Here is a 55,322-nt window from a genome sequence, read left to right as displayed (position 1 = left end):
CAGGACTCATCGCGCTCACACTCGCCGCCGGGCTGAGCGCCTGCACCGGCGGAGTGACGAGCTACGCGGACCTCGAGCGCGACCAGGCCGACAAGGATCGTCTCCCGGCAAGCACCACCGGAGCCGGCAGTGACGACCCGTTCACCATCGACGCCGACTCGACCCGACTCGTCGCCGTCCAAGGCGACACGGAGATCTTCCTCGCATCGGCGACCGAGCAGGGGCAATCTCGGATCTGCATCATCGTCTTCGCGGAGACCCAGCCGTTCCGAGCCTGCGGTAGCGGCGACCGCGTCGGCATGAGCGACAGCGTCAACGAGTACACGGTGCTCTCCGACGCCGTCGTCGACACCGCGCTCGACCCCGCCGAGGACTGGACGAAGATCAGCGAGAACGTCTTCACCCGCCCGGTCCAACCGACGACGAGCGACACTCAGTAGGGATCGGACATAGACCCTTCGACAAGCTCAGGGACCGGCGTGGTGCGTCGAGAAGACGCGGCCGCGCGATTGCGCGCGCCCTTCGACAAGCTCAGGGACCGGCGCGGCACGTCGGGCGGATACGGCCGCGGGAGTGCGAGGGCCCTTCGACAGGCGGATCCTGAGCCTGTCGAAGGGCAGGGACCGGGAGCGAGCTAGGAGACGAGTCGCTCGCGCAGGCGCTCGCCGGACGGGGCAGTGTCGCGCCGGGCCGGGCTGATCGTCGCCCAGACCTCGTCGAGGGAGAGGCCGAGCACCTCTGCGATGGCGGCGATGGTCGAGAACGCCGGCGTGGCCACGCGGCCCGACTCGATCTTCCGCAGCGTCTCCGGCGAGAGGCCGGCATCGAGGGCGATGTCGAGCATCGAACGCTCACCACGGGCCTCGCGCAGGAGCGCACCGAGGCGCTGACCGCGTTCGACATCGGTGGGGGTGAGCGGGAGGCGGACCATGCGCCCAGTGTAGTACGGGATAGTTTGACCGGTATAGTTATTGGTCGAGCGCCGTTCGCGGCACGAACACCACCGCACCACGCACGCAGCACGCCGATGGAAGGGCCCCGCATGATCGAGATCTTCACCCCCACCGAGGTCGCGAAGGCGCGTCGCACCGGCGAGCTGGTCGCGAACATCCTTCACACGCTCAAGCACCGCGTGACGGTCGGCACGAACCTCCTCGAGATCGACCGCTGGGCCAAGGCGATGATCCTCGAGGCCGGCGCCGTCTCCTGCTACGTCGACTACGCCCCCTCCTTCGGCCGCGGACCCTTCGGCCACTACATCTGCACCGCCGTCAACGACGCCGTCCTCCACGGCCTCCCCCGCGACTACACGCTGGCCGACGGCGACCTCCTCACCCTCGACCTCGCCGTCCTCCTCGACGGCATCGCCGCAGACTCGGCCATCAGCTTCGTCGTCGGCACGGCGACCCCCGAAGACCTCGCGCTCATCGAGACCACCCAGGAGGCCCTCGCCGCCGGAATCGCAGCTGCCAAGCCGGGTGCGAAAATCGGCGACATCTCCTTCGCGATCGGCACCGTGCTGCGTGGCGCCGGCTACCCGGTCAACATGGAGTTCGGCGGCCACGGAATCGGCACGACGATGCACCAGGACCCGCACGTCTCGAACGACGGTCGCGCCGGCCGCGGCTACAAGCTGCGCCCGGGCCTGCTCCTCGCGATCGAGCCGTGGGTCATGGCCGACACCGACAAGCTCGTCACCGACGCCGACGGCTGGACCCTCCGCAGCGTGACCGGCAGCCGCACGGCCCACAGCGAGCACACCATCGCGATCACCGAGGACGGAGCTGAGATCATGACGCTGCCGACCGTCACGTTCTGAGCACCTGAAGGTCTGTCGAGCGCACTCGACCGGCCCGGCACACCGTGTTTAGGCTGGTGACATGACCGATGATCGCCGCACGGTCCTCCGGGGCCGGTACCTGAGCCTCGGACTCGGCGAGCTGTTCGCCGCCGTCGTGTTCATCTGGGTCGCGTTCGTCTCGGCGCTGCCTTTGCTCGAACGACCAACCGATGTGCTCGCGTTCTGGTCGGCCCTCGTACCGCTGCTGGTGATCCTCGTGCAGGCCGGCGTCTACTGGCTCCTCGCCCGGCGGTGGGTCAAGCAGCGCACCATGCCTCCTGGACTAGCCGCCACCTACCGCGGTTTCCGCGCGCTCGACGCGGTCCTGCTGCTCGCGGGACTCGTCGGCATCATCGTCTGGTTCCCCGCCCACCCCTTCGCGGCCATCGGCATCCCGTTCGTCTGGCTCCTGGGTGTCATCGAGTACGTGAACTACTTCGTCGTCCGGCTCGCCTACCCACCGTCCATGTGGTTCCAGCGGATCGGCGAATGGCGAACGCCTCGACTCATGCAGGACGTCCGGGCGGCTCAGCGGAGCTGACGCTCAGCGAGCGGCGCTGAGCCCCTCGATCCACTGCGCGAAGGTCTGCACACCGCGCTGCGCGCCCGGGCCGGCCAGGGTCGTGCCGTCGCGCATCGCCTTGCCGAAGCCGCCGGGCAGCGGGATCTGCACGACCGGGCCACGGGTGCCCGTGGCCGCGGTGTAGGCCTTGACCATCGCGGTCATCCGCAGTTCCTCGGGGCCCGCGAGATCGGCCGGGCGCCCCTGCGGCTCACCCTCCGCCAGCTCCACGAGGCGCTCGGCGACTTCGCGCGCGGCGACCGGCTGTGAGGTCATCGTCGGCACCATCGTGACCGGCCCGAAGCGGAACCGCTCGACCATCTGCTGCGCGAACTCGTGGAACTGCGTCGCCCGGAGGATCGTCCACGGGATGCGCCCGGTGCTGACGAGCTCCTCCTGCAGCGCCTTGCCCGCGTAGTAGCCGAAGGGCGCCTTGTCGCTTCCGACGATCGACAGCGCGACGTGGTGGGGCACGCCTGCGGCGCCCTCGGCCTCGAGCAGGTTGCGAGTGACCGCCCCGAAGAACTGACGCGACTGCTGGGCGGACTGGGTGGCCGTCGAGGTCACATCGATGACGACGTCCGCGGCCTCCAACTGCTGGGCGAGCCCGGCTCCGGTGGCGAGGTCGACGCCGGTGGAACGCGACAGCACGACCACCCGGTGTCCGCGCTCCTGGGCCACCGCGACGACGTGTCGCCCGACCATCCCGCTGCCTCCTGCGACGACGATCTTCATGCGACACTCCCCTCTGCTCGACGGATGTCACTCTATCGGCGGGAGGAAGCAGCCGTTCTCGACCGTGATCCGCAGCACGTCGGCATCGGGTCGGAGCTCCCGTTCGAAGATGATGGCGTCGTCGCGGAGCTGCGTCGACAGCTCCAGCTCGCCGTACGAGGGCACGATGAGCTTCGACCGGAACTCGTCCGAGTCGGTCGCGAGTTCGAGCGGCGGGACGTACCCGTTGATGAGGTCGACGAGCACGGCGCGACTCGTTCCGACCGGCAGCTCGACCTCGACGGCCATGCGTGCCAGCTTCGTGGCCCGACCGGACGGCGCCTGACTGCTGCAGGGCGCCTCCGAGGCCTGGGGCGAGAACGCGAACGGCTGCCCGCCCGTCGCCGTGTTGACCATCTGCCCGAGGAGGTCTGCAGCCACGGCGAACACCTCGTCTCGGGTGGGAAGTTCGTCGTCACGCTGAGGAGCGCTCGGGTCCATCGCCGGCGCCTCGGCCACCGGCGAAGCACGATCACCCCGCGGCTCACCGACCTGTCCCGTGCAGGAGACGATCAGCAGCGCGAACACACTCAGCTGAGCGATCACTGCGACGACGATCGCCACGATCGAGCGCCGCCCGAGCGACCTGGAACGGCGCCCTGGCGGCGCCTCCGCGCGCGCGTCGGTGGTCATTTCGTCCGGGATCGTGTCCACGCATACTCCTGTCTGGCCGTGCGCCGCGACGATGGCCGTCACGATGCTGCAGCGACGGTATCGATCGGGAGCCGGTCGACGGCTCGACAGTTGGCGGGCATGACGCGGCGAGCGCGGATCGGGCGCCTGTGGAGCGGCGTCATGCGTGTGCGCCGCCGACGACTTGCAGGCACGTCTACCACGGTGTATAACAAATCTGCACTTCAAGATACAGATCCGGATCTGACCGATCAGCCGTCCCCGAAGCGCGTTTCCCGACCGAACCCGACCAGGAACCACCCGACCCCGATGACGACCCTGCAGCACCCCGCCACCACCGGCTCCATCCGCACCCCACGCCCGCAGCTCGCGGCACTTCCCCGCACCCTGCGCCGCAGCATCCCGGCCGAGCAACGCCAGCTGTGCCGCACCCTTGCCGCCACCATCGGTGGTTTCACCCTCCTGGCAGGCCTCGTCGGTGCGCTCATCACCGGCTGGATGATGCTGCTCGCCCTCCCGGCCGCGGCGATCCTCCTCGGCGCAACCGCTCCCTGATCGATCGGCCGAGCTACATCACCTTGGCGGGTAGCACCTAGAAGTGCGTCCGAAGGAAGGGCGCCTGCTCCGTCACGAATGCGAGGTCGAGCGCTCGGACCGCCTCCGATGACCCGGTGATGAGCCCTGCCTCGGCGAGCGCCGACACGCGCGGGCCGCCGAGGAGCACCGCCGACAGCTCGTTGATGGTGAGGCGCACAGCGTCGTCGTCGTCGTCGGCCGACTCCGGCACGTCGCCGAGGCGTTCTGCGACCGCGGCACCGTGCTCGTCGATGCGGAGCGCGAACCGACCGCCGGCGAGACCGAGCGCGTCCTCGACGTCGAGCAGGTGTTCGCGACGCTCGGACGCCGCTGGGACGGTGAACCGGCGCGCACCGAGCACGGTCGGCACGTCGACGATGCGCAGCCAGAGCGAGTCGGCTCGCGCGGTGGTCTTGACGGCGCGGCGGTCGACAAGTCGCCACTGGATGGCTTCGACCGTCGGAGCCTGGTGGAAGGTGACCTTCGTGGTGAGGCTGATCCCGGTGAGGTGCCGCCAGAGCGCGTAGCGGGCCTCCGGGGTGGTGGCGACGAGGTCGTCGACGACGATCGTGCCCCACTCCTCGCCGACGCGGTAGAGCGCGTAACCCTGTGGTTCGCCGTCGGCGTCGTCGTAGCGGAGGGCGAGCGTGTCTCCCTCACCGTGGCTGAAGTGCCGGATGGTCACCTCACGGAGGGCCTGCTTCCACCACGCGACCCCGCGGTCGATGTCACCGGTGCTGCGGGAGCGCTCGAACAGCCCGGGTGCGACGGTGGCGAGCGAGCGCGGGTCGAGCGTGTGGACGCGGCCGGCGGGCGGCGCACCCCGCCAAGCGACGCGCTTGGGGTCGACCTCGTGCGTGAACTCCCAGGTCGCCGGGGCGAAGCCGTAGCGGCCGTAGATGGTCGCCTCACTCGCGGTGAGCGCGACGACTGCGGCACCGGTGGCCTTCGCGTGGTGGAGTCGGTTCTCCATCAGCGATCGGGCGATACCGCGACGTTCGTGCGAGGTGGAGACGGTCACCTCGGTGATGGCCAGGGCGCGGACGGAGCCACCGGGGATCGACAGGGCGGTCGGGAAGGAACCGAGCGTGCCGACGGGGACGAGTGGTTCGGCCGCGGTGTCGTCGTAGACCCCGAGGATGGAGCTGCCGACGAGGAGCTGACGCCGCTCGGCACGCACCGCCACGTCGGTCTCGGGCTTCGAGAGGAAGCCGCGGGACGCTGCACCCCACCAGAGGTCGAGGGCGGCGTGGTCCGTGTGGTCGAGCTCGACGGTGCGCAGGTTCATGCGACAAGCCTATTGCGGCCGCGGTGACGGACCTCGGTCGGAAAACGAACCCCGGTCACTGAGCCTGTCGAAGTGCACACCGAGAACATCACCCGGCGAACAGAGGCCAGCCCGAGAACCCTTCGACAAGCTCAGGGACCGAAAGAAGGCAGCCGGTCGGAGAAGGAACCCCGGTCACTGAGCCTGTCGAAGTGCACACCGAGAACACCACCCGGCGAGCAGAGGCCAGCCCGAGAACCCTTCGACAAGCTCAGGGACCGAAAGAAGGCACCCGATCGGAGAACCCACCCCGGTCACTGAGCCTGTCGAAGTGCACACCGAGAACACCGCCCCGAGAGAGGAGGTCACCCCGGAGCCCTTCGACAAGCTCAGGGACCGGATGAGGCTGAGCTCAGGGACCGGAGTGGCAGGAACGCAGGAGATCGGCGCGAGAGCAGGACGGGCGGGCGCGAAGCGTCCTGCTGTCGGGCGGATGTCCTGCTGCCGCGCCGGGCGGGTCAGGCGATGTAGACCTTGCGGAGGGTCTCGCGGACCGTCCAGGTGGTGCGGGCGCCGGCGGTGAGCCGGCCGATGGAGCCGGCGCGGAGCTCCAGCGACGGGGTGCCGTCGGCGAAGTCGACCGTCGCCTCACCGGAGAGGACCACGAACACCTCGTCGATCTCGGTGTCCTGCACGACACCGACACCCAACTCCCAGACGCCCACCTCAGTGTCACCGACGGCCGTGAGGGACAGGATCCCGCTCCGCGGCGACCCCGAGACCACGTCCGCTGGCGCGAGCGGGTTGTCGGCGAGCGCCACCTCGGCACCCTGAAGCACCGTGTTGGGAGCGAGCAGGTGGTCGGTCATGAGGTACCTCTCTGAGCAGGACGAAGACGAGGGGGCGGGTCGGCGCGGCCCGACGACCTACCCGACGCCCCAGCCGTAGGCGAGCTTGTGGGCTTCGAGGACGAAGAAGGTCTCGGTCGATCGCACGCCGGGCGTCGGCTGCAGGGTGTCGAGGAGGAAGGTCTTGTAGTGGTCCATGTCGCGGCACACGGCCTCGACCATCACGTCGAAGCCGCCGCTCGTGAGCACCACGTAACTCGTCTCCGCGTGCTTCGACAGCTCCTGGCACACCCCACGCGCCATCCCCGGCTCGCAGCGGATGCCGATGAGCGCCAGGTGGTCGAAGCCGATCGACAGCGGGTTCGCGATGCCGACGATCTGCAGGATCCCGGTGTCCTCGAGTCGCTGGATCCGGTAGCGGACGGACGACGCCGGCAGCCCGGTCTCGGTGGCGATCTCGGAGAACGCCTTCCGTCCGTCCTGCTGCAGGATCGCGATCAGCCGACGGTCGATGTCGTCAAGGTCGTTCATGTGGCTCCTCCGGCAGCGGGCGGATGGTCATCTGGCAAGCGTAGCGAGGGAAGCCGTGCGGCCCGGGTGCGGTGTCCGCCCCACCCGAGCCACGAGCCCCGGCCGACCGACCGACCCGAACGCGGGCGGCCGGCCGAGGCGACGCCGATCGAGCGGACCGAGGGAGGTCGCCGATCGGCGGATCGGTCCGACTAGCGGACGTGGATCGCTCCGGTGCGGAGGTCGGTCATGTCGTGCAGCGTGTACATGCCGCCGATCCGACCCCAGCCGGTGCCCTTGCCGCCCGCGCCACCGAACGGCATGTTGATGTCCCACCAGCCGTTGGAGTCGTTCACGATGACCTGGCCGGTCTCGAGCTCCTCCATGAAGCGGTAGGCCTTCGACAGGCTCTCGGTGAACACCGCGGACTGCAGGCCGAGCGCGTCGGCGTTGGCGATGCGGAGGATGTCGTCGTCGTCCTTGGCCGTGAGGATGGGGAGGACCGGACCGAACGACTCCTCGCGCGACAGCAGGCTGTCCTCGGAGACCCCGTCGACGATCGTGAAGTCGTAGTAGAGGTCCGTCGGGTGGCCGGTGGCCCGACCGCCGCCGAGCAGGATGTCGAAGCCGAGCGAACGGGCCTCGTCGAGGTGGCGGTCCATCTTCGCGGCGACGCCCTCGTTGTTGAGCGGGCCGAGGTTGATCCCCTCGTCGAAGGGGTTGCCGAGTCGCACGGTCGCCTTCGCGTAGGCCAGGGCCGCCTCGACGAAGGCGTCGTGGACGTTGTGGTGCACGATGAGCCGCTCGGTCGCGCAACAGACCTGCCCACCGCTGTAGAACGCGGAGTCGACGGCGGCCTTCGCGGCGCGTTCGATGTTCGCGTCCTCGAGGACGACGATCGGGCCGTTGCCGGAGCACTCCATGAGCGATCGCTTGAGGCCGGCGGTACGGACGATCTTCGCGCCAGTGGCGGACGAGCCGATGAAGCCGATCGCGTCGATGCCGTCGTGGGAGACGAGCTCGGAACCGAACGCGCCGTCGCCGGGGAGGACGCTGACGAGCCCGGCCGGGACGCCGGCCTCGACGAGGCAGTCCATCGCCGCGAGGACCGCGAGGGGCGTGTTGCTCGGCGGTTTGACGATGCAGGCGTTGCCGGTCGCGAGGCCCGGGGCGACGAACTCGCTGAACATGAGGAGCGGGAAGTTCCAGGGCGTGATGATGCCCCAGACACCGACCGGCGCGCGCCAGGTGAACATGCGCTTGTCGATGTCGCTCGACGGCAGCGTCTCGCCGTAGAGACGGAGGGCGTCCTCGGCGTGGAGGTGGAAGAGCTGCGCGGCCTCGGCGATGTCGGCGATCGACTCGGCGAGCGGCTTGCCCTGCTCCAGCGTCTGCAGGCGGGCGAGCTCCTCCACGCGGGCGTTGATGGCATCACCGACGCGGTGACAGATCTCCGCGCGCTTGAACACGCCGAGCTTCCGCCACTCCCGCTGCGCCTCGTGCGCACGTCGCACCGCCTCGTCGAGTTCGGCGGTGCCGGCCACGGGGATCGACGCGATGACGTCACCGGTGACGGGGCTGATCACCTCCGAGCGCTCCGAGCTGGTTCCGTCGGTGAACTCGCCGGCGATGAAGAGCTGGGTGCGAGTGGGTGTCGGCAACGTGGTCATTCCGGACCTCTTGGTGTCGTGGCTGGGCCGACGACGCCGAACAGCGTCGTGCGGATGTCGTCGGGAGAATGTGGGATCAGCCTAGGACCTTGCGATTCCTCGAACAAGCAGTATTGTTTCGTCAAAGTTACGATTACAACAACGAGACCGACACGATCTTGTCGTCACAACAATTCTTCGGCACATTGAGTGCACCAGCAGCGAGACAGCGACGTCTCGTCCCCCACGAATCGAGAAGAGCCCATGTCGACCGAACACGTCACCAGCACCGACGAGACCACGCACCTGCCGAAACGGATGCGCTGGTTCGACGGCTTCGCCATGGCGATGACCATGCCCGCCGCGCTCATCGCCACCCTCGGCGCCTCCATCACCGGCCTCGGCGGCTGGGGGGCCGCCGTCCTGTGGGCGATCTCCATGATCCTCGCCATGGGCGTCAACTGGATCTACACCGAGCTCGCCACCATGTTCCCGAACTCCTCCGGCGGCATCGCGCACTACGCGGCCGAAGCGTGGAAGTCGCGTGCGCCCTGGGTCGCACCGATCACGGGCGTCGGCTACTGGCTCCCCTGGGGCACCAATCTCGCCACCTACGGCGCGGTCACCGGGGCACTCATCCAGGCGCAGTGGTTCCCGAACGAGGACTGGGTGATCCAGCTCGGCCCGATCTCCATCACCTTCCCGATCCTCATCGGGCTCGGCGTCATCGGCGTGATGTACCTCATCAACGTCATCGGCGTCCGCGTCACGATGGCGTTCGTCTACATCACCGCGGGCATCCTGCTCATCCCCCTGTTCGTGTTCATCGTCTTCCCGCTCTTCAGCGCCGACTGGGCACCGCTCGACCTCACCTGGAAGCTCGAGGGCATCGAGGGCCTGCACACCGCGATCGTCTGGCTGTACATCATGGCGTGGACCACCTTCGGCATCGAGGTCTGCGCGACCTTCGCCCCGGAGTACCGCGACTCGGTGAAGGACACGACCAAGGCGATCAAGGCCTCCGTCCTCTTCTGCCTCGGCGTCTTCTTCGTCATCCCGCTGACCCTCGGCGGCTACGCGGGTGAAGCGGCGATCGCCGACAACCCGGCGACCTTCTTCGTCGCGAGCTTCGCCTCGCTCGTCGGTGGCGCCGCGGACGTCATGGTGCTCTGCCTCATCGCCTCGCTGCTGCTCATCATGACCACCTCGGTGGCCGACGCCTCGCGCGTGCTGTTCAACATGGGCAAGGAGCGCGTCACAGTCCCGTCGCTCGGCGTGCTGAACCGTCGCGGTGTGCCGTTCCGCTCGCTCAACGTGATGCTCGTGATGAACGTCGTGATCCTGGTGGTGCTGCAGAACCCGCTCGCGATCATCGTGACCGGCAACCTCGGCTACATCCTCACGCACTTCTTCGCCGTCTCCGGCTTCTTCCTGCTGCGCAAGGACCGCCCCGACGCCGTCCGCCCGATCCGCCTGCCGCGCTTCTTCGTGCCGCTGTCGGTCGTGCTGTCGGTCATCCTCGCGATCATCCTCATCGTCGGTGCCACCGGGTTCTCCACCACGGGCTACGGCGGGTTCCTCGAGCTCGGCATCGCGCTCGGCCTGCTGGCACTCGGCGTCGTGATCTGGCTGTTCGTGCAGCGGAGCACCAAGCGCGACGCGGGCCTGGGGAACGGCGGAGCATCCGCCGGAACCCCACGTGCCGACGCCGAACGCACCGACGCCGCCCGCACCGACTGACCGCGCACCACGCGACCGCACCGAACCACGCACCACAGGGGACCCACCATGAGAACCACCTACGAACTGGCCGAAGAGCTCGCCGACACCGCACGCCTGCGGGACCAGCTGGCCTCGGCCGAACCGGAGCCGTACTGGCTCGACGACCCGGCACGGCCCGCTCCGCTCCCCCGCCTCGAGGCGGACGTCGAGACGGACCTGGCGATCGTCGGTGGTGGGTACTCGGGCCTGTGGACCGCCCTGCTCGCGAAGGAGCGCGACCCGGACCGCCGGGTCGTGCTCCTCGAGGGCCGGCGCATCGCGTGGGCGGCGTCCGGTCGCAACGGCGGGTTCTGCGAGCCGAGCCTCACCCACGGATCGTCGAACGGCAAGAGCCGCCTGCCGCACGAGTTCGACCGCCTGGAGGAGCTGGGCCGCGAGAACCTGCGCGAGATCGGCGAGACCATCGTCCGGTACGGCATGGACTGCGACTGGGAGGAGACGGGCCTGCTGCAGGCGGCGACGGCCCCACACCACGTCGACTGGTTGCGGGAGAGCGCCGAGGAGCACGGCGCGCGGTTCCTCGACCGCGAGGCGATGCAGGCGGAGGTCCACTCGCCGATCTTCCAGGCCGGCCTGTTCGAGCCGACCGGTGCGGCGCTCGTCAACCCGGCGAAGCTGGCGTGGGAGCTGCGACGCGTCTGCCTCGACCTGGGTGTGGAGATCCACGAGTACACGCACGTCCGCTCGATCCGGTCGGACGCGACGTCGGTCACCCTGACGACGACGCACGGCTCGGTCGTCGCGAAGCACGTCGCCCTCGGCACCAACGTCTTCAAGGCCCTCATCCCGAGTGCCCGGAAGTACACGGTGCCGGTCTACGACTACGCGCTCATGACGAACCCGCTCTCCGCCGAACAGCTCGAAAGCCTGGGCTGGAAGGGCCGTCAGGGCATCTCCGACCTCGACAACCGCTTCCACTACTCGCGGCTCACGACCGACGCGAACGGGTCGACCCGCATCCTCTACGGCGGCTATGACGCGGTGTACAACTACGGCGGGCGGGTCGAGCCGCGGTTCGACCAGCGCGAGGACTCCTTCCTCAAGCTCGCCGCCCACTTCGCCCACACCTACCCGCAGCTCGCCGGCCTCGGCTTCTCCCACAAGTGGGGCGGCGCGATCGACACCTGCGGGCGGTTCTTCTCCTTCTTCGAGACCGCGCACGGCGGCAAGGTCGCGCACGCGGCCGGGTTCACCGGGCTCGGCGTCGGGGCGACGCGGTACGGCGCGAACGTCATGCTGGACCTCCTCGCCGGCACACCGACCGAGCGCACGACGATGGACTTCGTCCAGAAGAAGCCGACGCCGTTCCCGCCCGACCCGCTCGCGTTCATCGGTGCGCGCATCTCGCTGTCGGAGATGGCCCGGGCCGACCGCAACGAGGGCAAGCGCGGGCTCTGGCTCCGCGCGATGGACGCCGTCGGGCTGGGCTTCGACTCCTGAGCCGGGTTTCGACGCAGGAGCCGCAGTCCAACCCATGACAGGCGGAGCGTGGTTCGATACGGTGCAGGTGGTGGTCCCGCTCACGTCGAACCCGCACAGCTCGCATCGGCCGGCAACGGACACCGCACCGCACCAGCAGCACCTCAGACAAAGGAGCACACCAGTGAGCGACTACGCCGTCGTCAACCCCGCGACCGGAGAGACTCTCCGCGACTACCCGACGATCACGGACGAGGAGCTGCAGCAGGCGATCACCGCCGCGTCCGCCGCCCACGAGGAGTGGTCGCGTCGCGCTCCCGTCGCCGACCGTGCCGCGCTCATCGCCCGCGTCGCCGCCCTCCACACGGAGCGCCGTGAGCAGCTGGCCGAGATCGCCGTCCGCGAGATGGGCAAGACCTACGAGCAGGCGCTCGGTGAGGTCGACTTCGCCGCCGCGATCTACCAGTACTACGCCGACAACGGCGAGGCCTTCTCCGCCGACGAGCCGATCGAGCTGTCCGACGGCACCGGCTCGGCGTTCATCCGTCGCGCGTCGCTCGGCGTGCTGCTCGGCATCATGCCGTGGAACTTCCCGTACTACCAGGTGGCCAGGTTCGTCGGCCCGAACGTCGTCAACGGCAACACGATCCTCCTCAAGCACGCCCCGCAGTGCCCCGAGTCGGCGCTGGCGATCGCGCAGATCTTCGACGACGCCGAAGCCGAGCTGGGCGCCCACGATTCCGTGTACGTGAACATCTTCGCCACGAACGACCAGATCGCGACGGTCATCGCCGACCCGCGCGTGCAGGGCGTCTCGGTCACCGGTTCGGAGCGCGCCGGTTCCGCCGTCGCCGAGCTGGCCGGCAAGCACCTCAAGAAGGTCGTGCTCGAGCTCGGTGGGTCCGACCCGTTCATCCTGCTGTCGACCGACGACCTCGACGCCGCCGTCCAGGACGCCGTCAACGCCCGCATCGACAACAACGGGCAGTCCTGCAACGCCGCCAAGCGGTTCATCATCATCGACGAGCTGTTCGACGACTTCGCCGCGAAGTTCACCGAGGTCTTCACCGCGAACGCGCCGGCCGACCCGATGGCGGAGAGCACGCAGCTCGGCCCGCTGTCGTCGGCCGCCGCGACCGAGCGACTCGGCGAGCAGCTCGGCCGCGCGAAGGCACAGGGCGCGACGATCCTGGCATCGGGCGAGCCGAATGGGAACTTCTTCCCGCCGGCCGTGCTCACCGACGTGACCCCTGAGATGGACGCGTTCCACGAGGAGTTCTTCGGACCCGTCGCGTCGCTGTACCGGGTCGCGTCAGAGGAGGAGGCCGTGCGCCTCGCGAACGACACCCCGTTCGGCCTCGGCTCCTACGTCTACACGACCGACCAGGAGCAGGCGCTGCGGGTCGCGGACGGGATCGACGCCGGCATGGTGTGGATCAACCTCGTCCTCGGCGACGCGGCGGAGCTGCCCTTCGGCGGCGTCAAGCGCTCCGGCACCGGCCGCGAGATGGGCAAGCCCGCGATGGACGAGTTCGTCAACAAGAAGCTCATCCGCATCGCGTAGGCACGTCGGCCGCGGGCGCCGAGCTCGCGCCGTCGGTCACTGACGCCCCATCCGGTCACTGACGCCCCCATCCGGCCACTGAGCTTGTCGAAGTGCGGTCCCGCCCCATGTCGACCGCCCTTCGACAAGCTCAGGGACCGGGATGGGGTGCGCGCGAGGACCGGGACACGGTGCACCCGCTCACCGCGCTCCTCACCCGCGGAACGCTTTCCGGTCACTGAGCTTGTCGAGGTGCGGTCCCGTCGTGCGGTCGCTGCCCTTCGACAAGCTCAGGGACCGGGATGGTGCGGCTCAGGGACCGGGATGGTGCGGCTCGGGGACCTGGACGGCAGGGTGCGACTTGGGGGACCGGAACCCCGCTGGGGTTCGTCTGCAAGCGGCGGTCACCCCGAGCCGAGCACCTTCTCCGCTCCCTGAGCCTGTCGAAGGGCCCACGGAGGCACCTCGACAGGCTCGGTGACCGGGGTTGGGCTCGGTGACCGGGATGGGCTCGGTGACCTGGGCCCGAAGGACCTTCAGCCGTCGGTGAGCTGGAGGGCGCTCCACAGCTCGGCACGGTCGCCGAAGCGCGAGAGGTCGAGGTCGAGCAGCGACTCCAGCGTGCCGATGCGCGCGCGGAGGGTCTGCCGGTGGATCCCGAGTCGGCCAGCCGCCTGATCGGTGACGCAGTTCGCCTCCAACCATGCCCGGGCCGTCTCCACGTGGACCGCCCGAGCCTCGGCTCCGAGCCCGCCCAACGGCTCCAGCAGCCGGTTCGCCAGCACCGACCCGCCCGACGCACTCAGCAACCCGAGCAACCCCTGCTCGGCGAGCGCCTCGTACCGCACGAGCCGCGGCGTCTCCCCGGCCGACGCGCGCGCCCGCTCCGCCTCGGCCAGCCCGTTCCGCAAACCCTCCCAGCTCGTCATCGCCGACACCCCGCCCGACAGCCCGTGGCGGCCGACGACGGCGTCCCAGAGTCCGGTGTCCGCGTCGCTCGACACGATGACGATCCGCTCGTCCTGCTCGGCGAAGAACAACTTGCCGCCATGCGCCGCGGCCTGCACATCGAGCTCCGAGAGGAAGCCCAGCTCACCCACGGGGATGTCGACCACGGCGACGCGGATCGGGTCGGGCGGCAGTGGTCCCCAGAGCCGCTGGGCGGTGCGCTCGGCGACGGCGCGGTCACCGGAGAGCAGCAGCTCGAGGAGCCCGGAGCGCAGCTGCCGGCGTGCGAGGTCCAGGGCACTGTGCTGCTCGAGGGCGATGCTCGCGAGGCCGATGACGCTCGAGACGAGGTCGTGCTCGGCATGGTCGAGCGGCACCCTGGAGCCGACCGCGAGGATGCCCCGCAGCTCGCCCCGTCGGCCGAGCGTCAGCAGCGTCGCGCCCGCCGCTCCGTCCGCGAGGTGCAAGCCGGCCCGCGACCCGCGGCGCAGCACCTCGGCGACGGCTACCTCCACGCCCTCCGGCACCGGCTCGCGTGTCCTCGTGGTGACCCGGTTGCCGAGCGCGTCGTACAGCGCGACCCAGCAGCCGAGCTGCTGCCCCAGCTCCGCGAGGATCGCCGTCAGGCCGTCGGGTCGGAGCGCCGCCCTCGCGACCGCACGCTGGGCGGCGAGCGACCACTCCAGCGACGCCACGCGCGCGGCCGCGACCGCGTCGGCGACGAACCGGATGATGCCGATGAACGGGGTCCGCTCCCCCACCTCGAGCAGGGTGAACCCGTGACGCTCGCACGCCTCGACGAGCCGCTGCGGGATGTCGGCGTGGATGATCCCGGTGGCGAACCCGAGCGCGAGCACGCCCCGGGCGGAGAGGCGGCGGACGTACTCGTCGGCGCGGCGGTCGGCGAGCTCGTCGCTCATCTCGCCGGTGAACTGCATGCCGTCGGTGAGGAGCAGCTGGCCGGGCTCCAGCCAGGGCGTCGGGTCGCCGAGGTCGGAGCTGTGCACCCAGGCGATGTCGCGGTCGAGGACGTCGGCGTCACCCGCGACGACGAGGCCGAGCTTGAAGACCGGCTCGGCCATGAGCGTGCGCAGGGACACGTTCGAGGACGCACGGCCGACCTCGCCAGCGATCACTGAAGTGGTGGACATGTGCCGAAGCTATCACTGATCCCGCCATGTACATCAGGCGCATCGATTGCCAGGCTGCAGGAGTGATCAATGACTTCCTCTCCGGCCTCGACAACGCCGGCGTCCGCGACGCCGACACCCAGCGCGTCCTGCACTCCTGGTCCGCCCAGAGCACGCTCAAGCCCCTCCCCATCGCGGGCGGCCTTGGCAGTACCGTGTGGGACCACGACGGACGCCACTACCTCGACTTCTCCAGCCAGCTCGTCAACGTGAACCTCGGGTACCAGCACCCGAAGGTGGTCGCGGCGATCCAGGAGCAGGCGGCGCAGCTCACGACGATCGCGCCCGCTGCGGCGAACGCGACCCGCGCCGAGGCGGCGCGGCTCATCCTCGAGCGTGCGCCCGAGGGCTTCGAGAAGGTCTTCTTCACCAACGGCGGCGCCGACGCGAACGAGAACGCGATCCGCATGGCGCGCATCGCCACCGGCCGCGACAAGGTCATCTCGACCTACCGCTCGTACCACGGCAACACGGGCGCGGCCATCGTGGCGACGGGCGACTGGCGCCGCATCCCCAACGAGTACGCGCGCGGTCACGTGCACGTGTTCGGCCCGTACCTCTACCGCACCGAGTTCTGGGCGACGACGCCGGAGGAGGAGTCGGAGCGCGCCCTCCGCCACCTCGAGCGCACCGTCCAGGCCGAGGGTCCCGGCTCGATCGCCGCCATCCTCCTCGAGACCGTTCCAGGCACCGCCGGCATCCTGACCCCGCCGCCCGGCTACCTCGCGGGGGTCCGCGCGATCGCCGACCGCTACGGCATCATGCTCATCCTCGACGAGGTCATGGCCGGCTTCGCCCGCACCGGTGAGTGGTTCGCGTTCGACGCGTTCGACGTGCGCCCCGACCTCATCACCTTCGCGAAGGGCGTCAACTCCGGCTACGTGCCGCTCGGTGGCGTCATCGTCTCCGAGCACATCGCCCGCGTCTTCGACGAGCAGGTGTTCCCCGGTGGGCTCACGTACTCCGGCCACCCGCTCGCCGCCGCGAGTGTCGTCGCGACGCTCACCGCGATGGCTGAGGAAGGCGTCGTCGAACACGCCAAGGCGATCGGCGCCGACCACATCGGGCCCGCGCTCCGCTCCCTCGCCGAGCGCCACGAGCTCATCGGCGAGGTTCGCGGCAGCGGCGTGTTCTGGGCGGTCGAGCTCGTCGAGGACCGCGACACCCGCGCACCGCTCGATGCGGCGGCGATGGGTCGGTTCAAGTCATCCCTGCTCGAGGCCGGCCTCCTGCCGTTCATCAGCGAGAACCGCATCCACGTCGTCCCGCCCGCCGTCGTGACCGCCGACGAGGTCGCCTCGGGCATCGCGATCATCGATGCCGCCCTCGGCGAGCTGCGCGCATGAGCGGCGACCCGGACTCGTTCTGGGACTCGGTGTCGGGACTCCCGGCACCCGTCCCGGCACGACCAGCACCCAGCACCCCTGCACCCCACGACGCCCAGGAGCCCTCCGCATGACCACCACCGCCACGAGCACCACCCCCACCACCGACGCCGGTTCGCTGCCGGTCGTCCCGCACTGGATCGACGGAGCCGAGGCCCCGTCCACCTCGGGTCGCACCGCCCCGGTCTACGACCCGGCACTCGGCGTCGCCACCAAGAACGTCGCGCTCGCGAACCAGTCGGAGATCGACCGCGCCGTCGCATCCGCCGCCGCCGCATTCCCCGCCTGGCGCGACCTGCCGCTCGCGAAGCGTCAGCAGGTCGTGTTCAAGTTCCGTGAGCTGCTCGAGGCGAAGAAGGGCGAGCTGGCGGAGATCATCACGGCGGAGCACGGCAAGGTCGTGTCCGATGCGCTGGGTGAGATCACGCGGGGGCAGGAGGTCGTGGAGTTCGCGACCGGTCTCGCGCATCACCTGAAGGGTGAGTTCTCCGAGCAGGTCTCGACCGGTGTGGACGTGTACTCCACGAAGCAGCCGCTTGGGGTCGTTGGCATCATCTCGCCGTTCAACTTCCCCGCGATGGTGCCGATGTGGTTCTTCCCGATCGCGATCGCGGCCGGGAACACGGTCGTGCTGAAGCCGAGTGAGAAGGACCCGTCCGCGGCGATCTGGCTCGCGAAGCTCTGGAAGGAAGCCGGGCTCCCCGACGGCGTGTTCACGGTGTTGAACGGTGACAAGGAGGCCGTCGACGGGCTCCTCACCCACCCAGACGTCCGTGCGATCTCCTTCGTCGGTTCCACCCCGATCGCGAAGTACGTGTACGAGACCGGCACCGCACACGGCAAGCGCGTCCAGGCGCTCGGCGGGGCGAAGAACCACATGCTCGTGCTGCCCGACGCCGACCTCGACCTCGTCGCCGACTCCGCGATCAACGCCGGCTTCGGCTCCGCAGGCGAGCGGTGCATGGCGATCAGCGTCGTCGTCGCCGTCGAGCCCGTCGCAGACGAGCTCATCGGCAAGATCGCCGAACGCGCAGCGACCCTGCGGATCGGTGACGGACGCCGGAACTGCGACATGGGGCCGCTCGTGACGAAGGTGCACCGCGACAAGGTCGCGTCCTACCTCGACATCGCCGAAGCCGACGGCGCCACGATCGTCGTCGACGGCCGCAACACCCCCATCGACGGCGACCCGAACGGGTTCTGGCTCGGCCCGACCCTCATCGACAACGTCCCGACCACGTCGAAGGTGTACACGGAGGAGATCTTCGGACCCGTCCTCGCCGTCGTCCGCGTGGCCTCGTATGAGGAGGGTGTCGCGCTCATCAACGGCGGTGCGTTCGGGAACGGGACCGCGATCTTCACCAACGACGGCGGTGCGGCACGGCGGTTCCAGAACGAGATCCAGGTCGGCATGATCGGCATCAACGTGCCCATCCCCGTCCCGGTCGCGACGTTCTCCTTCGGCGGTTGGAAAGACTCCCTCTTCGGCGACACCAAGGCCCACGGCGCCGAGGGCGTCCGGTTCTTCACCCAGCAGAAGGCCATCACCTCCCGCTGGCTCGACCCCTCCCACGGCGGCATCAACCTCGGCTTCCCCCAGAACTGAGGTTCGCGCGGCGGGGGCTGGCCCTTCGACAAGCTCAGGGACCGGCGGGTGGTGTTGGTCCCTGAGCCTGTCGAAGGGCGGGACCAGGGATGGTCCCGCCCTTGCCACGGGTCGGACGCAGCCGCGACAATGGCCCCGCCGACCACGACCGACGAGGGGCGCCACCGATGGCCATCGAACCGACCGAGCTCGATCACCGCTTCACCGCGCCGATCGGCGTCGACGTGAAGGGCGACGTCTGGTCCTGCGTCGAGATGCCCGGCTCGGCCGAGTTCTTCGGCACCGGCAAATCCGTCCGCGTCGACGCGACCGTCGACGGTGTCGAGCTCCCGAACGTCGGCCTCATGCCGACCGGCTCCGGTGGTCACATGCTGTCCATCAGCGCGAAGCTCCGGAAGCGTCTCGGCAAGGACATCGGCGACACCGTCGACGTCCACCTCACCCGCCGCCTGAGCTGAGAACAAGAGATCCGCACGGCAGCAGGAGATCCTGAGGGAGAACCTCCTGCTGCCTCGCGGATCTCCTGCGCTCAGCCGCCCGTGACCCGGCGGATGAGGTCCTGGATGAACGGGACGACGTCAGACGCCTGGTCGACGCCCGCGAAGGCGACCGCCAGCAGCGGCCACAGCGACACGAGGAGCGCCGAGATCACCGCGGCGACGGCGAGCACCCAGGAGAGTGCGCCGTTGCGACTGCGGACGCATCCGAGCAGGAACAGCAGCGCGAGCACGTACCCGATGAGCAGCGCGACCACGATGCCGCCGACGGGGACCCTGAGCGCACCGACCGTCGCGCCGTCGGCGGCGCCGATGAGCCCGAGGATCGGGATCAGCACGCCGACGACGATGAGGACGAGCAGGACGACCCCCGTGATCGCGGCGGCCCACACGGCACGCGGACGCGGGCGGGCGCCGTACGACGTGGTCCGGCTGAAGAGCGGCATGTCACTGCTCCTTCGTCGGCGCAGTAGCTTGGACGGCCGTGGCCTCGGCGGGAGCGTCCGCCACCTCGTCGACGTCAGCGACCTTCGGGGCAGGCTGGTCGTGCGTGTCCTCGTCGGCGGGCTCGAGCGCGCTCGGGGTTCCGTCGACGGGCGCCGCGGCGCCGCCGTCCTGCTCGGGGGCCGAAACCAGGTCGGCATCCGCGCTCGTTGCGGCAGGCTCTTCCGCTGGAGCGTCGTGGATCGCGTCAGCCGCCCCGAGGGGCTCAGCGTCGGCGAGGTTCGGGTCGGCGCCGTGCGTCACCTCCTCAGCGACGGTCGCGAGCGAGTCGGCCGCAGTGGCCAGCTGACGGGCGGCCTCAGCGAGTTCCTCGGACACGTCGTCGGAGGATTCCGACACCACCGCGTCGATCGGTTCACCAGCGACGTCGCCGTCAGCCACGAGCCCGCCGTCGGCACCGGCGGCCGCGCCCGGCTGCTCGTTCTCCAGCGACCGGCCGTCGTCGCCCTCGGACCGGACGGTCCGCTGCTCTGGCCGCTGCTCCACCGCGTCACCAGCGGCGTCGGCCAGGTCGGCCGCTCCGGCTCGCGCCGAGTCCGCCGCGTCCGCTGCAGCCGTCTTGGCGTTGCCCAACGCTTCTCCAGCGGCCTCCGCCGCATCGCCGATCGCAGCACCCGCCGCGGACGTCGCGTCACCGATGGCGGCCTTCGCCCCGTCGATCGCCTCGCCCGGGTCGGGCTCGATCGGGTCGAACGGCCCGTGGATGTCGGTGACCGTGATGTCGATGTCGACCGGTCCGGGGTGGCGGGCCTCCAGCGCCGCCGCGACGTCGGCCCGGACGGTGTCCGCGACCTCGTCGATGCTGGCCGGGTACTCGGCCACCAGTGAGACCTCGACGTTCAGCACGTCGTCGTCGGCCAGGACGTTGACGCCGGGGACGGCGGTGCGACCGAGCAGGCGGGTGCGGGCACTGTCGATGGCGCGGGCCGTCGGGGAACCGAGGGCGTGCACGCCGGGGACCGTCTCGGCCGTCGTGGCGATGACCTGGGCGAGTTCGTCGGCCTCCTGCTCACGCCGGCGGCCGGAGTCGAGCTCGACCACCGGTGCGTCTGCCGGTTCCGGCGAAGCCACCGGCTCTGACACCGTCACCGTCGGCGTCTCGGCGGAGACCGAGTCGGCCACGGCCGGTTCAACGGCCGCTGATCCAGCGACCGTCGTGTCCGCCGCAGCGACCGATCCAGGGGCGGACACGGTCCCACCCGCGTGCTCGCCGTCGTGCGACTCGATGCGGCGGACCTCGTCATCGGGATGCGCGGGCACGAGCACCGTCGGGTGCTCCGCCCGGACCTCGGCCGGGGTGGGGATGTGGTGCTGGTCCGGGTGCTTCGTGTCGTCGCTCATGCGATCCTCCTCGCACCGCGTCGGCGGTGCATCGGTCCTGCTGCTGTCGATTCGGGTGCCGCGGTGGCACCGCGGAGTGTCGGGTCAGACGACCCGGTTGGTGCTGGCTAGCCGCGTGCGCAGTCCGCTGACGATCTGGATGACCACCGGGGTGGACGTCCCGAGGACGCCGTCCCACTCGTGGATGGCCGCCTCGATGTCGCGCCGCAGCTGGACGGGCGAGGCGCCGCGACGAGCGTGTGCGGTGAGGCGCAGCGTGGACTGCTTGCGGATCCGGAAGCCGGTGACGTCGACGGCGACCACGTCGGGGTTGCGCCCGATCGCCTCCTCGAGGACCTGCTCGGCGACCTTCACGTCGAGCACGACGCGACCACCGGTCGGGGTGTCCTTCGTCCGCTGCTCGTCGACCTGCAGCAGCGTTCCGGTGTGCCCACGGCCCTGCCGGAAGACGAACCAGAGGATGACCAGGATGAGCAGCAGGGCGACGACCGCCACGACCCACAGGATCCATGGCTGGGCGTCGATGGTGTCGTTCGTCGGTCCGACGGCCCGCTCGGCGTTCTCGCTGATCGTGCGCTGCACGTCCGGCAGGAGCGCACCCACGGACAGGGCCGCGCCGGCCGCGAGGACGACGAGTCCCACGACGAGGATGAAGAACCGGTTGAGGAATCGATTCGTGGAGTTCATCAGGCCACCGTTCCCTTGCTGCTCACGCGGACCTTGGCGCGGAGCGCCGGTCGGTAGTCGTAGGACGCGACCTCCGCGTCCACGGCCTGCTGGATCTCGCGCTGGTCGACGCGTCGGCCGCTCGTCGGCGTGACGTCGACGCGGGCGCTCCTGGCGCCGACGCTGACACTCACCTGCGAGGGGTCGATGTCACCGGCGTAGGAGGCGACGCGGGCGAGCGACTGCGCGATCACGCGGTCGTCCACGACGGCCGCGGTGCGGTCGGCGATCGACCCGCGACGCCCTTGGCGGGCGGGGGCCAGCGACAGGACGATCAGCACGAGGCCGATGATCGCCGCGACCGCGCCGATGGCGACGAGCAGCGGGGCCGGTGCGGTCGCGGCAGTGAGCACCGCGGTGACGATGTCCTTCGGTGCGACGAGGAGCGCCGGCTGCCCGATCGCGGCCAGGACCGATTCGGTGCCGAGCCAGGCGAGCACGAGCGCGAGGATGATCGCGATCGTGATTGCAAGCGTCGACCGCGGCGAGTGGGTCTCGCGACGCACCGCGCGGCGGTACAGGGCTGGGGTGCTCACAACACCCTCCTTCGTTCTTCGAGCTTCGCGCCCGTGATGTGGAGGTCGACGCGTCCGATCGTCGACCCGGTCAGGTCCAGGCACCGCTCACGGATGCTGGTCTGTGCGCGTGCCAGGCGTTCGAGGACGGTTCCCGAGGTCCGGGATCCGGCGCCGAGCGGCGACACGTGGATGGGCGTGCTCGCGGTGACCGTGAGGGCCCCCTGGGCGTCGGAGAGCTCGACCGAGACCTCCGACGCCCGCACACCGAGTTCCTCCGCGGTGACGGCAGACACGACGCGACGCACGGCGCGGGAGCTGATCGTGTTGCGACCATGCACGGCCTGTTCGGCCGTCACCGCCGCGGTCACGACGACCGCCGCCCGCGGAGCGCGTCGGCGACACCGCGCAGGTCGAGCTTGCCCTCGAGAACGCGTCCGATGCCGAATCCGATCAGCATGAACAGCGCGACGAGGATCATGCTCCAGAACCCGAATGCGACGGCAGCCAGTGCCAGGACGGCACCGACGAGGATGCCGCGATCGGTCGTGGTCACTGGACGCGGCTCTCGTCAGCGTCGTTGTCGTCGTCCGACGGGATGTGGACGTCGGAGACGGTGACGTTGACCTCGGTGACGTCCATACCCACGACGTTCGAGATCGCGTCGGTGACGCTGCGACGGACGTCGTCCGCGACGCGCTGGAGATCGACGGGGTACTCGGCGACGATCACGATGTCAGCGGCGACCTGCTTCTCGCCGACCTCGACCGAGACGCCCTGACCGCGGTCCTGGGCGTTGATGGCGTTGCGGATGGCGCCGATGGCGCGAGCTGCTCCGCCGCCGAGGTCGTGCACGCCGGGGACCTCGCGGGCTGCGATGCCGGCGACCTTCTGGACGACGCCGTCGGCGATGACGTTCTTGCCCGTGGAGGCGGTGGCTGCGTGGTTGGCGGTGTCGGTGGTGTTCGACATGGTGTTGCTCCTTCGGTGGCTGGTACTGCGGTTTCGCGTTCCGGGTGTCCGGTCGCGGTGCCCGTGTTCCGGGCGACATCTATGAGACTGCGCGTCACGCCCGATCATCACGGTCGATCTCGTTTTCGTCGCGAAGCACTCAGTTTCTGGATATTCGCGACTCGTCGATCAGGCGCGGAGGGTCTGGCTCGGGCCCTCGCCGAAGCGGTTCCGGTAGGCGGAGGCGAAGCGGCCGAGGTGGACGAACCCCCACCGCTTCGCGACCTCGCCGACCGTGGTCTCCTGCGGCGAGCTGTCGGCGAGCTCGCGCCGGGTGCGGTCGAGGCGGATGTCGCGCAGGTAGGCGGTGGGCGACATGCCGAGCTCGCGACGGCAGTGGAGCTGCAGCGTCCTCGTGTGCAGCCCGGCCGCCTTCGCCGCGTCGGCGGGCGTGATGGGCTCCGCCGCGTGGTGGTGCAGGTATTCGACCGCGAGGCGGGTGCGCGCCATCGAGGGCTCGCGGAGCGGCTCCGGCAGGTCGACCACCGCCCACGGTGCGAGCTGCAGCAGCGCGAGGGCGAGCGGTCGCTGGGCGTTCATGCGGAGCAGCGGAGGGGCCGTCTCGTCGGTGAGCACCGGGGTGGAGGCGTTCAGCGCCACGCGCCAGCGCTCGATCGCCTCGGGTGTCGGCGTCGCCTCGAGGTCGAAGGACACCGCTTGACTCGGGCCGGCGTGGATCTCGGTCGCGATGTCCTCGAGGTACGGTGCGGAGAACAGCACGGAGTTCTGCCGATGCGGGGTGAGGTGCACCGTGTACGGCCGGTGGAACGGGAGGACGAACGGGTGTCGCGGGATCTCCATCCGTTGGCCGTCGCGACGCACGATCCACCCGCCGCCAGTCGTGACCCACGAGACCACGTAGTCGGTGAGGCCCGGGGTCTCGCCGGTGACGTGCCCGGTCATCGTCGCGGTGCGGAGCGAGACGCGGTCGTCGCCGATCGACACCCACTGGAACGAGAACGGCTCGGAACCGCGGGTGACGGTGAAGCGGCTGCCGTCGTAGGCGCGCTCGTAGTTCTGCCGGGCGACCGCCGGGTCGTCGCCGCTGACCGTGACCTTGCGGATCGGAACCGTCGACACCGAGCTACTCGTGCTGCCGAGCGGCGGGCCGGTGTCGGAGTCGCTCTCCGGATCTGATTCGGATGCGAGGAAGGAGTGTTGCATGGTCGTCCTTGTGCGAGTGGGGGTCTCTTCGTCGCGGGACGGGCCCCAGGGCCCCGTCGGTTTCCCGCGTCATTGGAGAGACGGACCGAGAGGAGGGAATCTCACGGTTCACTCAGCAGTTCGTCAGACAACGCCGTACCGGATGCCCCGCAGGACGCGTTTCGGTGAAAACTCAGTAGTCGAGACCTCCCGGTCCCCGAGCCGTTCCACCCGGTCTCCGAGCTACTCCACCCCGGTCCCTGAGCCTGTCGAAGGGCAGCCGAAAGCGCCCGTTCCGTCGTCCTGATGCTCTCCAGACGACGCAACGGGCGCTCTCGGTGATGTCTCCGTGCCTCCTACGCGGCGTCCAGATACCCGTTCGGGTTGAGGACGAACTTCTGCGCAGCCCCCGCATCGAACTCGGCGTACCCGCGCGGGGCGTCCTCGAGGGTGATCGCGGTGGCGTTGACGTTCTTCGCGATGTGCACCTTGTCGTGCAGGATCGCCATCATGAGGCCGTGGTTGTACTTCATGACCGGGCACTGACCGGTGGTGAACGACAGCGACTTCGCCCAGCCGGTGCCGAGGCTCAGCGACAGCGCGCCCTTCTTCGCGGCCTCGTCGATGCCGCCCGGGTCACCCGTCACATAGAGCCCGGGGATGCCGAGCGCGCCGCCGGCCGCCGTGATGTCCATGAGCGAGTTGAGCACGGTCGCCGGGGCTTCATGACCCGCGTCACCGCCGTGGCCACGAGCCTCGAAGCCGACGGCGTCGACCGCGCAGTCGACCTCCGGGACACCGAGGATCTGTTCGATCTGCTCCGCCGGCTCGCCCTTGGTGAGGTCGACGGTCTCGCAACCGAAGCTCCGCGCCTGCGCCAGCCGGTCGGCGTTCATGTCGCCGACGATGACTGCAGCGGCGCCGAGGAGCATGGCCCCGGTCGCTGCGGCGAGGCCGACGGGACCCGCGCCTGCCACGTAGACGGTGGAGCCGACGCCGACGCCCGCCGTCACCGCACCGTGGAAGCCGGTCGGGAAGATGTCGGAGAGCATCGTGAGGTCCATGATCTTCTCGAGCGCCTGGTCGCGGTCCGGAAACTTCAGCAGGTTCCAGTCGGCGTAGGGCACGAGCACGTACTCGGCCTGGCCGCCGACCCAGCCACCCATGTCGACGTAGCCGTAGGCACTGCCCGGGCGGTCGGGGTTCACGTTGAGGCAGATGCCGGTCTTGCGCTCCTTGCAGTTGCGACAGCGACCGCAGGCGATGTTGAAGGGCACCGAGACGATGTCACCGACCTTGATGAACTCGACGTCCGGTCCGACCTCGACGACTTCACCGGTGATCTCGTGTCCGAGGACGAGGTTCGGCGGTGCCGTGGTGCGGCCGCGGACCATGTGCTGGTCGGAGCCGCAGATGTTGGTCGCGACGGTCTTGAGGATGGCACCGTGGGGGACTTTCCGGCCGACGTTGGCCGGGTTCACCCCCGGTCCGTCCTTGAGTTCGAAGGTGGGGTAGTCGATGTCGATGACCTCGACGACACCCGCTGCTTTGTAGGCGACAGCTCTGTTACCTGACACGTGATCCTCCTTGATCGCGGGCGCCCGTTGTGGGGCACCCTGTGTCTGCTCGACCCTATCCCGCCCCTGCCGCGAGCGGCAGTCCCCCGGTCCCTGAGAACACCTCCCCCGGTCCCTGAGCGCACCTCCGCCGGTCCCTGAGCGCACCTCCGCCGGTCCCTGAGCCTGTCGAAGGGCCACGGTCCCCGAGCCACTCCCCCGGTCCCTGGGCCATTCCCGGTCCCTGAGCGCACCTCCGCCGGTCCCTGAGCCTGTCGAAGGGCTTGTGCAACCTTCATGTCAGCCCCCACCCCTACGCTGGTGGAGCAGACCCCGAGGAGAGCACCCAGCATGAAGAAGACTCCCTTGGCGTTGCTCGTCGCGCTCCTTGCAGCCGTCGTGGCGCTCGTCGCAACGCAGGTCGACGGCGGGAACGTGTTCGGCGGACCAGGCTCACCGACGCCGACATCCGTCGCGCCGACGCCTGCAGCGGTCAGTCCCAGCGCACGGGCATCGCTCGAGGCCGCCGGCTTCGCTGTCGTGGACGCGTCCGGGCAGTTGGTCGTCTCGGCCACCGCCGTCGAAGACGCGCTGGCCGACGTCGACACCGCGACCCGGGTCGCCACCGGCTACGACCGGGACCGGTTCGGTCAGCGCTGGGCCGACATCGACCGCAACGGCTGCGACACCCGCAACGACGTGCTGGCACGCGACCTCGTCGACGTCACCTTCAAGCCGGGGACCCGCGACTGCGTCGTCCTCACCGGAGCGCTGCACGACCTCTACACGGGGACGACGATCGACTTCCAGCGCGGTGAGCGGTCGAGTCAGCTCGTGCAGATCGACCACGTCGTCCCGCTCGCGTGGGGTTGGCGTCACGGCGGGAACACGTGGACGGAGGAGCAGCGCGAGCAGTTCGCGAACGACCCGATCAACCTGCAGGCCGTCGACGGCGCGACGAACTCGTCGAAGTCCGACTCCGGCCCCGGCGATTGGATGCCGCCGGCGGTCGCGTCGCACTGCGAGTACGCGGCGCGGTTCGTCCTCGTCCTGATGGCGTACGACCTCACGGTCGACGACGCCGACCGCCAGGCACTCACGGGCACGCTGGGCAGCTGCGGGGCGTAGCGCCCTCGGCACCACAGCAGGACAAACGCCCGAGAACCGGAGATTTCCCGCGATTCCATCCGGTTCTCGCGCCGATATCCTGCTGTCACGCGGGACGAAAAAAGCGGCCCACCGAAGTGGACCGCTTTTCAGAACGTGCGCCCGAAGGGATTCGAACCCCCAACCTTCTGATCCGTAGTCAGATGCTCTATCCGTTGAGCTACGGGCGCATTGCTTGCTGAGAGAAGAGAACTTCGGCTCGGCAGGCCGAAGTAGAGCCTACAACACGGAAGCCGAAGACGCGAATCGTCCCTCGACAGGCTCGGGGAGCGGGAGGGGCGGCCCTTCGACAAGCTCAGGGGCCGGCGTGTTCACTCAGGGACCCGGATGGTCGCTCAGGGGGGCGGGTGCGGCCCGGGACCACAGGAGCACTCCCCATCGACACGACGGGCGCCGACATGGAACAGTCGATGCGACCACCTGCCGAGAGGACGATGTGAGCGCAGCACCAGGACCGACGAACGACGGATTCACCATGATCGGCCGACCTCCCGTCCGGGCGAACCTCGTCCTGATCGTCATCCTGTCGGGCATCCTCGCCGCCGTCGTCGGGTGGGGCCTCGGGAGCATCATCGACTCCGTCTTCGACGTCGCGCTCGCCCCGATCATCACCATTCCGTTCTGCTTCCTCCTCACCGCCGGCATCTGCCTGTCCTACCTCCGGACCGCCTTCCGCCCGGTCGGCGTCGACACCGTCCGCGGGACCGCGCTCCTCGGCGGCGAGACGATCCCGATGCGCTCCATCGTGAGCGGCGAGCTCCTCACCCGCAATCCCGCCGCGACCACGCCGGCGCTCAGCCTGCGACTCACGACCGACACCAGCGCACGCGCGCGCATCATCGTGAACGGCGGTTGGCTCCGGAGCCTCCCCACGTCGGACCTCGTGCCACTCGTCGCGCTCATCGCCGGCAGCGGCATCCCCGACGACACCGGTCAAGATCCCCTCGACGTCGGCCGCGAACGCATCTCCCGTTCACTCGCCGGGAAGGGCTCGGATGTCGCGATCGGTCGACGCGGGTTCATCGCCGACTGCATCGCCGTGGCGGAGTCCACCGGCGACGTGAAGCTGCTCGAAGCGGTGGTCCAGGCCGCGGGGCCGCTCGGCCGGAGCATCCGGGATGAGGCGATGCGGGCCGCACAGGGCGCAGTGGAGGAAGTCGTGCGCGCGCATCAGGACGTGGCTCCAGCGGCGCCCGAACCCCCGAACCCCACTCCCCTCGTGCCGCCTGCGCCGCAGTACGGGTCGGTCGTCGCGGACGAGGACGAGGCGACGGCGGTCGACGACGACACGGACGATGACCGGTTCCGTCGACCGGACGACCCGGCCCGGCTGGCCGCCGAGCAGATCGTCGACCGAGTGCACCTCGACAAGCTCGGTGACCGGAATGGGGCGCTCGGCAATCGGGATGCGGAGCGCGTCGATCGGGATGCGGAGCGCGGCAAGCGGGACGCGGAACGCGGCAAGCGGGACGCGGAACGCGGCGGTCGGGATGCAGAGCGCGGCGACCCGGACGACGGACGCGAGTTGCCGTCGTGGATTCCGCCACAGGACCAGGCTCGGGTGCGGTCCTGGCTCGCGGACGACGACGACGTCGTCCACCTGCAACCGATTCCGGAGACGGTCGGCGCGCACACCCTCCGGAAGGTCTGCGACCGGATCCTCATCGGGCTCGCCGGCATCGGCCTGCTCGCGATCTTCGGGGCGGCCATCGCGGAAGGGGTCATCGACCGCCTCCTGCCGTCCGACGCGAACGCGCTCGTCGCTGTCGCGGTCGTCGGATCCGCGCTACTGGCGTTCGTCGCGTGGATCGTCGGCGGCATCGCACGGGCACGCGAGATCCGCATCGCCCAGCGGTTCTCCCTTGACTGGCTCGACCGACGCGGCCCGGAACAACGCCGCCGCGGACTCCCGCCCGTGCTCTTGCAGCACTTCCTCGGCCCGATCCCCGCGTCGCGCCTGTTCGCGGCCGGGGCGTACGCCGGCACCTGCCTCGGCGGCGTCGGTGTCCTCGCGGGTGCCCTCCTGTCCGTCGACCCGGAGGAGCTCGGCGCGACCGGGCCGATCATGCTCGGCGTCAGCCTCGTGCTCACCGCCGTCGGTACAGTGCTCTTCATCGTGCGCTGGCGGCGAATCAAGCGGCAGCGGGCGCTGGCGATCGAGCTCGGTGGCGAGCGCCTGGCCTATCTCGGGAACCTGTAGGCGATTGGGCGGTCGGCGGGCCCTTCGACAGGCTCAGGGACCGGAAACGGATCCACCGCGTTCGACAAGCTCAGGGGCCGGACGAGATCCCGCAAACCTGGGTCGAAAACACCCCTTGCGCAACCGGTACTCAGTGTTACTATCTACCAGTACCTAGTACCACTCAGTAGTCAGCAAGGAGTGCCATGGCGAAGCAGATGACCGAAATGCTCAAGGGGACGCTCGAGGGCATCGTCCTCGCCCTGCTCGCCGGCTCCCCCGCCTACGGCTACGAGATCACCGCACGCCTGCGCGACAAGGGCTTCACCGACATCGCCGAAGGCACCATCTACGCGATCCTCGTCCGGATCGAGCAGAAGGGGCTCGTCAGCATCGAGAAGCGCCCCTCCGAGAAGGGCCCACCCCGCAAGGTGTACGCCCTCAACCCCGACGGCGAGCGTTACCTCGCCGAGTTCTGGAACACCTGGAGCTTCCTGTCCGAGCGACTCGAACAGCTCCGAGACGAAAGGTCCTGACCATGTTCCTCAGCCGCATGATCGAGGAGAAACGGCACTACAAGCGGTTTCGCGCACGCACCCGGGCGCTCCCGCCCAACTACCGGACGACCGTCGAGGCACTCGAGCACTACGTGTACTACTTCGCCTCCGCGCGCAGCACGAACCTGCTCCCGCTCCTCGACAACCTCACCGAGCTCTTCGAAGAGGCCGCAGCCAACGACATGCCGATCCGCAGCATCGTCGGCGACGACCCGATCGAGTTCATCGAGGAACTCATCCGCAACTACGCACCCGGCGAGTGGATCCTCAAGGAACGCGCACGCCTCACGAGCGCGATCGACGCCGCTGCGCACGGCACCGGTCCCGGCAGCGACCCTCGCTGACCTCCCCGACGCCACCGCACTGACCATCCGCAGAGCCGGGCACACCGCACCTCCTACCGCAGACCGCACCACAGGCACCAGGTCGACGCCGCAACCATCGACCATCGACACCGCGCCTGGGTAGCGCTGTTCGTCGCGCCCATCCGCGACCGCCTCGGCGGCCACTCCACCCGCACCTAGCGCCCCGCCGAGCGCGTCCATCAGCGACCCCGAAAGGCCGGACACCATGCCCACGACCACCGCACAACCCGCCACTGCGCCGACATCCGCGATCCACCTCCGCGGACTCACCAAGTCCTTCGGCACACTCGACGTCCTGCGCGGCGTCGACCTCGACGTCGAACGCGGCAGCATCTTCGCCCTGCTCGGCTCCAACGGCGCCGGCAAGACCACCGTCGTCAACATCCTCTCGACACTGCTCCGTGGAGATGGCGGCACCGCGCAGGTCGGCGGGTTCGACGTCGTCTCGCAAGCCGCCCGGGTCCGCGAGATGATCAGCTTGACCGGCCAGTTCGCCGCCGTCGACGACACCCTCTCCGGGCGCGAGAACCTCGTCCTCGTCGCCCGACTCCGTCACCTGCCGCAGCCGAAACGGATCGCCGACGAACTCCTCGCGCGGTTCTCCCTCACCGATGCCGGCACCAGACGAGCGGGCACCTACTCGGGCGGGATGCGGCGTCGCCTCGACATCGCCATGAGCCTCGTGGGTGCCCCCTCGGTCGTCTTCCTCGACGAGCCCACCACGGGGCTCGACCCGGAAGCACGACTCGAGGTCTGGGACGTCATCACGGAGCTGGCCGGACACGGCACCACCGTCCTCCTGACCACCCAGTACCTCGACGAGGCAGAGCACCTCGCCGACCGCATCGCCATCCTCCACGAGGGCCGCATCATCGCGAACGGGACCCTGTCCGAACTCAAGCGACTCCTGCCGCCGGCCGCGGTCGAGTACGTCGAGAAGCAGCCCAGCCTCGAGGACGTGTTCCTCGCCATCATCGGCCATCGCGACGCCCGGAACGACATCTCCACGACGCACTCCGACACCGACAGGGAGCAATCATGACCACGTTCACAGCACCCACAGCCCGTCCCGCCGTCGCCCGACGACGCTCGCACCTCCTCAGCGACACGAGTGTCCTGACGGGTCGATCCATGCGGCACATCACGCGCAGTCTCGACACGATCATCACGGTCACGATCACCCCGATCGCCCTGATGCTCCTGTTCACCTACGTCTTCGGCGGAGCCCTGGCGACGGGCACCGACACCTACGTCACCTACCTGCTCCCGGGCATCCTGCTCATCACGATCGCCTCCGGCATCGCGTACACGGCGCTCCGCTTGTACACCGATCTGCAGAGCGGTGTCTTCCAGCGGTTCCACTCCATGCCGATCTCACGATCGGCGATCCTCTGGGCGCACGTGCTCACGTCGCTGGTCTCCAACGGCCTGTCGCTCGTCATCGTCGTGGCGGTCGCCCTGGTGATGGGGTTCCGATCCCCGGCCGGTCCGCTCGCCTGGCTCGGCGTCGTCGGGATCCTGGCCCTGTTCACCCTCGCGCTGACCTGGGTCGCCGTGATCGCCGGGCTCGCGGCGAAGAGTCCCGACGGTGCGGGTGCGTTCGCCTACCCGCTGATCTTCCTGCCCTTCATCAGCTCGGCGTTCGTCCCGACCGACACCATGCCGGGCCCGGTGCGCTGGTTCGCCGAGCACCAGCCCGTCACCTCGATCGTCGACACCATCCGACGACTGTTGGCAGCCGAGGCCGTCGGCGGCGAGATCTGGATCGCGCTCGCGTGGTGCGTCGGGCTGCTCGTGGTCGCGTACGGGTTCGCGACGCTCGTCTACCGGCGACGCCTGGCGTGACCGCGGCGGTGAGTCGGCGACCGCCTCAGCGGACTCGTCGAGCGACCGGCAGCGCTACAGCGCGACGACCTTGGCGAGCACCCAGTGCGCGCGGTCGAGGGAGTTCGCGGGTGCCGGCTGGTACTGGAAGGCCCGCGCGCCACGCTGGACGGAGACACCCTGCGCCGTCGCAGCGGCCTCCAATTGACCGGTGAAGCGCTGCCAGCCGTCGAGCCCCTGCGGGAACCCGAAGTTCTCCTCCAGCGAGGTGACCAGCACCTCAGCGCCGGATCCCGCGGGCCACACCTCGATCACCGCGTCCTCCTTGGAGATCTGGTTAAGGCCCCAGACGCCCGGACGCAGGGACTTCAACCGGCTCTTCGGCAGGGCCTCGATGAGCGCGACCGCACCGGCGGTGTCGGTCCCGAGGATGACGGAGCGACCGAACTCCTGCAGGGTAGCGGGGATCCTGGCCTGCTTGCTCTCGCCGGCCTCCCGGATCTTCCGGCGCCCGAGTCCCTTCAACACCCCCAGCCCGACGATGGCGAGCAGGACGAGAATGGCGATGATCGCGAGCACGTTGCTGTCCACAGGAGCCCCCCAAGGCTGTCGGTCACGAGCGGTATCGCTCTCGACGAGGATGCCGCAGACCCGACATCTGTTCAATGGGTACCGGTCCCCACCCCGTCAGGCCACGGTCAGGCCGGCGACGGGAGTCCAGCGTCAACGGCCGATCCGCGCCTGTCCGTCGACGCCGGGACGGTCGACGCAGGAGCGGACCGTGCGACCTCCCGCCACATCGCAGCCGGCGTCGCGCCCGGGATCCCCGGGATCGAGGCGATACTCCGGAATCCGCTTCGCCGATACAGCGCGCGATTGCGCTCGTTCGACGACTCCAAGTACACGGGGAGGCCGTCGACGTCGATGGCGCGCAGGCGTGACTCGAGGAGCGCACCCCCGACACCGGCCCCGCGAGCGCCGTCGCCGACGCCGATCTGTGCGAGGTACCAGTGCGGTTCGACCGGACGGTGCAGCGCGAGAGTCCGCTGCAGGCGCATGGCTCGCGGAAGTCCGCGCAGTCCCAGCGCACGGGCGAACCTCGGCAGCTGCCGCACCTGGTCGAGCACGGAGTGGCGGGCGTCCGGCGTCTCCCAGACGGCGACACCGAGGACGACGCCGTCGGTGTCCCGGCGAGCGAGGTCGACGCGGCCACTCGATGCCGCACCCGAGCACAGCATCGCCTCGAAGAGGAGGGCGAGCCGGCGCTCACGATCGGAACCGGAGACGAGCGTCGAGGTGACCGTGTCCTGTCGGAAGGCGGTCGCGAGCACGGCCGCGGCCTGCTCGAGGTCGGCGGGCGAGGCGGGAGCGATGGTGAACACGCGTTTCCTTTCGGTCGGAGAGTGAGTGTGGGGCGATGATCTGCGCGGGCTAGTGCGCCTGCGAACCGAGCTCGATGACGAGGACACCGACCGCGATCAGGCCGATGCCGACGATCATCTTCGGCGTCAGCTTCTCCTTGAACAGCACGCGCGCACCGATGGCCGTGAGGGCGACCCCGCAGGCGGCCCAGATGCCATAGGCGATCCCGACGGGCATGCCGTTCGCGAGCGCGATCGTGAGGAGGCCGAACGCCGTGAGGTAGAGCACGACGACGGGCGCGATCCAGCGCTTCTTGCGAAGCCCCTCGGACGCCCGCAGCGAGAGCGTCGCGGCGACCTCGGTGACGATGGCACCGGCCAGAAGCAACCAGGTCATGCGCCGACCTCCTCGTTCGTCGCGACAGGCTTCGGCGACTCCGGGGCGTGGCCCGTCTCCACGAGCACGACGCCGGCGATCACGATCGCGATGCCGAGCCCGATCATGAAGGTGAACTGCTCGCCGAACACGAGCGACGCGAGCACCGCGGTGAGTGCGACGCCGGCGGCCGCCCAGATCCCGTAGACGACCCCGATCGGCACGCCCATCCGGAGCAGCAGGGACAGCGCGATGAAGGAACCGGAGTATCCGACCACCGCGAGGATCACCCACCGTGGGTCTTCGATCGAGCCTCGGAGCGAGAGGGTCGCTGTGACCTCCAGCAGGATGGCGGCGGAGAGGATCAGCCACTTCTTCATCGGGGTTCACCTCCAGCGAGGGCCAGGAGTCGCGAGACGAGGTCGGCGCGCTGGTCGCGGCCGACGTCGAGGATGCCGGTCGCCTCGGCGATCCAGAGGCCGTTCGCCGCCAACCAGACGAGCAGGAGGGAGGTCGAATCGGTGTCCTCGCCGAACCCGAACCAGGTGCGGAGGTACTCGAGCCAGGGAGCGGCGAGTTCGGGACGCCTGACCGCCTCGGCGAAGACGACGAACTCACCCTGGCTCGCCCCGCCCTCCCCCGCGAAGGCGACGAAGGCCCGCACCCGCTCCTCGAGCGTCGACGTCTCGAGTGGCGCTCCCAGCTCCTCCACGAGCTCGCGCTGCCAGCGGGCGACGACGTGCTCGATCACCGCGATCATCATCGCGTCCCGTGAGGGGAAGTGGTAGCGCAGGCCGGCCTTCGTCAGACCGACCTCCTGCGCCACCGCCTCGTAGGTGATGTCGGCCTCTCCGGAGGCGTCGACGACGCGGACGGCCGCATCGAGGATCTCGTTCCGTGCACTGGGTCTCATGGAAGTTACTTTACCTTACGTAAGGTAAAGTAACTCTGGGAAGGAACCGTGAGGAACGGACGCCCAGCGGCCCATGTGACGCTCTGTTTCGGGCCCCTCGCGAGCACCCGAGCCCCCGAGTACCGTCGTGCTGGACGGCGCCGTGATCGCCGTCGGACCCAGCCTCGACGAGACGACCCGGTGGTATCCCTGTGAGCAAGCGCATCATCCTCAACGCGTTCGACATGAGCTGCGTGACCCATCAGGCGCCCGGCCTGTGGAAGCACCCCGACAACCAGGCGCACCGCTACAACGACATCGACTACTGGATCGACCTCGCCAAGCTCCTCGAGCGCGGCACCTTCGACGCCCTGTTCATCGCGGACGTCGTCGGCATCTACGACGTCTACCGTCACTCCTCGGCGCCCGCGCTCATCGACTCGGCGCAGCTGCCCGTCGGCGATCCGATCATCCAGGTGTCGGCCATGGCGAAGGCGACTGAGCACCTCGGCTTCGGCGTCACCGTCGCGTCCACCTACGAGCTGCCGTACGCCCTCGCGCGCCGCTTCTCGACGCTCGACCACTTCACGAACGGTCGGGTCGGCTGGAACGTCGTCACCTCCTATCTCGACTCCGCTGCCCGCAACCTCGGCCTCACCACCCAGATCAAGCACGACGACCGGTACGGCATCGGCGAGGAGTTCCTCGACGTCACCTACAAACTGTGGGAGGGCTCCTGGGAGGACGACGCGGTCGTCATCGACCGGGAGAACGGCGTCTACACCGACCCCACCAAGGTGCACCCCATCAACCACCGGGGCGAGCACTTCCAGGTGCCCGGCATCCACCTCTCGGAACCGTCGCCGCAGCGAACCCCGGTCATCTTCCAGGCCGGCGCCTCGGCCCGCGGTCGCCAGTTCGCGGCCACCCACGGCGAGGCGGTGTTCATCAACGGCCTCGTCCCGGAGCTGACCCGCAAGACGACCGATGACATCCGCGACCGCGCCGAGGCCCTCGGACGCCCGCGCGACAGCGTGAAGATCCTGACCCTCGCCACGGCGATCGTCGCCGAGACCGACGCGGAGGCGCAGGCGAAGTACGAGGAGTACCAGCAGTACATCTCGCTCGACGGCGCCCTCACCCTCTACGGCGGCTGGTCGGGCCTCGACCTCTCCTCCTTCGACCCCGACAAGCCGCTCAAGTACGTCGACACCGACGCGGCCCGCTCGGCGCTCGCGATCTTCACGCTCGCCGACCCGGAACGCGAGTGGACGCCGCGCGACATCGCCCACTACATCGGCATCGGCGGCATCGGGCCGGTGTTCGTCGGCAGTGCCGCTACGGTCGCCGACGAGATCGAGCGGTGGATCGACGTCGCCGGGACCGACGGCTTCAACCTCGCCTACGTCATCACGCCCGGCACGTTCGAGGCCGTCGTCGACCTGCTCGTGCCCGAGCTGCGTCGCCGCGGCCGGCTCTGGGACGAGTACCCGGAGGGGACGCTGCGCGGCCGGCTGAACGGCACCGGCTCCCCCGTCGTGCCCGAGTGGCACCCGGCCCACCGGTACCGCGGTGCGTACGTCGGGCAGCCGTCTGCCGCCGACGACACCGCGCCTTCCCTCTTCGACACCGACAACGCCGACGAGACCAACGCCTACGCCCCAGAAGGAGCCTCAGCATGAGCATCGACACGATCAGCACTTCGACAGGCCCAGTGACCGGGCAGCCGGTCCCCGAAAAGCGTACGTACTGGTCCGGCACCGCCGACGACGCCGAGCTCGCGCACTGGGACGCCGTCGCCACCGAGGTCGCCGCCAAGCTCGCGGTCGACGTCCTCGAACGCGACCGCGCGAACCTCGACCCCACCACCGAGCTCGACCTCCTCCGCGAATCGGGCCTCGTCAACCTGCTCGACCCCGCCGAGTTCGGCGGGGGTGGCGGACACTGGGAGAGCGCCTTCCGGGTCGTCCGCATCCTGTCGCGCGTCGACGCCTCCATCGGCCAGCTGCTCGCCTACCACTACATCAACGCCGGCAACATCGGCTTCACCGCCGACCCGGCCACGCAGGCCGAGTGGCACCGCAAAACCGTGCAGGGCCGGTGGATCTGGGGCGACTCCGTGAATCCGACGGACCCCGACCTCTCGCTCACCCCGGACGGCGACGCGTTCCGCCTCAACGGACTCAAGCGGTTCTCGACGGGCGCCTCTGCCGGCGACGTCATCCTCGTCAACGCGGTCGTCCGCGGTGGCGACCACGACGGCACGATCTTCCAGTTCGTCCTCGACCACGACCGCGCGGGCATCGCCTACCTCGGCGACTGGGACGCGCTCGGCCAGCGGCTCTCCGCGTCGGGTTCCGTGCGGTTCGACGACGTGCTCGTCGAGCAGACGGACATCCTCGGCACCGTCGGCGACGAACCGTTCTCCTCACTCGTGACGCCCGGCATCCAGCTCGCCTTCGGCAACCTCTACCTCGGCATCGCGGAGGGCGCGCTCGCGCAGGGCACCGAGCTCGTCCGGGCACGGAAGAACGCCTGGTTCCTCAGCCACGCCGAGACCTACCGCGACGACCCGTTCGTGCAGCGCGTCGTCGGCGAGTTCGTGTCGTCGATCGCCGCCGTCGAGGCGCTCGCCGACCGCACGAACGCCCGCTTCGACCGCATCATCGAGCGGGGAGCGGACGTGACCGCGGAGGACCGCGGCGCCATCGCCATCGAGATCGCCAAGCTCAAGGTCGTCTCCACCGAGCTCGGCATCGAGGTCGCGAACCGCATCTTCGAGGTCACCGGCTCCAGCTCGGCGAAGGCCTCCGTGGGGCTCGACCTGTTCTGGCGGAACGTGCGCACGCACTCCCTCCACGACCCGGTCGACTACAAGAAGCTCGAAGTCGGCGCGAACCACCTGAACGGCGAGCTGCAGCCGATCTCGCTCTACACCTAGGCCTTCACGCCACTCCCGCCCTTCGACAGGCTCAGGGACCGAACCCCAGCTCAGGGTCCGACAGCCCATCGGTCCCTGAGCACCTCCACCGGCCCCTGCGCACCTCCACCGGTCCCTGAGCTTGTCGAAGGGCCCACCCAGGAACGGACTCCACCATGACCACCACCTCCACCACCGCCCGCCCGGTCGGCTTCGCGGCCGCCCGCGAGCTGCTCCTGCCGCTGTTCGCCGAGATCCAGGCCGGCGTCGTGGAGCGCGAACTCGAGCACCGGCTCCCGCGCGAGGAGGTGCGGAAGCTCGCCGCCGCCGGCTTCGGCGCGCTTCGGGTCCCCGCCGAGTTCGGCGGTTCGGGGCTCACCTTCCCGGAGTTCACGGAACTCCTGATCGAGCTCGCCGCGGCGGACTCGAACCTCCCGCAGATCTTCCGCGGCCACATCGCCCTCGTCGAGGACCAGCTGGTCGCGGCCCCCAGCGATCGACGCACCGCCTGGCTCGAGCGGTTCGTCGCCGGTGAGATCGTCGGCAACGCCTGGAGCGAGGTCGGCTCGGGCGCGCTCGGCGTCTCCGGAACGGTCGTCACCGAGCGCGACGGTCACTACGTCGTGAACGGCCGCAAGTTCTACACGACGGGCAGCATCTACGCCGACTGGACGGACGCCACCGCGCGCCTCGTCGTCGATGGCCAGCCCGACACCGAGGTCACCGTGCTCGTCCGCACGAACCAGCTGGGCGTGACGATCGCCGACGACTGGGACGGCTTCGGGCAGCAGCTCACCGGCACGGGGACGATCGTGTTCGAGGACGCCGTCGTCGACGCCGACCAGCTGCACCCCTTCACCGACCGGTTCCGCTACCAGACCGCGCTCTACCAGCACGTGCTCATCGCCGTGCACGCGGGGATCGCGGCGGCGGTCGAGCGCGACGCCGGGGAGCAGATCCGCGCCCGCACCCGCGTCTACACGCACGGTCTCGCACCGCTCGTGAAGGACGACGGGCAGATCCAGGCGGTCGTCGGCGAGATCTCGTCGATCGCGTTCGTCGCGAAGCAGACCGTCCTCGGGGTCGCCGCGGCGATCGAGCGGGCGTCGGAGACCGCCGCCGACCGGGATTCCGCGGATGACCTGCAGGCGAACATCGAGGCCGAGATCCGTTCCGCCCAGGCGCAGGTGGTGCTCTCAGAGCTCGTCCCACGGTCCGCGACGCTGCTGTTCAACACGCTCGGCGCCTCAGCCGTCAGCCGCACGAGCGCCCTCGACCGCCACTGGCGCAACGCCCGCACGGTCGCGTCGCACAACCCCGTCATCTACAAGACGCGCATCGTCGGCGACTGGTCCATCAACGGAACGCCGCCGCCCTTCGTCTGGGCCGTCGGCACGGCCAAGCCGCAGTAGCCCGCCGCGGCACGAGACCAGGGCATCGGCCCGAGAGCAGGACATTCCTCGTCGAAACGTCCTGCTCTCGGGCGGATGTCCTGCTGCCGAGCGGGCGCGGGTCAGCGGCCGGCGAAGGCACCGCGGTAGGCGCGCAACGGGTGCGTCTCCGGGAGGGTGGGCTCCGCGCCGAAGAGCTTCTCGCGGAGCGTGCCAGGCGCGTACTCCCGCTGGGCGAGACCGCGCTCCTGCAGCACCGGCATGACCTCGTCGACGAAGACCTCGTAGGAGTGCGGGATCATCCAGTTGGCGACGTTGATCCCGTCGATCCCGGCCGCGCGCCACTCGGCCAGGTGGTCGGCGATCTGCTCCGGCGTGCCGACGACGCGACCCCGCAGCTTCGCGGTGAGCTTGGCGAGGTCGCGGACGGTCGGCTCGCGGTCCGGCGACAGGGCCTGCAGCGCCTCGAGCATGCTGTGCCCGCCCTGGGTCTCGACGTCCTTCAGCGGGGTGTCCGGGTCGATCGGCTTGCCGGTCGCCTGGTCGGTGCCGAGGTTCGAGTGCGCGAGGAACGCGTCGGCCGACAGGAGTTCGTCGTACTCGGCCTCGATGCGCTTCGCCTCCTCCTCGGTGCTGCCGACGATGAACGACATCGCCTGCCAGAACTTGACGTCGCGCGGGTCGCGGCCGGTCTCGGCGACGAGCGCGCGCGTCGACTCCGCGGACGCCCGTGCCGCCTCGATGCTCGGCGCCATCATGAACTGCACCTCGGCGTAGTTGGCAGCGAACGCCTTCCCCGCGCCGGACGAGCCTGCCTGGAACAGGAGCGGCGATCGCTGCGGGGACGGCGACGACAGGTGCGGGCCCTCCACGCGGTACCGTTCGCCGACGTGGTCGATCCGGTGCACCTTGGTGGGGTCGGCGAAGACGCCGCTGGCCTTGTCGGCGAGGAGCGCGCCGTCGTCCCACGACCCCTCCCAGAGCTTGCCGACGACCGCCACGTACTCCTCGGCCCACGCGTACCGCTCGTCGTGCTCGACGAGGCGGTCGAGCCCGTAGTTGCGCGCCGCGTTCTCGAGGAAGCTCGTGACGATGTTCCAGCCGACCCGACCACCGGACGCGTGGTCGATCGTCGAGATCTTCCGCGCGAAGGTGAACGGGTGCTCCTGCAGGATCGACGAGGTGAACGCGAGGCCGAGGTGCTCGGTGCTGATCGCCAACGCCGACAGCAGCATCGACGGGTCGTTGCTCGGCAGCTGCATACCCTCGCGCGCGTTCACGTCGAAGGACGCCCCCGCACCGCCGTAGACCCCGACGACGTCGGCGAAGAAGATCGTGTCGAACCGTCCGCGCTCGAGTGTCTTCGCGAGGTCGACCCAGAGGTTCACGTCGTCGAAGGTGTGCTGCTTCGCGTCCGGGTGGCGCCAGAGACCGTGCTGCATGTGGGAGCCCGTGTTCATCACGAAGGCACCGAACTGGAGGCGGGAGGGCTGAGCGGCGGTCATCCCCTCACGCTACCGGCAGAGGCTCAGCCGAAGGTGCCCTCGACGTCATGGCCGGAACCGGAGCTGTTGATCGAGTAGTCGACCGGATAGCCGGACGGGCTCGTTCCGGCGAGCGCCGGGTCCTGCAGGATGGCGACGATCGCAGCACCCTGCTCCGGCGTCACGTCGGTGATCCAGAGCTTCGGTTGCGTCGTCACCTCGATCTCGACGCCGGGGTAGGCCTCGACGACGGCGAGGATGGCGTCGACCATCGGCACGCTCAGCTCGGCCGGGTCGTCCGCCATGGAGAAGCGTTCCGGCACACGGTAGTGCGCGCCGTCCGGATAGATCCCGCGGAGTTCCCGGACCGCCGCGGGAAGGGCATCCATGGAGAAGACGGTGATGAGCGGTGCCCCCTCCGTGACGGCGATCGACACCTGCAGCCGCTCCGTCAGCATCAGCCGCTGCAGTTCGTCGGCGATCTCGTCGATGCTCTGATCGCTCGGCACGAGCTGCACCCGCCACGGTCCCCGTGGTGGATCCTGTTGCTGGGCGGCCGACGTCGGGTCCGGCTCGCGCTGGATGACGACGATCGCGATGCCCTCGAGGTCCTCCCCGGCACGCTTCGCCGCGTCCGCCGCGCCGAGCACCTGCCCGACGCCGGCATCGAGCGACATCGTCACCGTCGCGCCGTGACCGACGACCTCGATGTCGGCGATCCCGTCGATGTCCGCGAGCGCCCGAGTGAATCCGTCCTCGGCTTCGGACCGTTGCGCCGCGGCGACCTCACGCGCGGGCGGCGGGCGGAACGCACCGGTCGACGCCACGATGACGGCGACGACGATGAGACCGGCGAGCACCGCAGTGACGACCCGCACCCGTCGCCGGCCGATGGCGAAGGAGAGGAGCATGATGAGCGCGGCGACGATCAGCACGGGGGCTCCGTAGACGACGAGTCCGAAGACGAGTATCGCGAGTGCTGATCCGAGATTGCTCACCAGCCCACCAGCGGCTCCGCTGGCGATCAACCCCACGGGCGGTATCCCGAAGACCACCAGGACACCGAAGCCGATCCCGGCGACCATGACCGCCGTCAGGCCGCTCACGTAGGCGAGCCCGCGCGAGGGGGTCCTCCGACGGACGACCTCCATCACCGGTTGGACGATCACGAGCATGACGCCGACAGCGAGGAGGATCCACCCGCCGAGCGAGCCGAGCATCTGGTACCAGAGCTCCGCCCCCGACGGCCCGCCGAGCACGAGCGGCGCGTCGGGGCCGTACGACCCGGTCGACTGATCGACGCGCATGGCGGTGCCGACGATGTCGAACAGCGTCGTGACGACGCCCCCGATGGCGATGATGAGGACGGCCGAGACGACGAGGTCGACGGAGCGGATGAGATACGCGATCAGGAACGCGACTCGGGGCGACCGGCGGGCAGGATCCTGGGGATCCGCGGATGCGTCGTCGGGGTCGGGCGAGGTCGCCACGGTCGAGGTCGCGTGGACGGATCCGGCGGCGCTGGCCTCGGCGTCATCGCGCTCAGGCGATGTCCCGGCTGCGCCCCCGTCGCTCATGGCTCCCCACTTCCGATGCGTCTCGATGACGCTCCCCCGGTCGTCAGTCTGGCACGACCCTTTCGAGATGCTGCCGCGACCGGGCCCGTCCCGGGTCAGCGCGCGTCCAGCGCCCGGAGCTGCCGCTGGAGGGCGACCTGCCGGTACGAGGTGTCGATCAACTCAGCGATGAGTGCCCAGTCGACGTCGTCGAGCGTGCGGCCGTCGTCGCCGTCGAGACCGGCGTCGAACGCGAGCTTGCCCGACGGGCCGTCGTACTTCGGCGACCAGAACCGCTCGTCCTCGAGCCAGGCGCCGCGCTCCTCCTCGGCCGGCGTGAACGTGACGCTGTGCGGGATGCGCATCTCCGACCCGACGGTCACGAACACGCGCTTGCCCGCATTGAACCGCGGGCGTCCGTGGCCGAACGTCTCGACGGCCTCCGGATAGGCGAGGCACAACCGCCTGACGCGTTCGACGAACGGATCGTCGGGATCATGCACGATCGGATGCTCCATGCGCCGACGCTACTCCGCGCGGGCGTCACGCGACAGTGCTCACCGGATGCGGTGCCCCGGGTGGGCGGCGTCGTACGCCGAACGCGACGCCGCGATCACCGGCCGCTGCTCGAGCGACCAGTCGGCGAGCGTCTTGATCAGGTGGGAGAGCCCAGCACCGGACGAGGTGAGCGCGTAGGACACCTGCGCGGGAACCGTCGGGTACACGGTCCGGTCGACGAGGCCGTCGCGTTCGAGGCGGCGGAGGGTCAGCGTCAGCATGCGTTGGGAGATCCCGTCGATCGCCCGCTGGAGTTCGCGGAACCGGCGGTCGCCCGACGCGAGCTCGACGACGACGAGGACCGACCAGGTGTCGCCGATGCGGTCGAGGACATCCCGGATGCCGCAGTCCGGGTGGTCCTCCTTGCCGCAGGGTTCGAGGTCGGCGGTTACCGCGGTGTGCGTGAGTGACATGGAAGTGCCTTCTTGTGGGGCCGGAACAGGGGACGCAGACTCGTCCGAGTCATCAGTCCGAACACCGAAAGGCCCTGAAATGATCCTCGTCACCGGAACCACCGGCCAACTCGGCAGCGCGATCCTCGATGCGCTCACCACCCGTGGGGCTGCACCGCTCGCGAGCAACCGCAGCGGACGGGACGGCGCGCGACGGATCGACTTCGACGACCCCGACACCGTCTCCTTCGTCGGGGTCGACACGCTCGTCCTCGTATCGGCGGGTGAGGCCGAGGACGACATCGTGATCGCCCGACACGAGACGGCGATCTCCGCGGCTGAGCGGGACGGGGTACAGCACGTCGTGTACACGAGCCTCGCCTCGGCGGGAGACCACCTCGCGTTCGCGCTCGCGCACCGGTGGACCGAGCGTCGACTGCAGCACAGCAGCCTGGCCTGGACGATCCTGCGGAACGGCCTGTACGCCGATCTGTTCGGGTCGCTCCTGGCGTGGTCGGGCAACTCGCTCGGTTCGGCGTTCGGCGACGGCGCGCTCGCCGCCGTCGCACGAGCCGACCTCGCCGAGGCCGCGGCCGTCGTCGCGATGTCACCGTCGGACCACGTCGGTCGCAGTTACGACCTCGTGGGCGAACCGATCACGGCCGCGCAGGTGGCCGATCGCTTGGCCGTCCCGCTTCGCAGCGTCTCCCTCGCCGAGCAGCGGACGGCGCTGGCTGAGGCCGCGCTCAAGCCGTTCCAGCCCGCCATGCTCATGTCGATCTTCACCGGCGTCCGGCACGGATTCCTCGACGGCGCGGGTGACGACCTCCGAACCCTGCTCGGACGCGAACCAGCGGACACGGTCGCGGTCGCTGCCGCCGCCTCGCTCCCGCCCCGCTGAGTCGCCCGGATCTGCACGAATCCGAGCCGAAATCGTGCAGATCCGGGCGACTCAGTGCTCAGGCGGCCGGCAGCGCAGCGCCCCGCAGCGGGACGACGCGACGCCAGGTGGCCATCCGCCAGACCCACTCGACCGGCCCGTAGCGGAAGTGCCGCAGCCAGACCCGGCTGAGCACCGACTGCACCGCGATGAGCGCGACCGCTCCGACGCTCACCGCGGCCAGGTCGTCGATCTCTCGGAAGGGGACGACCAGCCCGACGACCGCGAACACGGCGCTCGCGGCGAGGTAGTTGGTGAGGGCCATGCGACCGAGAGGTTCGAAGACGGCCGCGAGCACCCGACGCACCGGCGTCTGCCAGAGCAGCGCGAATCCGGTGACGTACACGACGGCGAGGATCCCGCCCGCGATCCCACCGGCGTTCGTGAACCGCGGGTCGCCTGGCTCGGTGGTCTGCCAGACGATGGCCGGGACGGCGAGGACCGTCGCCACGAGGAAGGTGATCCACACGGGCCGCCCGCCGGCGTCGAGCACCTTCGGCAAGCCGTACGCCGCCGCCCCCGCACCAGCGAGGAACAGTCCGGGCAGAGTCGCGAGCCCACCGCCCGTGAGCGCGTAGGCGGCGATCGTGAGCACGACGCCGGACCCGAGCAGCGCCCAGCGCGGCAACCACAGCATGAGGGGGAGCATGAGGATCCCGCAGATCGCATACTCGCGGAGGATCTCGCCCGGGTAGAGGAACCCGTGCGCGATGCCGATCACCGCCAGCGCACTGAACCGCAGCAGCATCGGCACGAGCGCGCCGGTGCCGCGACGGCGGGCGCCCTGGATCACGAGCATCGCGCTCAGCCCGAAGAGGAAGGCGAAGATGGGGACGAACCGCGTCTGCACCGCGAACTCGAGCACGGTGTCCATGAGCGTGGACTGTCGCTGGTCGAACGGGATGTCGCTACCGAGCCGGGTGATGTCGGGGACGTTGACGAAGAGGATGCCGACGAGTGCGAACCCGCGGAGGGCGTCGATGAGGTGCCAGCGACGCGAGGTGGCGTCGCCGGTGGACGGGACCGGCGGCGTGGAAGAAATGTTGACCTGAGGCATATCACCAGTTCAGCAGGCGTGGCGGAAGCCCGCATGCACCTGGAGGATGACGTCCTGCCACCGGGATGGAGACCGCCCTCAGGCGGCCGGCGCCTTCGGGCAGTGCAGCTGCGTGCGCGGGCCGGTCGTGCGGTCGACGATGTGCTCGGACATGGCGTGGCCGCAGATCGGGCACCCCGACTGCGCGGCCGGCGGCAACGGCTCCTCGTTGTAGGGACCGAGGGGCGGCGGACCGAGCACCTTCCACATGCGGCCGTTCACCCAGCCGTACAGACCACCGGCCTCGCGCACGGACTCCCGGAAGGATCGTTTCTCGCTCATATTGATGAGTGTACTAATCATTTGGGTACGATGGGACCGTGACCGCCAACGAATCCACCACCGTCGCCACGGCCGACGACCTGCTCCAGCTCGAGAACCAGGTCTGCTTCGCGCTCGCCGTCGCGTCGCGCAGCGTCATCTCGCTCTACCGGCCGATCCTCGAACCGCTCGGTCTCACCCATCCGCAGTACCTCGTGATGCTCGCCCTCTGGCAGCACAGCCCGCGCTCGGTCAAGGACCTCGGCGGAGCGCTGCAGCTCGAGCCGGCGACGTTGTCCCCGCTCCTCAAGCGCCTCGAGACCGCCGGGCTCGTCCGACGCGACCGCAGCCGACTCGACGAGCGCGTCCTCGACGTCTCACTCACCACCGCCGGCCGTGAGCTGCGCACCCAGGCGGAGGCCATCCCGCACCGGGTCATGAACGAGCTCCGGATGGACGCCGAGCACCTCACCCAGCTCCGCGAGATGCTCCACGCGGTGATCGGGGCGGCCACCACCGCGCCCGCCGTCACGGGTGTCGACCCGCGCTGACCGAGGGCTCGCCGCCAGGCGAGGTCGTCAGGCCGGCGACCAGGTCGTCGTCTCCGACGCGCTCGCGGTCCGCGGATTCCGGATGCCGACGAACGACACCACGCCGCCGACGAACATGAACACGGCGGTCGCCAGGACCACCCGCGGGAACCCGTCGACGCCGAGCGCGCCACCGGCGATGATGCCGACCAGGGCGATCGATACGAGGCCGGCCACGCGCGACACCGCGTTGTTGACCGCCGATCCGATGCCGGCATGGGCCGGGTCGATCGATCCGAGGATGCCCGCGGTGAGCGGCGCGACCGTGATCGCGAGGCCGAGACCGACGAGCAGGATGCCCGGGAACAGCTGTACCCAGTAGTTCAGATCCTGCTGGGCACCCATCATCAGCAGGAAGCCGACGCCGGCGACGATCGGCCCGATCGTCATGAACAGCCGTGGCCCGTGCGTGCCGGCCAGCTTGCCGAACCACGACGACAACGCGAGCATGACGAGCGTCGGCGGCAGCGTCGCGATGCCGGCCAGCGTGGCGCTGAAGCCCGCCGTCTGCTGGATGAAGACCGCGATGGCGAAGAAGCCGAGCGAGAGAGCGCCGTAGATGAAGACGGTCGCGATGTTGCCGTAGCCGAAGTTCCGCACGCGGAAGAGCGACAGCGGCAGCATCGGATCGGGGTGGCGGCGCTCCCACCAGAGGAACGCGACGAAGGACACGACACCGCCGATGAGCGGCACGAGCAGCATCGGGCTCGACCAGCTGTAGCGCTCCTGCTCGATGAGCGCGAAGACGGGACCACCCAGCCCGACGGCGCCGAGCACCGCACCGACGACGTCGATACGCGGGCGATGTTCGGGTTCGGGTACGCGGTCGGTGCGCATCATGAGCCACAGGGTGACGAGGATCGGGATGATGTTGATGGCGAAGATGAGGCGCCAGGACAGCGTGTCGACGAGCACGCCGCCGAGCAGCGGGCCGGTGATGCCCGCGGCCCCCGTCCATGCCGTCCAGGTGCCGATCGCCTTGCCCTGCGCGACGCCGCTGAACGTCGAGATGATGATGGCGAGCGAACTCGGCACGAGCAGCGCAGCCGCGCCGCCCTGGAGTAGCCGCGCGATGATGAGCACCTCGGCGGTCGGCGCGACCGCGCACAGGATCGAGGTGACGCCGAATCCGATGAGCCCGATGCGGAGGACGCGGATGCGCCCGAACGCGTCGGAGAGCGAGCCCGCGAGCAGGATGAGCGACCCGAGGGTGATCAGGTAGGCGTCGACCACCCACTGCTGCACGATGAGGCCGCCGCCGAGTTCCTTCGTCATCGCGGGGAGCGCGACGTTCACGACCGAGCCGTCGAGGAACGCCACGAACGAGGAGAGGATCGCGATCGTGAGCACGAGGCGCTGCTGGCGGGTCATGGGTTCAGGGTAGCCCCGCGGACCGACGTGCCGAGCGTGATCCCGAGGAAGCTCGACAGCCGTCGGAACGCCGTCGACGACCGACGTCCGACGCCACGTCCTTCCCAGCCGATCCCCGTTCCGCGTTCGTAGACTGGAGCCCATGGACGACCTGTGGTGGCTCCCCTCGCTGATCGTGTTCGGGGGCGTCGGCATCATCGTCTGGTTGCTCGTCACCCTGCTGCGTCGGCGCAACCCGAAGACCCCCGTCGCCTCCATCGACGACCTCCACCGCCGCGCGGGCATCGCCCTCGTCCGCACCGACGACGCGGTCCGCGAGGCCGAGGACGAGGTCGGATTCACCGAAGCGGAGTTCGGGCGCGAAGCCGCCCGAGGGTATGCGGCCGACGTCGCCTCGGCGCGCTCGGCGCTCGGGGAGGCGTTCCGGCTCCGTCAGTCGCTCGAGGACGAGATCGCCGACACGGAGGCGCAGCGCCGCGCCTGGAACGAGCGGATCATCAGCGTCTGCGAGGACGTCGAGCGCACGCTGAGCGCCCGGCTGCGCGGCTTCGACGAACGCCGCGGAGCGGAGCGCTCGGCCCCCGACCTCCTCGACCAGCTCCAGGCGCGCATCGACCGCGCGCGCGAACGACTCACCACCACCGGCCTCGCGATCGCCTCGGCCGCTGACCGCTATGCGGCGAGCGCCGTCGAGGATGCCCGGGCACTCCGCCGGACCGCGCAGGACGCAGTCGACCAGGCGACGGCCGATGCGGCGACGACGAAGGATCGGATCGACACCGGCCGGCCGGCCGCCCCAGCACTGCACGCCCTGGGGCGCGAGCTGCAGCAGGCGGACGACCGGTTGGATGCCGTCGAGCGCTCGCTCGCGGGCATCACTGCTGCGGAGACCGAACTCGCCGCAGCGGGGCGGGAGCTCCGCACGGTGATCGCCGAAGCGGAGGCGTTGGGCGCGACGGTGGAACGCGCGGAGACGGCCGCCGTCATCGCGACTGCCGTCGAGCGGGCGAACCGCACGCTCCTGGAGGCGGAGTCGACCACGTCCACGGACGGCGACCGCATCCTGCCCGATCCGATGCGACGCCTGGAGGCGGTTCGCGCAGCCGACATCGACCTCGACGCAGCCCTCGCGACCGCCCGGAGCGCGCAGCAACGCCTCGACAACGCTCGCGAGGCGCTGCGCGGGGCACTGTTCACCGCGGACAGCAACATCCGCGTCGCCGTCGACGTCATCGCCGCGCACCGAGGCAGCGTGGGTGCCGATGCGAGGACGCGCCTCGCCGAGGCACAGCGGCAGCTCGCGCTCGCGGAGGCGGCAGCGGTCGACGACCCGATCGAGGCGCTCGACGCGGCGAGGCGGGCGTCGCGGATCGCCCAGGACGCGGACGCGCTGGCGCGGTACGACGTCGGGTGACCCTCGCCACCTGACGAGTGGAGGCCGACACTCAGCATTCATGTTCTAGAATATGAGCACCGCTGTCGCGACGTACTCACCGTCATCGCGAAGCCCTCGCCGCCGACTCCCGAGAGGACCCCGTGCCCAGCTCGTCCGCGCGCCCGCCGCGCTCCGCGTCCCCGATCTTCACGACGCTCACCCACGGGTTCGACGCGCAGGCGGCGTCCTCTCCTCCGGAACAGACCCGCCTGGCCGGAGCAACGACCCAGCACGGGTCGCCGGTCCCCTCACCCGACTGCCCGATCTTCGATCAGCTCGCGGGCCGCCGCCTCGCCCGCCGCCGGAGCAACGTCGTCCACCCCGCCTGACCCCGCCCTTCGACGGGCTCAGGGACCGGTAGAGGAGCTCAGGGACCGGAAGAGGAGCTCAGGGACCGGAAGAGGCGCGTGCAGGGATCGAAGGTGCGGAGCGCCGCAGTGTAGGGACGATCGCCCGTCCGTGCAGCACGTTTACGTTTCATCTCGAACGGTGACGGTCGGCGGTAACGCAACGGGCGTCCCTCCGCACGCCTGTGGAAACTGGCTCCGTGCACGCACCAGTGCACCCACAGACAGAGCCGAGGACCATCATGAGTGAGCACACGGGACCAGAACCGAGCGAATTGCGGGCGTCGATCGCCTCCGGCAAGCGGAAGCGCCGGAACCTGCTGATCGGCGGTGTCGCGGTCGTCGCCGTCGCAGCGATCGCCGTCGTCGTCTCCGTGGTCGTCGGTGGCCAGAACGGGGCAGCCGACGCGGCGACCGGTTCCGGTGCGCCCGCCGAGCGCCTCAGCGTGAAGATCGCGGTGTCCGAGGACACGCAGTTCCAGGACGCCGTGAAGGAGGTCGCCGCCGAGAAGGGCCTCGACGTCGAATGGGTGAACGTGAAGGACTGGGTCCTCCCCAACACCGAACTCGTCGCCGGCACCGTCGACGCGAACGCCTTCCAGCACATCCTCTACCTCTCGGCCTTCAACGCGGAGAACGACGCCGACCTGACGCCGGTGTTCTCGACCGTCATCACCCAGTGGGGGATCTTCTCGAAGACGCTCACCGACGTCGGGGACCTCGCCGACGGCGCGCGCATCGCGATCCCCGACGACCCGTCCAACGGCGGCCGTGCCCTGAACATCCTTGCTGCGGCCGGACTCATCGAGATCGCAGCGGACGCCGGGAACTTCCCGACCGTCGAGGACGTGACCGCGAACGACAAGAACCTCCACTTCGTGCCGCTGCCGGCGACGAGCATCCCGCAGCAGTTCGACGACCCGTCCCTCGCAGCCGTCGTCGTCGGGACCTCCTACTTCGACCCGAGCCAGGGCATCACGAAGGACGACGCACTCTTCCTCGACGACTCGCTCTCCGAAAAGAACCTGCCCTACGTCAACGTCATCGCCACCCGCGAGGAGGACAAGGACAACCCGGCCTGGAAGATCCTCGAGGACACCTACGCCGACCCGCGCGTCGCCGAGGCGCTCGACGACGAGTTCGCCGGGAACTCGATCCTCGTGAAGGTGCCGGTGAAGGACCTCCGCGACAAGCTCGCCGAGCTCCAAGCCGAAGCCGAGTAGGACGACGGCGGCCGGTCATCGCCTCCCGCGATGACCGGCCGCCACCATGCAGTGGCCGTCCGGGGTCTCCCGGACGGCCCTCCCGCGAGAGGAGCAGGTGATGAACACAGCAATCGTCTTCGAGGACGTCAGCAAGACGTTCGAGGTGAAGGGCCGTGCCTTCGAGGCGCTGCGCCACGTCGACCTGACTGTCGAGCGGGGTGAGATCTTCGGCATCGTCGGGTACTCCGGCGCCGGGAAGTCGACGCTCCTGCGCACCGTCAACGCCCTCGAGCGGCCGACGAGCGGGCGGGTGGTCGTCGAGGGCCTCGAGATCTCCGCGCTCGCCGGGCAGGCGCTCTACGCCGCCCGTCAGCGGATCGGCATGATCTTCCAGCAGTTCAACCTCCTGGAGTCCCGGACCGTCTACAAGAACATCGCCTACCCGCTCAAACTCGCGAAGGTGCCGGACGCCGAGATCCTCGACCGCGTCGAAGAACTGCTCGCGTTCGTCGGGCTGAGCGACAAGGCCCTCGCCTACCCGTCGCAACTCTCCGGCGGGCAGAAGCAGCGGGTCGGCATCGCCCGCGCCCTCGCCACCCGCCCCGAGATCCTCATCTCCGACGAGGCGACCAGCGCCCTCGACCCGCAGACGACCGGCGAGGTCCTCGAGCTCCTCCGGCGGGTGAACGAGGAGTACGGCGTCACGATCCTGCTCGTCACCCACGAGATCGACGTCATCCGCGAACTCGCCGACCGGGTCGCCGTCATGGAGGACGGCGAGGTGGTGGAGCAGGGCAGTGTGTACGAGGTGTTCTCGGCACCACGCACCGCGACCGCGCGACGCTTCGTCTCGTCGGTGCTCCACCACATCCCCTCCGACGAGGTGCTCGCGAAGATCCGGGCGGTGCACCACGGGCGCCTCGTCCAGCTGCACGTCGAGGACCGCGACACCAACCACCCGTTCCTCTCGCGGGTCGCCCGCGACAACGACATCGACTTCAACGTCGTGTTCGGCGGCGTCGACGAACTCCAGGGGCGACTGTTCGGCAGTCTCACGGTCGAGCTGCTCGGACCGGACGACCGCGTGGACGCCGCCATTGCGGGGCTCCGAGCCACGGCGACCGTCACCGCGATCGACCCTGCGCCCGCCGCGCCGGTCCTTCCTGAGCCTGCACCGGTCCCTGAGCCTGTCGAAGGGCATGAACCGCTCACCGCAGACCCCGACTCCCTGAAGGAGCACACCCATGCGTGACTTCGATCCCGACGCGTTCTTCCCGCGTCTCCTCAAGGCCATCGGGGAGACCGGCCTCATGGTCTCCGTCTCCTTCGCCGTCGCGACGGTCATCGGGATCCTGCTGGGCCTCCTGCTCTATGCGAGCCGGCCCGGCAACCTCCTGCAGAACCGCGTCGTGTTCGGCGTCCTGAACTTCATCATCAACGTCATCCGACCGGTGCCCTTCCTCATCGTCGCGATCGCGCTCATCCCGCTCACGCGGCTCGTGTTCGGCACCGGCCTCGGACCGCTTCCGGCGACGATCCCGCTCATCCTCGTCGCGAGCGTCGCCATCGGGCGCGTCTCCGAGTCGAACCTCGTCGCCGTCTCACCGGGTGCCATCGAGGCCGGCGCGGCCATGGGGGCGAGCCCTGTGCGAGTGCTGTTCACGATCGTCGTACCCGAGGCGCTCGGCCCACTCATCCTCGGACTGACCTACATCCTCGTCGCCCTCGTCGATGCGACGGCCGTGGCCGGGGTGCTCGGCGGCGGCGGCCTCGGTGACCTCGCCATGACCTACGGCTACCAGCGGTTCGACTGGATCGTCGTCGGACTCGTGGTCGTCACGCTCGTCCTGCTCGTGCAGCTCGCCCAGTTGCTCGGCAACGTGCTGGCGAAGCGGGTGCTGCACCGATGAGCACCGACGATTTCGACTCGTTCCTCTCCTCCATCCGCGGCGGCGCCGTGTCGCGTGAGGCCGACCGGCGCCTCCTGTTCGACGAGGTCGCCGAGCTCAAGCACCTGGGCTTCGCCGCTGCCAGAGTGCCCGTCGCGTCCGGCGGCGGCGGGCTCACGCTCGAGCAGCTGTTCGCGCGGCTCATCGCACTCTCGGCGGCGGACTCGAGCCTCGGGCACGTCTGGCGCGGACACATCCTGTTCGTCGAGGCGCTGCTCGCTTCGCCCGACGCCGCCTATCGGGAGCACTGGTTCGCCCGGCTGAGCGCCGGCGACCTCGTCGGGAACGCGCAGTCGGAGCGGCACGCGACCGCACACCTCGAGACCGTCCTCGACCGCGACGGCGAACTCCTCACGGTGACCGGCACGAAGTACTACACGACCGGCAGCATCTACGCCGACTGGATCTACCTGTCCGCGCTCGACGGGACCGACCGCGTCGCGGTGACCGTCTCCGCGCACGATCCAGGCACCCGCTCGGTGGACGACTGGGACGGCTTCGGACAGCCGTTGACGGGAAGCGGGACGACCACCTTCGACCGCGTGCCGGTGGACCCGCGCGACCTCGTCGTTCACAGCAGCGACGCGGCGGGGTGGCACCGGACGGGCGCCCTCCAACAGCTCATCCTGCTCGGTGTGGTGGCGGGCATCGCGCAACGTGCCCTCGAGGACACCGTCGACTATGTGCGCGCCAGGCGACGGACCGTCGGCCACGCGGGCGAGCACCTGCCACGCGAGGATCCGCTCGTGCAGTCGATCGTGGGCCAGCTGAGCAGCGTCGTGCACACGGCCCGCGCGCTCGTCCTCGCGTCTGCTCGGACCCTGGAGGAACCGGCCACCGATCCCGACGCCGCGCGTTCGGCGCTCCTGGAGGTCTTCCGCGTCCAGCAGGTCGTCCTCCCGCTCGTCCTCGATGCCCTCAGCCGCCTGTTCGAGGTCGGTGGTGCCTCCGCCGTCGGCCGGTCGACCGCGCTGGACCGGCACTGGCGGAACGTCCGGACGATCGCCTCCCACAATCCCGCCGTGCAGCGTTCGGCGGCACTCGGGCAGTTCGAACTCAACGGCACCCTGCCCGAGTGGCAGGCTCCGGGGGCGCGGCCCGAGACCGAGCCCGTTCCGGCGGATGGAGAGCAGGCATGAGCGAGACGGCGACGATCGACCGGGACCTGGCGCAGCGCTTCGCACCGCTCTTCGACGAGCTCGGGCGGGACGCCGTCGAACGGGAGCGCGAGCGCCGGCTGCCGTATGCCGAGGTGGAGGCGCTGCGGGAAGCAGGCTTCACCCGCGTGACGCTGCCGCGACGGTATGGCGGCGAGGAGGCCACACACGGCGAGCTGTTCGAGCTGCTCGCCGAGCTGGCCAGACGCGACCCGAACCTCGCGCAGCTGTTCCGCTCCCACTTCTCCTACATCGACCGCACCCTGCACGCCCCGGCGACCGCGGACCGCGAGGCGCGCCTGGCCCGGTTGGCCGACGGAGCCATCGTCGGCAACGCGAGCCACGAGCGGTCGACCGCGAAGGTGGGCTCCCTCGCCACCCGGCTCACCGAGACGCCGGGCGGTCTCCGACTGAACGGGACCAAGTTCTACAGCACGGGGACGCTGTTCGCCGACCTCGTCGGGGTCGCCGCCGAGCAGGACGGCGAGTTCGTCTCGGTGCTCGTCGAGACGGACGCCACGGGTGTCGATCGGATCGACGATTGGACCGGGTTCGGACAGCGGCTGACGGGCAGCGGCACCACCGTCTTCACGGAGGTCGCCGTCGACGCGTCGGCGGTGACCCGACGCGAGCCGGAACGCCCCTCGCACGGCGGCGCGTTCGTGCAGTTGGTCCTGCTGGCAGCGGTGACGGGCATCGGCCGCGCAATCGTCGACGACGCCGGCGCGTTCGTCGGCACGCGGACCAGGACCTACAGCCACGGCGCGGCGTCGACCGCCCAGGCCGACCCGATCGTGCAGGAGGTCGTCGGTGAGCTGTCGGCGAAGTCGTTCGCCGCCGATGCCGCACTGGCCGCCGCGACGACCGCACTGGGGCGTTCGAGCGCGGCGATCCTCGGTGCCGACCCGGATCTCGTCCAGGAACGGATCGCCGCCGTCGAACTCGCGACGGCGCGCGCGCAGCTCGTGATCCTGCCCGCCGTGCTCGACGCCGCGACCGCCCTGTTCGACGTGGGCGGTGCGAGCGCCGTCGAGACGCACCGGGCGCTCGACCGGCACTGGCGGAACGCCCGCACGATCGCCTCACACAACCCGTCCCGCTTCAAGGCCAGGGCGATCGGCGACCACGTCGTGAACGGGACGCCGATCGCCTCCTGGTGGAGCACCGGCGAGGCGTGACGCCCCGCCGGTCACGCCCTTCGACAAGCTCAGGAACCGGAAGCAGCGCAGAGACCCGGTCACTGAGCTTGTCGAAGTGCTACTTCAGCCCGGAGAACGCCAGCCCGTCGATCACCCGGCGCTGGAGCACGATGAACAGGACGAGTACCGGCGCCATCGCGAGGATCGACGCCGCCATCATCACCGGGTAGTCCGTCGTCTTGTCGCTCGAGAGCGTCGCGAGACCGGCGGCGAGCGGCATGGAGTTGGCGTACGTGGAGACCACGAGCGGCCACAGCAGTTCGTTCCACGACCACAGCACGGTCGTGATCGCGAGGACGCTGATGCTGGGCCTCGCGAGCGGCAGCATGATCTTCCAGAAGATCTGGAACGGCCCGGCGCCGTCGATCCGTGCCGCCTCCTCGAGCTCGGTCGGCAGGTTCAGGAACGCCGTCCGCATGAGGAAGGTGCCGAACGCGCTGAAGAGGCCGGGTGCGACGATGCCGAGCGTGGTGTTCAGCCAACCGAAGCCCTGCACGATCTGGTACTGCGAGATGAGGTACGCCTGCGAGGGCACCATGAGGATCGACAGCGTCACGGCGAGCAGCACCGCGCGCCCCCGGAACCGCATCCGAGCGAACGCGTACCCCGCCATCGTGCAGAGGACGATCTGCGCGAGCGTCCTGATGACCGTGATGACGATCGAGGTGCGCAGCTGATCGAGGAACGGGAGGCGCTCGAACACCGCGGCGTAGTTCTGCCACTGCAGTTCGGCCGGCCAGAACGTGGGGACCACGCTCTGCACCTCCGCGTTCGTCGACAGCGACATGATGATCTGCCAGATGAACGGGAACGCCATGATGAGGCCACCGACGCCGAGCACGATGTGGGCGACGACGTGCGACCCGCGCCGCTGGCCGGGCCGACCGGCGTCGCGGCGTCGCGCGGACGCGGCGGACGGACGACC

The 55,322-nt window shown here is 69.8% G+C and carries 58 protein-coding genes and 1 tRNA gene (1 of these 59 running past the window's edge); 28 read left to right on the top strand and 31 right to left on the bottom strand.

Translation table 11 applies throughout. From position 1 onward, the window contains the following. Positions 1-440 carry the 3' portion of a hypothetical protein gene (locus IFT89_RS04775; protein ID WP_192020048.1) on the top strand. It extends 19 nt beyond the left edge of the window, so only the last 440 of its 459 coding nucleotides appear in the window; its start codon lies off the left edge, out of view; the stop codon is at positions 438-440. A gap of 194 nt (positions 441-634) precedes the next feature. Here the strand turns inward: IFT89_RS04775 and IFT89_RS04770 are convergent, their stop codons facing one another. Next, a complete protein-coding gene (locus tag IFT89_RS04770; protein ID WP_192020049.1) occupies positions 635-931 on the bottom strand; it encodes a helix-turn-helix domain-containing protein in 297 nt (98 codons plus the stop codon). A 111-nt stretch (positions 932-1,042) separates the two neighbouring features. On the opposite strand from IFT89_RS04770, the gene map reads away from it, so the two are divergent. Together map and IFT89_RS04760 are read left to right on the top strand one after the other, a co-directional pair. After that, positions 1,043-1,819 (top strand): type I methionyl aminopeptidase, encoded by a 777-nt coding sequence (gene map, locus IFT89_RS04765; protein ID WP_079706538.1) that lies wholly within the window; start codon positions 1,043-1,045, stop codon positions 1,817-1,819. Between the two features lie 61 nt (positions 1,820-1,880). Then, positions 1,881-2,381, top strand: a complete 501-nt coding sequence (locus IFT89_RS04760; protein WP_202938377.1) for a hypothetical protein — start codon at positions 1,881-1,883, stop codon at positions 2,379-2,381. A gap of 3 nt (positions 2,382-2,384) precedes the next feature. On the opposite strand, the gene IFT89_RS04755 is transcribed toward IFT89_RS04760, so the two are convergent. After that, positions 2,385-3,137: an SDR family oxidoreductase gene (locus IFT89_RS04755; RefSeq protein WP_202938376.1), complete on the bottom strand. Its 753-nt coding sequence runs from the start codon at positions 3,135-3,137 to the stop codon at positions 2,385-2,387. Between the two features lie 27 nt (positions 3,138-3,164). Beyond that, positions 3,165-3,830, bottom strand: coding sequence for a hypothetical protein (locus IFT89_RS04750; RefSeq protein ID WP_202938375.1), 666 nt, complete (start codon positions 3,828-3,830; stop codon positions 3,165-3,167). Positions 3,831-4,118: 288 nt separating this feature from the next. On the opposite strand from IFT89_RS04750, the gene IFT89_RS04745 reads away from it, so the two are divergent. Continuing rightward, the gene (locus IFT89_RS04745; RefSeq protein WP_202938374.1) at positions 4,119-4,364 is read left to right on the top strand and encodes a hypothetical protein; all 246 of its coding nucleotides are present in this window, start codon (positions 4,119-4,121) and stop codon (positions 4,362-4,364) included. Between the two features lie 37 nt (positions 4,365-4,401). Here the strand turns inward: IFT89_RS04745 and IFT89_RS04740 are convergent, their stop codons facing one another. The 4 genes from IFT89_RS04740 to IFT89_RS04725 form a co-directional block, all read right to left on the bottom strand. Further along, a complete protein-coding gene (locus IFT89_RS04740) occupies positions 4,402-5,673 on the bottom strand; it encodes a GNAT family N-acetyltransferase (protein ID WP_202938373.1) in 1,272 nt (423 codons plus the stop codon). 497 nt (positions 5,674-6,170) lie between these two features. Further along, positions 6,171-6,521, bottom strand: coding sequence for a cupin domain-containing protein (locus IFT89_RS04735; protein WP_191941915.1), 351 nt, complete (start codon positions 6,519-6,521; stop codon positions 6,171-6,173). Positions 6,522-6,578: 57 nt separating this feature from the next. Continuing rightward, positions 6,579-7,031 carry an Lrp/AsnC family transcriptional regulator gene (locus IFT89_RS04730; protein WP_056013555.1) on the bottom strand — a complete coding sequence of 151 codons (453 nt, stop codon included), beginning with the start codon at positions 7,029-7,031 and terminating at the stop codon, positions 6,579-6,581. 191 nt (positions 7,032-7,222) lie between these two features. Continuing rightward, positions 7,223-8,680: an aldehyde dehydrogenase family protein gene (locus tag IFT89_RS04725; RefSeq protein WP_192020055.1), complete on the bottom strand. Its 1,458-nt coding sequence runs from the start codon at positions 8,678-8,680 to the stop codon at positions 7,223-7,225. Positions 8,681-8,923: 243 nt separating this feature from the next. Between IFT89_RS04725 and IFT89_RS04720 the strand changes: the two genes are divergently transcribed. From IFT89_RS04720 to IFT89_RS04710, 3 genes are all read left to right on the top strand, one after another. Next, the gene (locus IFT89_RS04720) at positions 8,924-10,399 is read left to right on the top strand and encodes an APC family permease (RefSeq protein ID WP_202938372.1); all 1,476 of its coding nucleotides are present in this window, start codon (positions 8,924-8,926) and stop codon (positions 10,397-10,399) included. A 48-nt stretch (positions 10,400-10,447) separates the two neighbouring features. Beyond that, the gene (locus tag IFT89_RS04715; protein ID WP_202938371.1) at positions 10,448-11,881 is read left to right on the top strand and encodes an NAD(P)/FAD-dependent oxidoreductase; all 1,434 of its coding nucleotides are present in this window, start codon (positions 10,448-10,450) and stop codon (positions 11,879-11,881) included. Between the two features lie 163 nt (positions 11,882-12,044). After that, positions 12,045-13,424: an NAD-dependent succinate-semialdehyde dehydrogenase gene (locus IFT89_RS04710; protein WP_192006138.1), complete on the top strand. Its 1,380-nt coding sequence runs from the start codon at positions 12,045-12,047 to the stop codon at positions 13,422-13,424. A 515-nt stretch (positions 13,425-13,939) separates the two neighbouring features. Here the strand turns inward: IFT89_RS04710 and IFT89_RS04705 are convergent. Further along, positions 13,940-15,502, bottom strand: coding sequence for a PucR family transcriptional regulator ligand-binding domain-containing protein (locus IFT89_RS04705; protein ID WP_202938370.1), 1,563 nt, complete (start codon positions 15,500-15,502; stop codon positions 13,940-13,942). Positions 15,503-15,564: 62 nt separating this feature from the next. Here IFT89_RS04705 and IFT89_RS04700 point away from each other — a divergent pair, with 62 nt between their 5' ends. The 3 genes from IFT89_RS04700 (at position 15,565) to IFT89_RS04690 (ending at position 18,990) form a co-directional block, all read left to right on the top strand. Further along, on the top strand, positions 15,565-16,887 hold the full coding sequence (locus IFT89_RS04700; RefSeq protein ID WP_374190790.1) for an aspartate aminotransferase family protein: 1,323 nt from the start codon (positions 15,565-15,567) through the stop codon (positions 16,885-16,887). 109 nt (positions 16,888-16,996) lie between these two features. Beyond that, positions 16,997-18,532, top strand: coding sequence for a CoA-acylating methylmalonate-semialdehyde dehydrogenase (locus IFT89_RS04695; RefSeq protein WP_202938368.1), 1,536 nt, complete (start codon positions 16,997-16,999; stop codon positions 18,530-18,532). Between the two features lie 167 nt (positions 18,533-18,699). Continuing rightward, a complete protein-coding gene (locus IFT89_RS04690; RefSeq protein ID WP_202938367.1) occupies positions 18,700-18,990 on the top strand; it encodes a DUF1905 domain-containing protein in 291 nt (96 codons plus the stop codon). A gap of 71 nt (positions 18,991-19,061) precedes the next feature. Here the strand turns inward: IFT89_RS04690 and IFT89_RS04685 are convergent, their stop codons facing one another. The 9 genes from IFT89_RS04685 to fdhA all read right to left on the bottom strand — a co-directional run bounded on the left by IFT89_RS04685 (position 19,062) and on the right by fdhA (position 25,846). After that, positions 19,062-19,475, bottom strand: coding sequence for a hypothetical protein (locus tag IFT89_RS04685; RefSeq protein WP_192019202.1), 414 nt, complete (start codon positions 19,473-19,475; stop codon positions 19,062-19,064). Position 19,476: 1 nt separating this feature from the next. Then, positions 19,477-20,874 (bottom strand): Asp23/Gls24 family envelope stress response protein, encoded by a 1,398-nt coding sequence (locus IFT89_RS04680; RefSeq protein WP_202938366.1) that lies wholly within the window; start codon positions 20,872-20,874, stop codon positions 19,477-19,479. 84 nt (positions 20,875-20,958) lie between these two features. Then, entirely contained in the window at positions 20,959-21,561 is a 603-nt protein-coding gene (locus IFT89_RS04675) for a hypothetical protein (protein ID WP_192019200.1), read from the bottom strand. Then, positions 21,561-22,136: a DUF6286 domain-containing protein gene (locus IFT89_RS04670; protein WP_124767524.1), complete on the bottom strand. Its 576-nt coding sequence runs from the start codon at positions 22,134-22,136 to the stop codon at positions 21,561-21,563. The genes IFT89_RS04675 and IFT89_RS04670 overlap by 1 nt, the downstream gene beginning before the upstream one ends. Then, a complete protein-coding gene (locus IFT89_RS04665) occupies positions 22,133-22,486 on the bottom strand; it encodes a hypothetical protein (RefSeq protein WP_064296820.1) in 354 nt (117 codons plus the stop codon). The genes IFT89_RS04670 and IFT89_RS04665 overlap by 4 nt, the downstream gene beginning before the upstream one ends. Beyond that, complete coding sequence (locus IFT89_RS04660; protein ID WP_064296821.1) at positions 22,483-22,671, bottom strand: DUF2273 domain-containing protein; 189 nt, start codon at positions 22,669-22,671, stop codon at positions 22,483-22,485. Before IFT89_RS04660 ends, IFT89_RS04665 begins: the two co-directional genes overlap by 4 nt. Then, positions 22,668-23,087 (bottom strand): Asp23/Gls24 family envelope stress response protein, encoded by a 420-nt coding sequence (locus tag IFT89_RS04655; RefSeq protein WP_085513765.1) that lies wholly within the window; start codon positions 23,085-23,087, stop codon positions 22,668-22,670. The genes IFT89_RS04660 and IFT89_RS04655 overlap by 4 nt, the downstream gene beginning before the upstream one ends. Before the next feature lie 168 nt (positions 23,088-23,255). Beyond that, positions 23,256-24,290 (bottom strand): helix-turn-helix transcriptional regulator, encoded by a 1,035-nt coding sequence (locus tag IFT89_RS04650; protein ID WP_202938365.1) that lies wholly within the window; start codon positions 24,288-24,290, stop codon positions 23,256-23,258. A 335-nt stretch (positions 24,291-24,625) separates the two neighbouring features. After that, complete coding sequence (gene fdhA, locus IFT89_RS04645; RefSeq protein WP_079706515.1) at positions 24,626-25,846, bottom strand: formaldehyde dehydrogenase, glutathione-independent; 1,221 nt, start codon at positions 25,844-25,846, stop codon at positions 24,626-24,628. Positions 25,847-26,176: 330 nt separating this feature from the next. On the opposite strand from fdhA, the gene IFT89_RS04640 reads away from it, so the two are divergent. Beyond that, positions 26,177-26,953: an HNH endonuclease family protein gene (locus IFT89_RS04640; RefSeq protein WP_202938364.1), complete on the top strand. Its 777-nt coding sequence runs from the start codon at positions 26,177-26,179 to the stop codon at positions 26,951-26,953. Positions 26,954-27,089: 136 nt separating this feature from the next. On the opposite strand, the gene IFT89_RS04635 is transcribed toward IFT89_RS04640, so the two are convergent. Beyond that, a tRNA-Arg gene (locus IFT89_RS04635) sits at positions 27,090-27,162 on the bottom strand. Positions 27,163-27,428: 266 nt separating this feature from the next. Here IFT89_RS04635 and IFT89_RS04630 point away from each other — a divergent pair. The 5 genes from IFT89_RS04630 to IFT89_RS04610 all read left to right on the top strand — a co-directional run bounded on the left by IFT89_RS04630 (position 27,429) and on the right by IFT89_RS04610 (position 31,938). Then, on the top strand, positions 27,429-29,192 hold the full coding sequence (locus IFT89_RS04630) for a hypothetical protein (protein ID WP_202938363.1): 1,764 nt from the start codon (positions 27,429-27,431) through the stop codon (positions 29,190-29,192). A gap of 185 nt (positions 29,193-29,377) precedes the next feature. Next, a complete protein-coding gene (locus IFT89_RS04625; protein WP_079706510.1) occupies positions 29,378-29,707 on the top strand; it encodes a PadR family transcriptional regulator in 330 nt (109 codons plus the stop codon). A gap of 2 nt (positions 29,708-29,709) precedes the next feature. Next, positions 29,710-30,072, top strand: a complete 363-nt coding sequence (locus IFT89_RS04620) for a DUF1048 domain-containing protein (RefSeq protein ID WP_124767530.1) — start codon at positions 29,710-29,712, stop codon at positions 30,070-30,072. 226 nt (positions 30,073-30,298) lie between these two features. Further along, complete coding sequence (locus tag IFT89_RS04615; protein WP_202938362.1) at positions 30,299-31,135, top strand: ABC transporter ATP-binding protein; 837 nt, start codon at positions 30,299-30,301, stop codon at positions 31,133-31,135. Beyond that, positions 31,132-31,938 (top strand): ABC transporter permease, encoded by an 807-nt coding sequence (locus IFT89_RS04610; RefSeq protein WP_124767532.1) that lies wholly within the window; start codon positions 31,132-31,134, stop codon positions 31,936-31,938. The genes IFT89_RS04615 and IFT89_RS04610 overlap by 4 nt, the downstream gene beginning before the upstream one ends. A 54-nt stretch (positions 31,939-31,992) precedes the next feature. On the opposite strand, the gene IFT89_RS04605 is transcribed toward IFT89_RS04610, so the two are convergent. The 5 genes from IFT89_RS04605 to IFT89_RS04585 all read right to left on the bottom strand — a co-directional run bounded on the left by IFT89_RS04605 (position 31,993) and on the right by IFT89_RS04585 (position 34,567). Further along, complete coding sequence (locus IFT89_RS04605; protein ID WP_202938361.1) at positions 31,993-32,508, bottom strand: hypothetical protein; 516 nt, start codon at positions 32,506-32,508, stop codon at positions 31,993-31,995. 107 nt (positions 32,509-32,615) lie between these two features. After that, the gene (locus IFT89_RS20710; RefSeq protein WP_202938360.1) at positions 32,616-33,299 is read right to left on the bottom strand and encodes a GNAT family N-acetyltransferase; all 684 of its coding nucleotides are present in this window, start codon (positions 33,297-33,299) and stop codon (positions 32,616-32,618) included. A gap of 49 nt (positions 33,300-33,348) precedes the next feature. Then, positions 33,349-33,675, bottom strand: coding sequence for a DMT family transporter (locus IFT89_RS04595; RefSeq protein ID WP_202938359.1), 327 nt, complete (start codon positions 33,673-33,675; stop codon positions 33,349-33,351). After that, positions 33,672-34,034, bottom strand: a complete 363-nt coding sequence (locus IFT89_RS04590; RefSeq protein ID WP_202938358.1) for a DMT family transporter — start codon at positions 34,032-34,034, stop codon at positions 33,672-33,674. The genes IFT89_RS04595 and IFT89_RS04590 overlap by 4 nt, the downstream gene beginning before the upstream one ends. Further along, on the bottom strand, positions 34,031-34,567 hold the full coding sequence (locus IFT89_RS04585) for a TetR/AcrR family transcriptional regulator (RefSeq protein ID WP_121292360.1): 537 nt from the start codon (positions 34,565-34,567) through the stop codon (positions 34,031-34,033). The genes IFT89_RS04590 and IFT89_RS04585 overlap by 4 nt, the downstream gene beginning before the upstream one ends. 191 nt (positions 34,568-34,758) lie before the next feature. On the opposite strand from IFT89_RS04585, the gene IFT89_RS04580 reads away from it, so the two are divergent. The 3 genes from IFT89_RS04580 to IFT89_RS04570 all read left to right on the top strand — a co-directional run bounded on the left by IFT89_RS04580 (position 34,759) and on the right by IFT89_RS04570 (position 38,878). Then, positions 34,759-36,228 (top strand): LLM class flavin-dependent oxidoreductase, encoded by a 1,470-nt coding sequence (locus IFT89_RS04580; RefSeq protein ID WP_202938357.1) that lies wholly within the window; start codon positions 34,759-34,761, stop codon positions 36,226-36,228. After that, positions 36,225-37,487, top strand: coding sequence for an acyl-CoA dehydrogenase family protein (locus tag IFT89_RS04575; RefSeq protein ID WP_202938356.1), 1,263 nt, complete (start codon positions 36,225-36,227; stop codon positions 37,485-37,487). Before IFT89_RS04580 ends, IFT89_RS04575 begins: the two co-directional genes overlap by 4 nt. Positions 37,488-37,642: 155 nt before the next feature. Further along, the gene (locus tag IFT89_RS04570; RefSeq protein ID WP_202938355.1) at positions 37,643-38,878 is read left to right on the top strand and encodes an acyl-CoA dehydrogenase family protein; all 1,236 of its coding nucleotides are present in this window, start codon (positions 37,643-37,645) and stop codon (positions 38,876-38,878) included. 101 nt (positions 38,879-38,979) lie between these two features. Here IFT89_RS04570 and IFT89_RS04565 read toward each other — a convergent pair whose 3' ends face one another. The 4 genes from IFT89_RS04565 to IFT89_RS04550 form a co-directional block, all read right to left on the bottom strand. Beyond that, positions 38,980-40,362, bottom strand: a complete 1,383-nt coding sequence (locus tag IFT89_RS04565; RefSeq protein ID WP_202938354.1) for an LLM class flavin-dependent oxidoreductase — start codon at positions 40,360-40,362, stop codon at positions 38,980-38,982. Positions 40,363-40,385: 23 nt separating this feature from the next. Beyond that, positions 40,386-41,918: a hypothetical protein gene (locus tag IFT89_RS04560; protein ID WP_202938353.1), complete on the bottom strand. Its 1,533-nt coding sequence runs from the start codon at positions 41,916-41,918 to the stop codon at positions 40,386-40,388. 95 nt (positions 41,919-42,013) lie between these two features. Then, on the bottom strand, positions 42,014-42,415 hold the full coding sequence (locus IFT89_RS04555; RefSeq protein WP_202938352.1) for an MmcQ/YjbR family DNA-binding protein: 402 nt from the start codon (positions 42,413-42,415) through the stop codon (positions 42,014-42,016). Between the two features lie 39 nt (positions 42,416-42,454). Then, complete coding sequence (locus tag IFT89_RS04550) at positions 42,455-42,868, bottom strand: winged helix-turn-helix transcriptional regulator (RefSeq protein ID WP_079706497.1); 414 nt, start codon at positions 42,866-42,868, stop codon at positions 42,455-42,457. Positions 42,869-42,947: 79 nt separating this feature from the next. On the opposite strand from IFT89_RS04550, the gene IFT89_RS04545 reads away from it, so the two are divergent. Continuing rightward, positions 42,948-43,748, top strand: a complete 801-nt coding sequence (locus IFT89_RS04545) for an NAD(P)H-binding protein (RefSeq protein ID WP_202938351.1) — start codon at positions 42,948-42,950, stop codon at positions 43,746-43,748. 58 nt (positions 43,749-43,806) lie between these two features. Here the strand turns inward: IFT89_RS04545 and IFT89_RS04540 are convergent, their stop codons facing one another. Both IFT89_RS04540 and IFT89_RS04535 read right to left on the bottom strand, forming a co-directional pair. Continuing rightward, the gene (locus IFT89_RS04540; RefSeq protein ID WP_202938350.1) at positions 43,807-44,844 is read right to left on the bottom strand and encodes a DUF418 domain-containing protein; all 1,038 of its coding nucleotides are present in this window, start codon (positions 44,842-44,844) and stop codon (positions 43,807-43,809) included. Positions 44,845-44,922: 78 nt separating this feature from the next. Continuing rightward, entirely contained in the window at positions 44,923-45,165 is a 243-nt protein-coding gene (locus IFT89_RS04535) for a hypothetical protein (RefSeq protein WP_064296841.1), read from the bottom strand. 38 nt (positions 45,166-45,203) lie between these two features. Between IFT89_RS04535 and IFT89_RS04530 the strand changes: the two genes are divergently transcribed. Beyond that, positions 45,204-45,695, top strand: coding sequence for a MarR family winged helix-turn-helix transcriptional regulator (locus tag IFT89_RS04530; protein WP_191941939.1), 492 nt, complete (start codon positions 45,204-45,206; stop codon positions 45,693-45,695). 27 nt (positions 45,696-45,722) lie between these two features. Here the strand turns inward: IFT89_RS04530 and IFT89_RS04525 are convergent, their stop codons facing one another. Beyond that, the gene (locus IFT89_RS04525; RefSeq protein ID WP_202938349.1) at positions 45,723-47,105 is read right to left on the bottom strand and encodes an MFS transporter; all 1,383 of its coding nucleotides are present in this window, start codon (positions 47,103-47,105) and stop codon (positions 45,723-45,725) included. A gap of 142 nt (positions 47,106-47,247) precedes the next feature. On the opposite strand from IFT89_RS04525, the gene IFT89_RS04520 reads away from it, so the two are divergent. The 7 genes from IFT89_RS04520 to IFT89_RS04490 all read left to right on the top strand — a co-directional run bounded on the left by IFT89_RS04520 (position 47,248) and on the right by IFT89_RS04490 (position 54,376). Further along, entirely contained in the window at positions 47,248-48,519 is a 1,272-nt protein-coding gene (locus IFT89_RS04520) for a hypothetical protein (protein ID WP_202938348.1), read from the top strand. A gap of 122 nt (positions 48,520-48,641) precedes the next feature. Continuing rightward, positions 48,642-48,869 (top strand): hypothetical protein, encoded by a 228-nt coding sequence (locus IFT89_RS04515; RefSeq protein ID WP_202938347.1) that lies wholly within the window; start codon positions 48,642-48,644, stop codon positions 48,867-48,869. Positions 48,870-49,129: 260 nt separating this feature from the next. Beyond that, the gene (locus IFT89_RS04510) at positions 49,130-50,110 is read left to right on the top strand and encodes a MetQ/NlpA family ABC transporter substrate-binding protein (RefSeq protein ID WP_202938346.1); all 981 of its coding nucleotides are present in this window, start codon (positions 49,130-49,132) and stop codon (positions 50,108-50,110) included. Positions 50,111-50,210: 100 nt separating this feature from the next. Beyond that, the gene (locus tag IFT89_RS04505) at positions 50,211-51,344 is read left to right on the top strand and encodes a methionine ABC transporter ATP-binding protein (protein ID WP_202938345.1); all 1,134 of its coding nucleotides are present in this window, start codon (positions 50,211-50,213) and stop codon (positions 51,342-51,344) included. Next, complete coding sequence (locus tag IFT89_RS04500; protein WP_071260563.1) at positions 51,337-52,002, top strand: methionine ABC transporter permease; 666 nt, start codon at positions 51,337-51,339, stop codon at positions 52,000-52,002. The genes IFT89_RS04505 and IFT89_RS04500 overlap by 8 nt, the downstream gene beginning before the upstream one ends. Next, positions 51,999-53,180: a hypothetical protein gene (locus IFT89_RS04495; RefSeq protein ID WP_202938344.1), complete on the top strand. Its 1,182-nt coding sequence runs from the start codon at positions 51,999-52,001 to the stop codon at positions 53,178-53,180. Before IFT89_RS04500 ends, IFT89_RS04495 begins: the two co-directional genes overlap by 4 nt. Next, positions 53,177-54,376 (top strand): acyl-CoA dehydrogenase family protein, encoded by a 1,200-nt coding sequence (locus IFT89_RS04490; protein WP_202938343.1) that lies wholly within the window; start codon positions 53,177-53,179, stop codon positions 54,374-54,376. Before IFT89_RS04495 ends, IFT89_RS04490 begins: the two co-directional genes overlap by 4 nt. Positions 54,377-54,455: 79 nt before the next feature. Here the strand turns inward: IFT89_RS04490 and IFT89_RS04485 are convergent. Further along, positions 54,456-55,322, bottom strand: an 867-nt coding sequence (locus tag IFT89_RS04485; RefSeq protein WP_374190789.1) for a carbohydrate ABC transporter permease, incomplete at its 5' end; no start/stop codon positions are given.

The sequence above is a fragment of the Plantibacter sp. CFBP 13570 genome, assembly GCF_014841395.1.
GTDB lineage: Bacteria > Actinomycetota > Actinomycetes > Actinomycetales > Microbacteriaceae > Plantibacter > Plantibacter auratus.
Note: the sequence above shows the minus strand (reverse complement) of the source record. Positions and strands in the feature narration are given on the sequence as shown.

Coding starts and splice junctions, on each gene's coding strand:
- IFT89_RS04770 (WP_192020049.1), bottom strand. CDS start 931: ATGGTCCGCCTCCCGCTCACCCCCACCGATGTCGAACGCGGTCAGCGC.
- map (WP_079706538.1), top strand. CDS start 1,043: ATGATCGAGATCTTCACCCCCACCGAGGTCGCGAAGGCGCGTCGCACC.
- IFT89_RS04760 (WP_202938377.1), top strand. CDS start 1,881: ATGACCGATGATCGCCGCACGGTCCTCCGGGGCCGGTACCTGAGCCTC.
- IFT89_RS04755 (WP_202938376.1), bottom strand. CDS start 3,137: ATGAAGATCGTCGTCGCAGGAGGCAGCGGGATGGTCGGGCGACACGTC.
- IFT89_RS04745 (WP_202938374.1), top strand. CDS start 4,119: ATGACGACCCTGCAGCACCCCGCCACCACCGGCTCCATCCGCACCCCA.
- IFT89_RS04740 (WP_202938373.1), bottom strand. CDS start 5,673: ATGAACCTGCGCACCGTCGAGCTCGACCACACGGACCACGCCGCCCTC.
- IFT89_RS04735 (WP_191941915.1), bottom strand. CDS start 6,521: ATGACCGACCACCTGCTCGCTCCCAACACGGTGCTTCAGGGTGCCGAG.
- IFT89_RS04730 (WP_056013555.1), bottom strand. CDS start 7,031: ATGAACGACCTTGACGACATCGACCGTCGGCTGATCGCGATCCTGCAG.
- IFT89_RS04725 (WP_192020055.1), bottom strand. CDS start 8,680: ATGACCACGTTGCCGACACCCACTCGCACCCAGCTCTTCATCGCCGGC.
- IFT89_RS04720 (WP_202938372.1), top strand. CDS start 8,924: ATGTCGACCGAACACGTCACCAGCACCGACGAGACCACGCACCTGCCG.
- IFT89_RS04715 (WP_202938371.1), top strand. CDS start 10,448: ATGAGAACCACCTACGAACTGGCCGAAGAGCTCGCCGACACCGCACGC.
- IFT89_RS04705 (WP_202938370.1), bottom strand. CDS start 15,502: ATGTCCACCACTTCAGTGATCGCTGGCGAGGTCGGCCGTGCGTCCTCG.
- IFT89_RS04695 (WP_202938368.1), top strand. CDS start 16,997: ATGACCACCACCGCCACGAGCACCACCCCCACCACCGACGCCGGTTCG.
- IFT89_RS04690 (WP_202938367.1), top strand. CDS start 18,700: ATGGCCATCGAACCGACCGAGCTCGATCACCGCTTCACCGCGCCGATC.
- IFT89_RS04685 (WP_192019202.1), bottom strand. CDS start 19,475: ATGCCGCTCTTCAGCCGGACCACGTCGTACGGCGCCCGCCCGCGTCCG.
- IFT89_RS04680 (WP_202938366.1), bottom strand. CDS start 20,874: ATGAGCGACGACACGAAGCACCCGGACCAGCACCACATCCCCACCCCG.
- IFT89_RS04675 (WP_192019200.1), bottom strand. CDS start 21,561: ATGAACTCCACGAATCGATTCCTCAACCGGTTCTTCATCCTCGTCGTG.
- IFT89_RS04655 (WP_085513765.1), bottom strand. CDS start 23,087: ATGTCGAACACCACCGACACCGCCAACCACGCAGCCACCGCCTCCACG.
- IFT89_RS04650 (WP_202938365.1), bottom strand. CDS start 24,290: ATGCAACACTCCTTCCTCGCATCCGAATCAGATCCGGAGAGCGACTCC.
- IFT89_RS04640 (WP_202938364.1), top strand. CDS start 26,177: ATGAAGAAGACTCCCTTGGCGTTGCTCGTCGCGCTCCTTGCAGCCGTC.
- IFT89_RS04625 (WP_079706510.1), top strand. CDS start 29,378: ATGGCGAAGCAGATGACCGAAATGCTCAAGGGGACGCTCGAGGGCATC.
- IFT89_RS04620 (WP_124767530.1), top strand. CDS start 29,710: ATGTTCCTCAGCCGCATGATCGAGGAGAAACGGCACTACAAGCGGTTT.
- IFT89_RS04615 (WP_202938362.1), top strand. CDS start 30,299: ATGCCCACGACCACCGCACAACCCGCCACTGCGCCGACATCCGCGATC.
- IFT89_RS04610 (WP_124767532.1), top strand. CDS start 31,132: ATGACCACGTTCACAGCACCCACAGCCCGTCCCGCCGTCGCCCGACGA.
- IFT89_RS04595 (WP_202938359.1), bottom strand. CDS start 33,675: ATGACCTGGTTGCTTCTGGCCGGTGCCATCGTCACCGAGGTCGCCGCG.
- IFT89_RS04590 (WP_202938358.1), bottom strand. CDS start 34,034: ATGAAGAAGTGGCTGATCCTCTCCGCCGCCATCCTGCTGGAGGTCACA.
- IFT89_RS04585 (WP_121292360.1), bottom strand. CDS start 34,567: ATGAGACCCAGTGCACGGAACGAGATCCTCGATGCGGCCGTCCGCGTC.
- IFT89_RS04575 (WP_202938356.1), top strand. CDS start 36,225: ATGAGCATCGACACGATCAGCACTTCGACAGGCCCAGTGACCGGGCAG.
- IFT89_RS04570 (WP_202938355.1), top strand. CDS start 37,643: ATGACCACCACCTCCACCACCGCCCGCCCGGTCGGCTTCGCGGCCGCC.
- IFT89_RS04565 (WP_202938354.1), bottom strand. CDS start 40,362: ATGACCGCCGCTCAGCCCTCCCGCCTCCAGTTCGGTGCCTTCGTGATG.
- IFT89_RS04560 (WP_202938353.1), bottom strand. CDS start 41,918: ATGAGCGACGGGGGCGCAGCCGGGACATCGCCTGAGCGCGATGACGCC.
- IFT89_RS04555 (WP_202938352.1), bottom strand. CDS start 42,415: ATGGAGCATCCGATCGTGCATGATCCCGACGATCCGTTCGTCGAACGC.
- IFT89_RS04550 (WP_079706497.1), bottom strand. CDS start 42,868: ATGTCACTCACGCACACCGCGGTAACCGCCGACCTCGAACCCTGCGGC.
- IFT89_RS04545 (WP_202938351.1), top strand. CDS start 42,948: ATGATCCTCGTCACCGGAACCACCGGCCAACTCGGCAGCGCGATCCTC.
- IFT89_RS04540 (WP_202938350.1), bottom strand. CDS start 44,844: ATGCCTCAGGTCAACATTTCTTCCACGCCGCCGGTCCCGTCCACCGGC.
- IFT89_RS04535 (WP_064296841.1), bottom strand. CDS start 45,165: ATGAGCGAGAAACGATCCTTCCGGGAGTCCGTGCGCGAGGCCGGTGGT.
- IFT89_RS04525 (WP_202938349.1), bottom strand. CDS start 47,105: ATGACCCGCCAGCAGCGCCTCGTGCTCACGATCGCGATCCTCTCCTCG.
- IFT89_RS04520 (WP_202938348.1), top strand. CDS start 47,248: ATGGACGACCTGTGGTGGCTCCCCTCGCTGATCGTGTTCGGGGGCGTC.
- IFT89_RS04510 (WP_202938346.1), top strand. CDS start 49,130: ATGAGTGAGCACACGGGACCAGAACCGAGCGAATTGCGGGCGTCGATC.
- IFT89_RS04505 (WP_202938345.1), top strand. CDS start 50,211: ATGAACACAGCAATCGTCTTCGAGGACGTCAGCAAGACGTTCGAGGTG.
- IFT89_RS04500 (WP_071260563.1), top strand. CDS start 51,337: ATGCGTGACTTCGATCCCGACGCGTTCTTCCCGCGTCTCCTCAAGGCC.
- IFT89_RS04495 (WP_202938344.1), top strand. CDS start 51,999: ATGAGCACCGACGATTTCGACTCGTTCCTCTCCTCCATCCGCGGCGGC.
- IFT89_RS04490 (WP_202938343.1), top strand. CDS start 53,177: ATGAGCGAGACGGCGACGATCGACCGGGACCTGGCGCAGCGCTTCGCA.